Source organism: Chlamydiales bacterium, assembly GCA_016185065.1.
Lineage (GTDB): Bacteria > Chlamydiota > Chlamydiia > Chlamydiales > Rhabdochlamydiaceae.
On the sequence record JACPOL010000002.1, the window covers coordinates 1 to 57,465 of the forward strand.

Sequence of the window (57,465 nt, forward strand, 5' to 3'; positions counted from 1 at the left end):
ATATCGCACAGCAAAATTGCACCCGCAGGAGAGCGCGGCGAGCGCGCCAACGGGGTAGTACTCTGTACACCCCTTCTCCGAGGACGCGATTTGGCAAAGCGAGATGCAGCGCAAGAGGGTCGCAGGGAGGCCCCGAGAGAAGGCCAAAGGCCTATCTCCTGGCCTACCCGACATGTCTCTTCTGCTAATTAATAATGATAGAAAATTCAAAAAGGCAAGAGCTCGCGAGGAGCTCTTGCTGGAAGAAGAGGTTACTTGATGATGATGTCGATGCTGTTGATCTTGTCGCCCTGCTGGATCTTTTTGACAACATCCATGCCGGCAATTGTTTTTCCAAAGACAGAGTACTCGCCATCTAGGTAGGGCACCTTTTCAAGGGTGATGTAGAACTGGGAGCCGCTAGATCTTTTTTGTGGATTAGCTTGGTCTGGAAGGCGCGCCCAAGCGAGTGCTCCTTGCGTATGCTGAAGGCCGATCTCTGCGGGGATGGTGTATCCTGGGCCGCCAGAGCCTGTTCCTTTTGGATCTCCACCTTGAACGACGAAGTTGGGAACCACACGGTGGAAGGTGAGGCCGTTGTAGAAGCCGCCTTGTGCGAGTTGGATGAAGTTGGTAGCAGAGAGAGGAGCGGCTTTGTAATTAAGCTCGCATGTGATGTCTCCCTTTGTTGTATGAATCACGGCTTCGTAGGTCTTGCCTTCTTGAAAGGCGATCGGCTTAGTGGGTTCTGTAAATTTCACGGGCTGTTCTCCTGCTTGAATAGATGTAACATTGAAAAATAGGCATGCCATCGAGATTCCCAGAATGGCTCCTTTTCGCGATAGTGAATTTCTCATCGAAGTGTCTCCTTGTGAAAATGCGGTTAATTCGATAACTTATGAAGAATTTTTGAGTTTTCTTCAAGGGTGATGGTTTATGGTTCCTCTTCAAAAACGCTCTCGAATTCCACTAGTCGGTTTAGGTACATGGCAGCTCTCAGGAAGAGAGTGCGAGAAAGTCGTGGAGCAGGCGCTTGAGGTGGGCTACCGCCACATCGATACTGCTGACGCCTATGAGAATCACAAAGCAGTTGGAAAGGCGATCCGCTCTTTTCCTAGAAAAGATCTATTTTTAACTTCGAAGGTGGCACTTCACAAGCTAGAACCTAAGCAGATTAGAGAGGCTGTCCCTCGCTTTCTCGAAGAGCTTAAAACACCCTACCTCGATCTCCTTCTTATCCACTGGCCAGATCCGGATGTCGATCTCGCCGAATCGCTGAAAACGATGTTTGAATTTAAAGAACTGGGACTGGTCAGAGAGATTGGTGTTAGCAATTTTGTGCGCGCTCACTTAGAAATTTTTATGCGCCATCAACTTCCGATATTAACCAATCAGATCGAAATGCACCCCTACCTTCAAAGAAGGGAGCTGGTGGCCGCCTACAAAAAGCAGAAGATTACAATCACAGCCTACCGTCCACTTGGAAAAGGAGCTCTTGTAGAGGAGCCTGTACTGCAAAAAATAGGGGAGAGTCACGGCAAGAGCGCATCACAGGTCGCCCTTCGCTGGCTGGTGCAGCAGGATATCGTCGCCATTCCAAAAGCCTCTTCGCCAAAGCATCTAAAAGACAATATCGACATCTTCGATTTTGTTCTTACTAAAGAGGAGATGCAGAAGATTCATGCTCTTGATGCAGGAAAGAGGTATTGCGATCCTGAGGGTTATCCGGTGCTCGAAGATTAACTACTTCTTTTTCTTGAGGGGACAGGTGGATCTTCCTAGGATCTGATAGAGAAGACACCAGCTCATGAAGGATTCGAAGAAGACAAATGTGGAGAAGATGAGAGCGATCCAGCTCATCTTCCAGTAGGCATAGACAAGCAGAAGGAGTGCAATGGCAAGTCTAACCAATCGATCGGGGGTGCCGATGTTCTTTTTAAATTTCATACTTATTTTTGTCCTAAGTGTAAATGCTGCCTATGCTGATGGTATAGAAGCGCACTATAAAAAAATTAGGCATAAAACAGGAAGCTCCTACTTTAAGAATATCGATCAGATCTACTTGATCAATCTGGATCAGAGGCCTGAGAAGCTCGAGCACTGCAAAAGAGAGCTTTCGCCGTATGGAATTTATCCGCAGCGCTTCCCAGCTGTTTACGGCTGGGCCCTTTCAACGCAAACGTTAAATGAGATAGGGCTCACTTTTTTGCCATGGATGTGGAGAGGAAGAGAGAGCGTCTTCTATTTTCCTCCAGATGGCGCTGGTAGATGCGACTTTGTCAATTTGGACGAGAGCTGCGTTGGAAAGAACTTCTTCTCTATCTGGACTTCGCGCGGTGCAATTGGTTGCACTCTTAGCCACTTGTCGGTGCTACAGGACGCCTACAACTCCGGCTATGAGACGATCTGGGTGATGGAGGATGATATCTCAGTGCGCGATAATCCACATAAGTTGTCCGATCTTATCGGTAAGCTGGATCAGCTAGTGGGTAGAGAGGGGTGGGACATTCTCTATACCGATTACGATGCTTTTATCAATGTCGATCAAAGTAGAGATCTTCTTAAGCAGCTGCCTATGATGTGGCGGCCCGACATGCCCTCCTTCGATTTGAAGGGACTGCTCGAGCATCGGGAGGTGGGCGAGGATTTTGTAAAGATTGGAAGCAGACATAGAGCCCACTCCCTTATTTTGCGTAGGTCAGGGATTGAAAAGATCCTGAACTTTTATAAGACACATGGGATCTTTACCCCTTATGATCACGAGATGTCTCTCGTTCCGGGAATTAGGTTTTATGTGCTTAAATATCAGATCGTTACTAGCAAAGAGCTCTGCTCGGATACTAAGCACAAGTTCTTCAATTAAGCCTCTTGAGTCTCTTGCGCTCTTGATGTGCTCTCTTCAGAGCTGAATATGAGACTTATCAGAGCAATGAGCCAGGAGATTGGTCCCAGAAGAACAGCAAGAGAGAATACGAATGCATCCCATGCGCTAATATCGACAGGAGGAAGATAGTTATTTAAGATCTTCAAGGCAGACTGATTCGACGCATCTGGAGTAGCTGGATTCCAAGCCCAGTATCCGGTGCTGAAGCCCTGGCCTGCCGCCCATTTTGAAAAGGCAGCAATATCATAAGCGTGGGCATCAAAGTCATCCAATCCGACAGTAACCTGAGCAGGGGTGAACCCGTAATTCTGTTTTAACCAGTCTGCCCAACCGAGGAGCCACGGCTCTTCCTGTTCTAGAGGCTGGTAATAGGACATGATGTAGAGTCGGTCTACTCCACACTTTCCTGTCGTCTGGTCCACTGCTCCATCTAAGATGTTTTTCATAACTGCTTGCCAAGGAAAGCCAGAGCCGAATCCTGCATTTGTGCAGAGGGTCGCCTGCAAGTTGGAGTCTATCGCCTTAAACTTCTTGATAAGTGTTCCTACGAGAGCTTCTTGCTCTGGCGATCCATACTCTTCATAATCAAAATCGATTCCAGTAAGGCCATGTGTATGGCAAAAATCTGCAAGTCCCTGTGCAAAAGCATCGACATTGTCTTCAGTAAGAAGATCCCAGCACTTATCATAGCTTCCGCCGCCTCCGCCAATGGAAGCCTTCACGGCAATAGGGGGATTATTATTTGCGCAGGCATGAACAAATGCATCGAGTTGAGCTAAGGAGACGTTGCCAAAACCGCCAATTGTCGGGTTCCCATCGGGTCCGATCATGAGCGTTCCCACGAAGAGGTTAACAGTGTCGACTCCTTGAGGAACCGGCATATCCCACGAGGTCCAGTCGATATACCAGCATGAGTGCTCAATTTTTCCTGGAGTTGGAGGAGGAGGTGTGGGCTGAATATCTATGCGTACAGTCTGAATATCCGAAATGACATTAAGTAGGCTGCTCGTTACAGATGAGAGAAGAGTGGCTTCAAATGAAGTAAGAGCTGTTTGTAGCTTTTGAACAACTGCAAGTAGAGCATTGGCCAGGTTAAGGTCCTCTTGAGTAGGATCTGTTTTTCCTGCAAGGGCGCTTAACTGATCTAGGGTGCCTCCTGAAGCGGTAATCGCATTGAGCTGGCTCTGTAGGTCGTTCATAGAAGGCTGAGCCGAAGCAACAGCAGCTGCATAGACAGCAAGATCTGCTTGGGCTTTATTCAAGTCGTTCTGAGCTTTCGTGCGCACGGGGCCCGCTGGAAGATTATTGATCTGCTGCTGCAAGCTTGTAATGGTATTTCTTAATTCTACTAAATGGTTAAGAGCGCCTTGATCTTGAGAGATAGAAGCTGCTGCGCTGCTGGCAAGAGATTGTGCGGAGGTAAAGTCTAATTGGATCTTTTGAGTAATCGAGCCACTGTTCATTGCATCGTTGAATTTGGCCGTAACGGTTTTTAGGAGAGGATCGCAATCGCTTTGGAAGATCGCGAGTGTTGCGGTGCTGCTATTCCAGTCCTGTTGATAGATTTGTGTGAGAGCCTGCTGCGCCGAAAGAATTGCATTTCTGTCGTTTTGGACATTGAGCTGGTTCCAGATGGTAAAGGGGAGTTGATCTATTTGATGAATATCTGAATTTAAAAGTGCATAATATTCCGAATATTGAGAATAAATTGCATCCGCATCTGGACTTCTTCCTAATATTGATCTGTGAGTCATAATTCACCTTTTAATAAAAAAGTTAAAATAAATTATACTATATTATATATTTTAATTCAAATTATTATTTTAACTATACAAGTTATTGATTGTTAATAACTTGAGATGTTGTTGATATTTAAGAAAGACTCTCTGAGAATATTCGATCAAATTTGGAGGAGGTCGGATGTTTTGGAATCGCATCGTCTTTTTATCAATCGTTGCGGCTCTTGGGGTGATCTCTGCCAGTCTCTGTGCTCCAGCGCTGCCGTTTATTGGAGACCACTTCTCGGCCGGTCTCTCCTCAATTCAGTTTACAATTAGCCTCTTTCTCGTAGGGAATGCGTGCGGTCAGTTTTTGTCGGGGCCGCTCTCTGACCAGCTGGGGCAGAGAAGGGTTCTTCTTTCGGGGCTTCTGCTCTACATTCTGGCTAGCTGCGGCTGCGCGCTATCAGAGCAGATGAGCGCGCTGCTTATCTGCCGCATGTTTCAGGGGATGGGAAGTGCTGTGGGGCCTGTTCTTGCAAGGGCGATCGCATCAAATCTATTTCCCGCAGATCGATCGGCCCAGGTGCAGTCTTATGGTGCGATGGGAGTGGGCTTTGCTTCTATTCTTGCGATTCTGTCCAGTGGACAGATTACACTCATCTCATGGAGGGGTAACTTCTGGCTCGCGGCAGGGCTTGGAGCGCTTCTTCTTCTGTGGACGCGCCTTGCATTAAAAAAATCTGAGGAGTCTGAAAAAAAGAAGATCTCATTCAAACAGATCTTTACGCAGATGGGGCAGGTATTTAAGCATCCTATTTTTCTGGGCAATACCTTTGCCCATGCGATGACCTATGGACTCATGTATGGTTACATCGCTCTCTTTCCTTTTTTTCTGCTTGAGATTTTCCAGAAGAAGGATCCCGTTCAAGTGGGAATCTATTCGGCCTACATGATCGGCTGCTACATGCTGGGAGCGTTTTTTGCATCTCGCGCTGTGGTGAAGTGGGGTGTTGCGCGGATGATGAGCATCGGGCTAATGCTCCAGCTTATTTCGGGAATCCTCTTAATTGCAGCGCCATCGACCTTCTTCTTTTTTGCAGCTCTCTTTCTCTTCAATCTGAGTATTGGAATTATCCTTCCAGTGACATCTGCGGGCGCCTTAGCTCCCTTTGCAGGAAGAGCCGTGGGATCTGCATCTTCAAGTCTAGGCCTATCCTATCGACTGATAGGTTCAATCTTGAGCACGGTGATCTGTCAGTTCTCTTTATCGGGAGGAAAGAGTCTAGGAGCCGCGATTCTTCTCCTCTCAATCGCCAGTTTAGCAGTAGGAAAGTGGACCTCCTCTCTTTCAAAACAAGCAAGTGCCCGCACTTTGTAGTCCCACTCAAAGCCTATTTTCTTTTTTGGAGTGCGTGCGACTTGTCGCCGCTTTTCTCAACATCGGCTTGACGATGTTTCTCAAAAAGAGAGATCGCCAGGTCGATCTCGAGAAAAGCGGCGACAAGTCGCACGCACTCCAAAAAAGAAAAGTTGTTGTATTAAAAAATAAGTGGACCTTCTCTTGAGAGAGAAGGTCCACAGGTGGGTTGAGACTTATTCAGGCTTCTGCATTAAGAAGAAGACGTTCGGAGTGAAGATCTTGCGTTTGCCAGCTTGAACGAAGGCATCGGCTCCGAGGTTCAAGAAGCTGCTTACGCTGCTTGATCCTTTAGGAGCAATTTTAAGCAGTTCAAGCAGTCTTACCATTCCATTTGTAAGAGCTCTTGCAGTTTTTGAACTTCTGACACCCTTTTCAAGAGGAAGTGTCCAAGTAAGTCCATCTACGCAATCATCTTGAAACATCAGAACTTTAAAACCCGCATCGATGAATGTCTGTTTGACTTCGTTCATTGAAGTGAGTTTTTGCAGGCCGCCGCCATGTTCCATATCTTCGATGATAGCAACGTGCTCAGGATTGTTCTTGTCGAAGTTATCCATGAGAGCGTACTCATATCCGGCAAAGAAAGCGCCTGGTTTTAAGAGTCTATAGAGCTCTTTGTAGCAAGCAGTTCTATCTGGTGCGTGTACAGTGGCTTCAATGGTGTAGATCGCATCGAAAGAGTTGCTGGGCAGTTTAATGTCCATGAAGGTGCCATGGTAGAAGCTGCAGGTCTTATCCAGGCCGCTCTCTTTCATATACTGTTCAGCTTTTTTAATCTGGTAGCCGCAGATGTTAACGCCAACGATTGTTGCACCGCTCTTTTCAGCGATATTTTTCATCGGGCCGCCAACTCCGCATCCCACGTCTAGAACGCGCATGCCTGGCTTTAGCTTCAGAGTATCTGCGACCTTCAGCTCGTGTCTGAGCATCGCATCTTTTGTCTTCTCTGTTCTTGTCTGAGGAGCGAAATGGAAGGATTTTCCCCATCCAAATTCATAAAAATCGGTGACTAGATCGTAATACTTTTCTGTGATCGAAGGATCTTTAATCTTATCGCTTGCTGAGACGTAGGTTGTGACTTCTTCACACTTCTCTTTCGAGTAGACTTCTTTAACTGAGGCCATCTTCTGTTCCCCCCTTGATGTGGTTTTTCAGACCCTAACCTATCATCAATTTTTTCAAAAATGAAAATTTTTGGTGTCGGAGACAGCCTCGGCACTTGTGACTATACCCTCCCTAACAACAAAGAGGCGAATATTCGGAATGAAACCGAGTTCGTGATCGTAGGGCATGAAGATGTGGTGTGTGTGATAGAAATCCAGAATCTTTTTAATTCCTGAACGGCGCAAGATCATCGAATGGGTGCGGATGCGGCTGCCGATCTTTATGAAGTCGTCGCCTACATCTGTGTGCTCTAGAAGTATTCTCAGATTGAAAGAGGGCATGTCGGGCCTCCACTTCATCGGCACCTGCGCTTGAAGGTCGCGGCTCTCATCAAGTCCCATCAGATAGTCGCAGTCTGTGTAGAGAAGATCCCACCCATTTTTGCCAACTTGAAGATCTAGCTCATCGATGAGCGCCGACAGCTTGTGAGGATCTTGAGCTACAAGAATATCATCTTCCATGATCCAGATCGTCTCATAACCAGAATCATAAGCGTCCTGCAGAACCGAGAGATGACTTAGCGTGCAGCCGATGGCGCCTGGAGTCATCCAGCTTGAAAAGCAGGTCTTCCCATACCAAGAGTCGTTTAAAGCGATCATCTGGCAGGAGCCATTTCCATTGGGGTAGAAGTGGAGGGCGTTCTCCCGTCCTGTCCACATGCTGGGGAGAAATTTTACGCCGATCTGATCGAGCACATGAGTGGGGAGTCTCCATCCGTAGATGCCAAAGAACTTATGAGGGGAGATGTTGTAGGGGGCAAGCTGCCTCATGCACCCTGCAAACTTATCGGGCCTCTGTTCTAAGTTAATCAGATAGATGAAGTCGATATTTCTGATCTGAGAGCCCTCTCTTTTATTCTCGACGCGCTTCAGATAGGGGCGAAGAGAGGCCTCTGCACAATTGAAGAGGAGAGAGAAGAGAGTGAAGATTAGAGCGTATAGGTTCATGGCTTGACGTTTTTGATCTGATACATCATGGTTAAATTTTTAAAAAATTTGAAGAGGGTTTTTACTTTTATGCTGAATATTCTTGCTGCAGCTTGCGCAAATGTGGTTGTTCCGGAAGCGACAGAAGAGGCGATGCGCTACTATAATAGTGGAAATCTCCTTTGGATATTGAATCAAGCCTGGAGTCTGATCGTTCCTCTCCTCTTTCTTGTTACAGGATTTACTGGAAAGCTGGCCTCTTTTTCTGAGAAGTGGGGAAAGCGCTGGTTTTTTGCCATCGCACTCTACCTCGTGATATTCACCTGCCTCTTCACCCTACTTAATCTTCCTCTCGATTTCTATGCTGGATTTATTCGTGAACACGCCTACGGCCTCTCAAATCAGACGATCGGTAGATGGTTCTCTAATTATGGGAAGAGCCTTATCGTTACAATCGTAGGTTCGATCGCCTTTGTCTGGGTCTTCTATCTCTTGCTGAAGAAGAGCCCGCGCAGATGGTGGCTCTACGGAAGCCTTGTGAGCATCGCTATCGCTTTTATTACGATGTTCATTCAGCCGATCTGGATCGATCCGCTCTTTAACAATTTTGGGCCGATGAAAGATAAGAAGCTCGAGCAGCAGATATTAAGTCTGGCAGCACGTGCTGGAATCGAAGGCGGCCGTGTGTATGAGGTGGATAAGAGCCAAGATACAAATGCATTAAACGCTTACGTTGTCGGTTTTGGAAGAACCAATCGAATCGTTCTGTGGGACACCACAATTGCAAAGATGACGCCCGATCAGATCCTCTTTGTGATGGGACATGAGATGGGCCACTATGTTTTGCACCATATCTGGTGGCTGCTCGTCTATTTCTCCGCTCTCTCTTTCTTAATTTTCTATCTGACATACAGGGCCGCAAACTTCTTGATGCATCGCTATCAGAAGAGATTCGGGTTTAAGCACCTCTACAGCATCGCCTCGCTTCCGCTGCTGCTTCTGCTAACAAGCCTATTCATGTTTTTGACAAGTCCGCTCGACAACGCGATTTCGCGCTGCATGGAGCATGAGGCAGATCGTTTTGGTTTGGAGATAACACAGAATAACCAGGCAGCAGGAGAGGCGTTCCTCGCTCTGCAACATCAGAACCTTGCCAATCCGCGTCCTGGCGCGCTTTATAGATTCTGGCGCTGCAGTCACCCTCCGCTAAGCGAAAGGGTCGACTTCTGCAACAGCTACTGCCCCTGGAAGAGCGGCCAGCCGCTGGAATACGGGAAATACTTTAAAGCTGAATAGCTTAGTTCTCGTTGCCGATAAGCCAGTGGAGCTGCGTTAGCTGCTCGTTTACCATGTCCAGAGAGCCTGGATTCGGGTCTTCAATGAAATTATTAATAGAGCTGATGGTGCTATTTAAGAACTGTCCGCAGGTGGGGGAGAGCTTTTCGATCGCAGCCTCATGCTTCTCTAGATACTTCTTGATCTTTTCCATCACGGCTTCTACAGCTCTTGGGTCTTTAGGAGAGGGCTGATCCATATACTCTTGCATCGCGGTGCGATACTGTTCGATGAAACTCTCGAGTTTGTTGTAGATCGCTTGTCCGCTCGGTCCTTCTGGTTGAGAAGGGAAGTTTGGCGGAGTTGGGGAGACGGGTGGAATTGAGCCCATAATTAATACCTCTCTGGTTTTAATTATATATTAACTAAATAATATCTTTAATGTATATAAAGTTATTTTTAGTTTGAGATTTTTATTCTCTTTTATCCATAATCTGTTGAAAATCTTGATTTTATGACAGCGCTTCTACCAAAAGATCCTCATGGATGCCCTTTCTTGATTCTCGCTCCAATGGAGGGAGTGGGGGATCGCTGTTTTCGCAAAGCGATGGCAGCCGTAGGGGGCTTCGATGAGGCGGTTCGAGACTTTTTGCGCGTTCCCAAGAACGCCCATGTCCGCAGTTTAGCAGCTGTTTATGAGGCAGACGAGCTAGCTCCCATGCCGCTTGCAGCCCAGCTTATGGGATCTGACCCGGAGCTCATGGCCGCTATGGCACAAGAGATCGAAAAGAGGGGAGCGCGCCGCATCGATTTCAACTGCGGCTGCCCATCCAACACAGTGACGGGTAGGGGAGCGGGCTCAAGCCTTCTGAAGGAGCCTAACTTCCTTTATGAGGTTGCAAGGGCTCTGGTGCAGGCGGTCTCCATTCCCGTAACAATCAAGATGCGTTCCGGGTATGAGGATATCTCCCTTTTCAAGGAGAATATCTTAGCAGCGCAGGAGAGCGGAGTCTCCTACATCACCCTGCATCCCCGCACAAAAACGGATGGCTATGGGCCTCCTGCGAAGTGGGAGCTGATCGCTGAGGCGAAGTCGCTATTGAGAATACCCCTCGTGGGAAATGGCGATATCTTAGACGTCGCAGGCGCTCTTGAGATGCTCAAGAGAACAGGATGCGACGCCCTCATGATTGGACGCGGTAGCATCATCAACCCCTTCATCTTCCACCAGATACGCGCCCACTTTTCCGGAAAGCCCTACACACCTGCTTGGGCAGACCTTCTGCGCTACTTTGAGGTCTACATCCAAGAGATCCCTGCAGATATGTCGGTAAGGGTGCGCGTCAATAAGCTAAAGCAGCTGATGAGCTTCCTCTTCAAGGGCAACGAGAAGCTTCTCGAGCACCGTCAAGCTGTCCTCACATCCCAACATACAGACACCCGCTCCTTCCTCGACTTCTCCCTTCCTCTCCTTCAGCAAGGCTGGCTACACTAGCGCTGGCGCGCGAAGAAAAGAGCGCGCAGAAGAAGAAATGAACAAAAAATGGACAGGAAATGGGCAGAGAAAGGACGCGCGCAGAAGAAAGAAATTCTTTTCCGTCTCTTTAGCCTTCGAGTTTTTGGGCGAGTTCGGCCCAGCGGATGTAGAGCTGCTCGATCTGGTTTTCGGCCAGGCCGATCTCGGTGCAGAGGAGCTGGAGCTGCTCGGGGACTTGGGCGATCTGCGGGTCTTCGAGCTGCAGATTGAGCCCCTGTACCTTCTCTTCTAGCTGGGAGATCTTTCTCTCGATCTGATCATACTCTTTCTTCTCAGCGTAGGTGAGCTTCGTCTTTGAAGGGGCAGGAACGGGTGCGCTCTTCTCTTCTTTCTTCTCTTTTTTCTGGGCAGGAGCGCTCTTGCGCGAGGCCTCCCACTGCCTGTAGTCGGGATAGAGCATGTTATTTTCTGGATCACCGAAAGAGACGAGGGTGTTGCAGATGCGGTCTAACATGCACCTGTCGTGCGTAATGAGAACAAGCGCACCGGGGAAGTCGATCAGGCTCTCTTCCAGTGTTTCCAGTGTGGGAATATCCAAGTCGTTTGTAGGCTCATCGAGAAGAAGAAGATCTGCGGGCTGCAGCATCAGGTGTGCAATTGAGATGCGCGCTCTTTCGCCGCCGGAGAGCTTCTCAATCGGCATGTCGAGGATCTCAGGAGTGAAGAGGAAGCGCTTGCACCAGCCATTCACATGGATCATCTCGCCGCGGAAGCGAACAAAGTCGCCGTTAGGAGAGAGCGCTTCGCGCAGGGTGAGTTTTGGAGAGAGCTGGACGCGGTGCTGGTCGAAGTAGACGATCTGGAGGCCATCGGCTCTTTTTATCGTTCCCTGATCGGGGGTCATCTCATTCGCCAGCATTTTAAGCAGCGTGGTCTTTCCAGAGCCGTTCGGCCCCATGAGGCCGATTCTTGTGCCGGGAGAGAGTGTGAAGTCGAGGTGTTTAAAGAGAACTCTTCCGCCGAGCTCTTTCGATAGATTCTTTGCGACGAGCAGCTTCTGCGTTTCGCGCTCTGTGGCTGCAAAGTCGACATCAGCCTTTTTCTGCATGTTTCTTCGCTGGACCTGAGAGAGCTCTTTTAAGATCTCATGCGCATCTTCCACTCTCGATTTAGACTTGCTCGTGCGCGCTTTCGGAGAGGTGCGGAGCCAGTCGAGCTCTCTGCGCGCTTTAGATGCGATCGACCTCTCCTGTTCGATCTGCCCTTTGATGAACGACTCTTTGATCTCTAGAAAGTGGGAGTAGGTGCCGTCGATTGCAAGGAGTCCGTTGGGATAGAGAGAGTTGATCTCTACAGTGCGGTTGATCATGTTCTGAAGGAAGTATCTGTCGTGGCTCACGATGAGATAGGAGTCGACCTCTTTTACCAGGAATTTTTCTAGCCAGAGAATGCCCTCGAGATCTAGGTGGTTGGTCGGCTCATCGAGAAGCAGAAGATCGGGGGAGGAGATGAGCTCCATCGCAACGCTGAGCCTCTTCTTCCATCCTCCTGATAGCTTCTGCGCCGAAGCCTCTTCGCCTGTGAATCCTAGCTTGCTAAGCCATGTCTGTACGAGGAGCTCTTTCTCGTAGTCGGGTCTCTCATCTGCTTTAAGTGCGCTTAAGAGCACGCTCTCGGGCTTCTCATCTGGAAATTCACAAGACTGGGGCACGTAGCCGATTTTTAGGCCCCGCTTTACAGAGAAGGTTCCCGAGTCGGCTTTTTCGCAGCCCGCGAGAATTTTTAGAAGAGTAGTCTTGCCAGAACCGTTGGGGCCGATCAGTCCGACGCGGTCTCCAGAAAAAATGCTAAATGAGAGGTCGCGGAAGAGCATTCGCGTGCTGAACGACTTGCTCACAGATTGGCAGTTAAGAAAGAGAGTCACACGTCTCCTCTTCTTGTGGTGCTTGCTCAAGCGAGCACTCGTGCCATGGGTAGTTACTGATCATCGCGCGGATCTCAACGATCGATTTCGAGCGGTTGATCCCCTCGCGCAGATCTTTGGCGCCTTTGATGCCACGCAGGAACCAGCAGCCGACTCTTCTCAGATCTAGAGCAGCCTTATGCTCCTCTTTGTAGGCGACGATGTGTTCGAGATGCTCCAAGAAGGCGTCTCTGCAGTCGATACCGGAATAGGTAAGAGGAGGAAGGCCCGTGAAGTGGCGGTAGATATCTTCAATAATCCAGGGCTGTCCCATCGTGCCGCGGGCGACGAGGATCGCATCGCACCCTGTGTAGTTGAAGATCCTCTCTGCGCTTTCAGCGTCGTAGATGTCGCCATTGCCGATCACTTTAATTGTTTTTGCCGCTTGCTTGCACTCGCGGATGTAGTCCCATTTTGCGGGGCCTCGGTAGCCCTGTTCGCGCGTCCTACCATGGATGCAGATCGCTGCGGCTCCCGCCTCTTCAGCGATCTTTGTAATCAAAGGTCCTACGATGCTTCCCTCATCCCATCCCGCCCGGATCTTAACCGTCACTGGAATCTTTACAACAGCTACCATGTTGGCGATGATCTCTCCGATCTTCTCTGGTGTTTTAAGCATTCCAGAACCGCTGCCATCTTTGGTCACCTTATCCACGGGGCAGCCGCAGTTCAGGTCTAGGACGTCAAAGCCGCGGTCTTCAATCATTTTTGCACATTCGGCAGCGATCTCGGGCTTACTGCCGCAGAGCTGCGCGCCAATCGGGTGCATCGAGGGCTCATAATCAAGAAGGCGAAAGGTCTGAGCATTATGGCGGATGAGGGCGTCCATCTTCACCATCTCGCAGTAGATGAGGCCCGGCTTATACTTCGAGGTCATCTTGCGGAAAGGAAGATCCGAGCAGCCCGCTAAGGGTGCGCAAAAAATATTTGAAGGAAGCTCAAGCTTTCCAAGAAAGAAGGGTCTTTTTAATGCCATCCGATAAGTGTGACGCTTAGACCCTCAAAATTCAAGAATTGAAATTTATTAGACCTTTTTCGAAATTCGCTTTGCTCGGAAAAATTGAGGGTTTTTGTGCAGATTTGTCACAAAATTTTGAGAGCATGTGTAAACACATGGTCGAAAAATTTTGTGGCAAAGATGCCAAAAAGGCCAATTTTAACGAGTAAATGGAGTTTCGAAAGAGGTCCATTTTAAAAGGCGTAGCCGACCTGCAGATTTCCGCGCTGGTTCTGGTATTTATGGCCGAGCTCTGCATCGTAGCGGACGGTGGCTACCAGCCTGTCATCAAACCAGAGGCCTGTGAGGGCAATCGAGGGGGCAACCAGCGTGTGATTTGGATTTAACCCCTTCACGGTGAAGGTGCAGCAGCTCGTGTCATGAAAGCTTGCAGAGTAGTGGCCGCCGCTTGGACGGTTTTCTTGCACGACGCCAAGTTTCACAAGTGGAATCCACTTCGAGCTTTTTAGTGTGATGCAGCGCGTGGCCTCAAGTCCGAGCTCCTCTCGCCAGAGGGTAGAGCGGCTCGATTTTACAGAGAGATTTAAAGATTTTGCTCCCTTCTCTGTAAAGCTGTTCTGGTGGAGGAAGACGTAGTCGACGATTCCAAAGAGGATCAGGTCGACCTTCTTGACCTTGAAGAGAAGGCCAGGGCTGAAGTGAGCCATCAGCTCATATCCGCCATTGTCCTCCAGTTTTGCAGTTCTGTGTATCGAGGAGAAGTCGATCCTTCTTTCCGCGCTATATCTGGAGTAGCCGGAGATTAACGCGAGGTTGAGGAAGTAGCGCTTCGTAAAGTAGTTGGCATAGAGTGATCCGAAGAAGCTGTTGATTCTGCCATCATCGCCGCCTGAGCGATTCCAATCGACGTTGGAGTGGGAGTAGCCCACACCTGCTCCTACAGAGGTGTGCTGGCTGAAGAGGCGGTCGACTCCGACAATCACGCCGGAAGAGAGAGAGTGGAAGCCCTCTAGAGATCCTTTCGTGCTCTGACGCATCTGGTCGATGTAGAGATCGCCCCAGAAGTCAATAGTGTCGTGATTTTTCACGCACGAGGCCTGATACTGCTCTTCAAGGCGATTGTTAATCGCGTTTGCAAATTGAACCGTGTCGTTTTCTTGCGTGAGAGTAAGTGCTTTGTAAAGAGCGGGCTGAAGCTGGTTTAAAGCGCTTGAAAGGCTTGCAGCATCTGGCTCAACCGAGAGAAGGCCGATTACCGTGCTCATGTCGCTGTTAGAGCAAGAAGCCTCTATCTTGTCGATACACTTTGCAACAGCTCCCGCGTTGCCGCTGGTTACAACTGAAGCAAATGGAGAGGCGGTGATGATGAGATTTAGCTGATTGGGAAGAAACTGCTGCGTAGCGCTCAGAATGGCAGAATTGGAAATTACAGATGTAAATGGAGGAGTATTGATCGTCCCTGTTGTCTGAATAGCGACTTCAGAAGTGCCGGGAGTGTAAATTCCGGGTTCAAAGACCAGAGAGAGTGTAGAGCCTGGCGTGATGTTGACATTGCCTGTGACATTCAAGAGAGAGCTCACGGTAGGGGAGAGCTCTGTTTCAAGGATCGAGCCCGCAGCAAAATCCACGTTTCCAACAACGTTCATGGTGACGATCGATCCACGCGTTTTTACTTTTCCTCCCTTTTTTACATCGACGCCTCCGGTAAAGGTTCCTCCTCCTTTAATCTCTCCCGTATCGTTCACAACGATCATCGATCCGGAATTTACTGTTCCTTCTGGGACGGTGGCGAGCGAGCCTCCTGCATTTACGATGGTTGTTGCGCTGCTTGTTAAGGTTCCAGATACCGTCAGCTGGCCGCCGTTTACTTGAGTGTTCGAAACAGTGCTAGTTCCTGGAAGTGCAACAGCATTGGCTCCCTTTTTTGAGACAGTGCTGACGCCTGTTTCTGTAATATTTCCAGGAAGCGTACCGCTTGTAGATGGATTGAGAGTGAGCTGCGTACCAGTAGAGAGAGTGACATCTCCTCCAGGCCCTGGAGTTTGAAACTCGAGTGTTCCGCCTTGAATGGAAGTTAGGCCGGTGTATGAGGTGTCTTTTTTCATGATGAGAGTAGCACTTGCCATTTTGGTTACAGCGCCTGCGCCGGTCATCGTCCCATCAAAGATTCCATCACTCACTTGGTTGAAAACAACGGTGGCAGGAGCTGCAATGCGCACATCATTTTTGATTGTTGAGGCGTCGCCTTGCAAAGTGCCGTCCATCACCTTCATTGCTGCGCTGCTATCATTCGTGCCCGCTAGAAAGAGAGTTCTCGGTCCATCTTTCATGATCGTCCCAGAACCCGCAAATCCTCCGGTATAGGTTCCATCGGTTATGCCATCGAAATTGAAGTTGATCGTCGCTTGGTTTCCAAGAACAGTATCGTCGGGGATAGTATCTTGATTGACAATCAGCGTTCCTGATTGGACATTCGCCATTCCTGGATTTGTAACCGTTCCTCCGAGTACGAGCGTTCCGGTGCTATTCGTAACATCATAATTAAATCCTCCCTCATCAATCGCACCGCCTAAGACTAACCGCTGACCCGAGGGGCCATTCACTTGAAAATTAACCTCGTTTAAAAAGGTCATATCATTTGCAATGAAGATATCATCCAGTGTGGTTAGGTTGCTGACGACTGCGCTTCCTTGAGAACCTCCCGATCCAAGAGTCAATGGTAGACCTGTTACGCTGTATCCCTGATTGAATAGGAAGGAGGTGATATTCAATGTCCCGATGTCATTATCGCTAGCTCCCACGGCATTGGCTTGAAAAGGGTAGAAGAGAGAGTCTCCATTTGCAGGGATAACACTTGGACTCCAGTTGGCGGGGTTGCTCCAGTTTGGCGTCCCTCCCCCGGTTGTCGTGCTTATCCAAGTAAGTGTCGTTGCATTTGCAACTGAAGAGAAGAGGCAGAGCGCCGAGAGGAGATATTTTTTTCGCATTTTTTTCTCATTTGAAGGAGTTCTGCCCATCATAAAAACCTGGTAAAAAATATACAAATAATTTTATCACCTTGGATAGATTCCTAAATATAAAGGAGGAATATATGAAGCTAATTTATGAGTTCATCGGAACGTTTTTTCTCGTTCTCACTGTAGGTATGACAGTGATCGACCCAAATTCAGCAGGTGTGATGGCACCGCTTGCGATCGGTTCGGTTCTTGCTGTGATGGTATTTGCTGGTGGACACGTCTCAGGCGGCCACTATAACCCAGCAGTCTCTCTTGCTGTGTATATGCGTGGTAAGCTCAAGTCAAAAGAGCTCTTCTCTTACTGGATCGTGCAGCTGATTGCAGGTGTAGTCGCAGGCTGTTTGACCATCTATTTCAAGGGAAGCGCGCCTCAAATGGCGATGACGCCCGATGTGATGAAGGCTCTCCTTGCTGAGTTCCTCTTCACTTTTGCGCTCTGCTATGTTGTGCTTAACGTCGCAACTGCAAACGCAACTCAGGGCAACTCCTACTTCGGCTGGGCGATCGGTTTTACCGTGCTGGTTGGTGCTTATGCCGTTGGTGCTGTCTCTGGCGGAGCGTTCAATCCTGCAGTGGCTCTCGGAATCACAATCATGAATCTGAGCAGCTGGGCAAACCTCTGGATCTTCCTAGTTGGCAACTTAGCAGGCGGCGCTGTGGCAGCGCTCGTCTTCAAAGCTGCCCACAAAGGCAAGTAACATCTCTTTCTTTTTGGAGTGCGGCGACCCGGCGCCGCTTTTTTCGAGATCGACCTGGCGATCTCTCCTTAAAGAAACATCGCCGAGGCGATGTAGAGAAAAGCGGCGCCGGGTCGCCGCACTCCAAAAGAGAGAGTTTTTAGGCGTTTTTCTTTTGCGTGGCTGCTGCTTTTGCGCCAAACAGTCTGTTTGTGCAACTCTCCACAAGACTTTCGCAAGCGCTTCTTACTCCCGAGACCTTTTTTTTGAGATATCCTTCATTTTCTCGAGTCATGGAAGTTGGAAGATCGCTTTCGCAGGGGATGCGCTCGCGCTGCGAGTGCTTATAGAGAAGGTAGGTGAGCTCTCCCAGGGTGTAGACAGTTCCGCAAGCTGAAATAAATAGCGTGAGCTTGGCGCCCTTTTCAAAAGCTGTTTTATCGCTTACAAAGTGTTGGGCAGCTGCCAGGCAGATGCCTGTTCCACCTACAACAAACGCCGCTCCCTCTTTGTAGGCCCTTGCAAATAGCCTCTTTGCTCCTGCAGCTGAAAGAGCCGCAGCAGCATTCACAAATAGCAAGGTCATTACCCTGTCTTTTAAGCTTTGATTGTCTGAATCGCTGCAGTAGTCCCAAGCGAGTTCGACGCCAGATGTAACCAGGCCGCTTACAACTTCGCCATTTTGAAAATCTCTCACAGCTCTGATACCAAAGATGGTTGTAACTCCATTTTTAGCCAGTTCACTAACAGATTTAAAAGACATGAAATACTCCTTCTGAATTGAAGGAGCTTATTCCTGAGTTGAAATAAGGAGCAACTGCAGAAATTTTTAGGCTGCTTTGCGTCTGCTCTTTTTCGGGATCTTAGCGCCCGACTTGCGCGCCTGGCTAAGTGCGATGGCAACTGCTTGCTTCTGGGGTTTTCCTGCGTGAATCTCTTTGCGGATATTTGCAGAGATGCCCTTCTTTGACTTTGCAGCAGATCCTTTAATAAGCGGCATATTTAACCTACATCTTTCCTAAAATACCGATAAGTCCAATTAAGATCAGATAAACAGCCACGATGTAGTTTAGAATCGTAGGGAAGATGAGAATCAGAATACCAGCAATCAATGAGATGATTGGGTTAACCGCAGCATGCATCATCATAGAGGCCTCCTCTATTGTTAAGACCTTACTCTTACCTATAGACGAGCCCACCATTATTTAAAAATAATTTTACTTCTGAGAGGCGCTCGGAGAAGAAATGGACACAAACATCCATTTTCCCGGGCGGGTCTTCTTTTTTAAACATATGTATAACACAAAGTATTAATTATAAATTGTTTATAGTTAGAAAAAGGAGGGAAAGTAGAAATTCGCTGTAGGCTTTCCTTCAGACCTGTTATAGTGGTCGGAAGTATCAAAAAATTAAGGAAAGTCTATCTATGAAGTCAAAAAGATATGATTGGGGTGTGATTGTATTTATCGTCGGTTATCATCTTGCACTGTTAATTGGTCTGCCTATCTACTTTATAAACCACTCTCCCTCTTGGGGACTCTGCGTTACAGCGGGCGTTCTCATGTACATATCCGGCATGAGCGTGACTGCGGGCTATCACAGGCTCTACTCCCACCAGACCTATAAGATCAATCCAGTTGTGGAAGCGGTTCTCCTCTTTTTTGCAACCGTTGCAACGCAGGGTAGCGCGCTCAAGTGGGCAGCAGACCACCGCAAGCACCACGCATTCGTCGATACAGACCGCGATCCCTATTCGATCAAAAAAGGGTTTATGTACGCTCACGTGCTCTGGCTCTTTCATAAAGCCGACCCGATCGATCCCAAGATCATCGCCGACCTGAGCAAGAACCGCCTGCTGGCGTTCCAGCATAAGTATTATGGTCTGCTCATGATGCTGTGCAATGCTCTCGTATTCCTCTTTTTCGGTTACCTTTTTAATGACTACCTCAGCGCCTTTGTTTTCATCTGGGGCGTTCGCATGCTTGTGCTTCACCACTTCACCTGGTTTATTAACTCTCTTGCCCACACCTGGGGAAGTCAGAAGTTTAGCCAGGAGCACTCAGCAGTGGATAACTACCTGATGTCGATCTTCACTTTCGGCGAAGGCTACCACAACTACCACCATACGTTTGCTAGTGACTACCGCAATGGGGTGCGCTGGTTCCACTTCGATCCAACGAAGTGGCTGATCTGGACCCTTTCTAAGTTTAAACTCGCACACAACTTAAGAAGAATTAGCGGTATTCGCATCCAAGAAGCCATTATCAGCGAACAGAAGAGCGATCTAATCGAACAGGTAAAACAGTACCTTTCGACAAACCGCGCAATCGCAGAAGAGAAGATAGAAAAGCTCACAGCCGATCTGCTTGCGAAATTCGCGAGCTTCACTCAGCTTAAAGAACAGTATAAAGAGTATAAAAAAGAGCGCACAAAAGATAAAGATTCTCTGAAGCAGCTGAACCGAGAGATAAAAACTCTGAAAAAGACTCTACAAGCTGACTGGCAGGATTGGAAACGCTTTTGCAGAGATATTAGCACTTACTGTATGAACTTGGAACAGAACTAACAGTCTCCAACAAGTGGTGTTTCTTGTTCTCCAAGGTCTTCAGTTTTCTACTCGTATTAGGGGCGCTATGCGCCCTTTTTTCAGCTGCGTTTTTTTCGCAGGTCTACCACTGGGATGCGATCTGGGCGTATAGACAGGTCTTTCTGAATGGCTGGTATACGACGATCGGCCTTGCACTGGCGAGCTTGGTTTTAAGTCTGATTATTGGCGTAGTGGCAAGCCTGATGCGCCAGTCGAAACTCCTTCCGCTCCGCTACCTCTCTCAAATCTATATCGAAATCATCCGGGGAACGCCGCTTCTTGTGCAGCTTCTCTTCTTTTTTTATGTAGTTGCAGCTTCCGCGCACATTCAAAACCGCTACCTTGTCGGCGTGCTCACTCTCTCGATTTTCAGTGGGGCCTATATCGCCGAGATTTTAAGAGCTGGCATTGAAAATACGCGCAAGACTCTACTTGAATCGGCCTACTCGATCGGCCTGACAAAGCCGCAGACCTACCGTTTTGTGATCTTCCCAATCGCCTTTAGGCAGATTCTACCGCCACTTGCAGGGCAGTTCGCATCGATCATCAAGGACTCTTCTCTTCTCTCTATCCTTGGCATCAGCGAGTTCACCTATGCTGCGCAGCAGATCAGCAGCGCGACCTTCAGCACGCTTGAGTGCTACTTTCCGCTTGCGGTCGGATACCTGATTTTGACTCTGCCCATTTCGCTTTTTAGTCGTTATCTCGAGAGGCGCACAAAACATGAAGCTTAAGATTACAGACCTGAGTAAGAAGGTGGGCTCGCATGCTCTCCTCCATAAGGTCTCTGTTGATCTGGATTTTGGCGTACTCGGAATCATCGGTCCCTCGGGTGGAGGAAAGTCTACATTTTTAAGGCTGATTGCAGGTCTTGTTGAACCGACAAGCGGGGAGATCCTGCTCAATCAAAAGAGGATCCCTTTCGAAAATAACCAGGAGTTGATTAACCACCGTAGATCTCTGGGAGTGGTCTTTCAATCTTGGAATCTTTTTCCTCACCTTTCTGCGTTGGATAACATCGTGCTTCCTCTGCATGAGGTGCATGGAAATACACGTGAAGAGGCGGTAGAAAAAGGAGAGGCGCTGCTTAAGCGTTTTGGACTAGAGGCGGATGCGCATAAAAAACCGCATGAGCTCTCTGGCGGGCAGTGTCAGCGCGTTGCCATCATTCGCGCCGTAGCAAATAAACCCTTTCTACTCCTGCTCGATGAACCGACCTCTGCTCTAGACCCTTTGATGACATCAGAGGTACTCGATCTTATCGTTGAACTAAAGAAAGAGGGGATCTCTTTCCTTCTCGTTAGTCACCATATTAATTTTTTGATGAAGGTGGCAGACTCTCTCATCTTTATCGACAGGGGACTTCTCATCGAGAGTGGTTCTACAAAAGAGCTTCTCTCTCATCCAAAAGAGCCGCAGGTTGCGGATTATCTGTCGAAAGTGCTTAAGTATTAATTATGAACAGGTTTAGACCTCTTTCGAAACTCCATTTACTCGTTAAAATTGGCCTTTTCGGCATCTTTGACACAAAATTTTTCGACCATGTGTTTACACATGCTCTCAAAATTTTGCGGCAAATCTGCACAAAAAACCTCAATTTTTCCGAGCAAAGCGAATTTCGAAAGAGGTCTATTCTCGCCCTCCTTCTCTTTGCAGCTTCGTGTCTGCATGCTCAAGAGAATCCTCCGCTGCGCGTGGGGATGGAGCTCTCCTACTACCCTTTTGAATCCGTTGATGACCAGGGCAAGCCCTGGGGAGTGAGTGTCGATTTAGCAAAAGCTCTTGGCGCCTATTTAGGCCGAGAAGTGGAGATAGTCGGTACCCCATTTGTAGGTCTTATTTTTGCGCTTAAATCGAAGAAGATCGACCTTATCATCTCGTCGATGTCGGTTACGCCCGAAAGAGAGAAAGCTATCGGGTTTTCGAGTCCCTATCTCGAGACGGGTCTATGTGCGCTTATCAGTAAGAAGACAGCGGCAAGTTCCATTGATGGGCTGGATCTCACAGGCAATAAGATCGCGGTTAAGATGGGGACGACTGGCGAGGTATTTGCACGCAAATATTTTAAACAGGCTCAGGTGATCGCACTCGATCGAGAGTCGAGCTGTGTTTTAGAGGTTGTGCAAGCTAAATGCAACGCCTTCCTGTATGATCAGTTTTCGATCTTAGCCGAGTGGCAGAAATACCCTGAAGCTACGAAAGCCAATTTAAACCCCTTTGTCAAAGAGTACTGGGCGATGGGAATGCGTCTTGAAGATACCCAGCTCAAAGCACAAGCGAACTCTTTTTTAAAAGAGTTTAAAGAGAGTGGCGGCTTCCAGAAGCTCGCCGACAAGTTTTTTAAGGAGCAGCAGAAGCTCTTTGCAGAGCAGGGTGTTCCGTTTGTTTTTGATATCAAAGGATAGGTTCATGCAAAAGAAGCTCTCCTCGTTTATCTGGCACTTCGTCCGCTTGCAAAAGTGGACATTTTTAAGCATCGGCCTCGTCTCGCTATGCTGGTCTTTTGACAACGTCCTCTGGCCCTACCTGTTGAAGGTAGTCATCGATATCTTCACTAAGTATGAGGTCGAAAGAGCCGCAGCCTGGGCTGCACTTGCAACACCAGCTCTCTATGGATTGCTTCTCTGGGCAGGAATCGAGATGGGATTTCGTGCGCAGGGCTTCATGCTCATGCGGGCGATCCCCAAACTTGAAGCTGACATCCGCATGGAGATGTTCGACCATATCCAGTACCACTCACCCAAATATTTCAATGAGCACTTTGCGGGGAGTCTTGCCAATAAGATCACCGACATGACCACGCAGGTGACGCTTGTGATGCAGCAGCTGCTCACGCTCTTCTTCCCAGCTCTTCTCGGCTGTCTGCTCGGCATTATCTTCTTTGCGCGTGTTAATCTTCTCTTTGCTGGTATTCTCGCCTGCTGGATCGTGATACACTTCACGATCTGCTTCCTCTTCTCTCGCAGATGTGGAAAATTCGAGCATGTCCATGGTGAGGTGCGCAGCGAGCTTCTGGGCAAGATCGTCGATAGTTTGACCAACAACTTCGCTGTTAATCTCTTCTACCGCTTTAAATTTGAGAAGGCGCGTATTCAGACGCTTCAGACAAAAGAGCAGCAGAAGAATGTTCTTTCGAAGAAGCAGGTGGAGCTGATGCGCATCTGCATGGGAGCTGTCGCATTTACCGTGGGCGGAGTTCTAACTAACGGCTTGATGATCTATCTCTGGCTTCAAGGGAAGCTCACAACGGGAGAGGTCATCCAGATCTTCAATACGACATGGAACGTGCTGATGGTCATGTGGATCACCGGCATGGAGCTTCCAGGACTCTTTCAATCCCTTGGAATTGCAAAGCAGGCGCTCAGCGTCATGAAGGATCCAAAGGATGTGCTCGACCATCCAGATGCGAAGCCTCTTCTGGTTACAAAGGGGGAGATCGTCTTTGCCAACGTCTCATTCCACTACGGAAAGAGGAGTCTCTTTCGTAATAAAGATGTGCATATCAAGGGGGGAGAGAAGGTGGGGCTCGTCGGCTTCTCCGGAGCAGGAAAGTCGACCTTTGTCAACCTCATCTTGCGCTTCTACGCCGTAGAGACGGGTAAGATTCTGGTCGATGGGCAGGAGATCTCGAAGGTTACGCTTGAGTCTCTTCGCAGCCAGATCTCGCTGATCCCGCAAGATCCTCTCCTCTTCCACCGCTCGCTTGAGGAGAACATTCGCTTTGGGCGGATCGATGCTACAAAAGAAGAGGTCGTGGAAGCCGCACGACTTGCGCACTGTGATGAGTTTATCAAGAGACTCTCCGATGGATATGACACGCAGGTAGGGGAGAGGGGAACGAAGCTCTCCGGGGGAGAGCGCCAGCGCATAGCGATCGCAAGAGCGATGCTGGCTAAAGCCCCGATCATCCTTCTCGACGAGGCGACCTCCGCGCTGGATTCTGTCACAGAGACCTACATTCAAGAGAGCCTTGAAAAACTGATGCAAGGACGCACGACAATCGTGATCGCGCACCGCCTCTCGACGCTTGCTAAGATGGATAGGATCCTCGTCTTTGACCAGGGAAAAATTGTAGAAGAGGGAACTCACCGCAAGCTCCTAGCAAAAGGAGGCCACTATGCCAAGATGTGGCAGAAGCAGGCCGGAGGCTTCCTTCCCGATGTAGTCCCCGGAAAAGAGGAGTAGAGAGGTCTCTTATGAAGCAGCAGAAGTATCCGCATCCTTCCTGGATAGAGATCGATCTCACTCAATTTAGAAAGAATGTGATGGTCATGCGTCGTCACATCGGAGAGGCTCTTTTCTGCCTGCCTGTGAAGGCGAATGCGTATGGCCACGGCCTCTGTGAGATGGGAAGGGCAGCAGAAGAGGCGGGTCTTGACTATCTTGGCGTTGCCCACCTGCAAGAGGGGGTCGATCTGCGGAGAGCAGGAGTGAAGCTTCCGATTCTAGTGCTCGGCGCGATCCACGAAGATCAGATTCTCGATCTCATCGAGTTTAACCTCGAATTTACGATCAGTTCCAAATTCAAAGCCGATCTCGTCGCAGAAAAGTGCAAGGCCAAGGGGCTAAAGTGCAAGGTGCATCTCGAAGTAGACACCGGCATGCAGCGGACTGGAGTCCGCACAGGGACTGCGATCGATCTTTTCGAGCATCTAAAAAAACTAGAATGCTTTGAACTGGTCGGCATCTACTCGCACATAGCAACAGCCGAAAAGCCGCAGGATCCCTTTGCTTTAAAGCAGATCGAGGCCTTCACCACTCTTTTGCGACACCCCGTATTCCAGGGGGTGCCGCTCATCCGCCACCTCGCAAACTCTGGAGCGACAGCAAACTATCCTGCATCGCACCTGGATATGGTTAGACCTTCGCTCATCACCTTCGGCTATCTTCCCGAAGACGCGGCTGAAAACTTAAAAGAGATCCTCCCTTGCTTATCGCTTAAGTCGAAGGTCTCCTACTTTAAAGTTGTAGAGGCAGGTGAGGGGGTGAGCTATGGACGCTCCTACATCACTCCAAAGCGCACGCGCATCGTCACCATCCCCATTGGATATGGAGATGGGTATAGACGTTGCCTATCGAATCGTGGATCGGTGCTGATACGAGGAGAGAGGTTCCCGATCGTAGGCACGATCTGCATGGACCAGCTCATGGTAGATGTGGGGGATAAAGAGGTCCGCGTCGGCGACGAGGTTGTTCTAATCGGAAAACAAAAAAGCCAAGAGATCAGCCTCATGGAGATCTCCCGGCTCTGTGACACTATTCCCTATGAGATTCTCTGCCTTTTCAATGACAGGATTCCCCGGATCTATCTCCAAACGGGCTTATCAGGTGTTTGCACGAATACCGCGCGCTTACCCGGTTCAATAGGCCCTGGCTTATTGTTGTAAGTCTCATCTTTTGGAAAGTGTAGATCGGCTTCAGGCAGGATCTGACGGATGTACGTGCGGCATTTTGCCTGGAGTCTTTCCACCGGAATTCCATACTCTTCTTCACATACCTTGGCGATGCGTCCGAAGGGAGTTCCCATCTCATGATCATAGACCAAGCTCATGATCACTTTAGTTTTGGGGGAGTCAGCAGTTCCTTCATCCTCAAAGAGTTTGAAGGGATTCATGCCATCTGTAGAGATTCCATTCATTTCAAGACCTTTGCGTCTCATAAAGGTATCAAAGTCTCTAAAAACAGCTCGTCCAGGAACCCCATCCTTATCGATCTCAAAGCTTACATTCTGACCGTGTGCTTCAATGATGGCACCTGTTTTTAAGTAGATCTCGACCCATCCGCGGATGATTGGATAGTAGATGCTCTCAAGAACAAATGTTTCTGGATCATGATCTGACGCTTCAATGAGATTAATAAGAGTAGCGCGGGCTTCTGGGTTTCTGGTGTCTTTAGAATAGAGGCCAAAAAGAGGAAGCATAGAGTGCTTCTCTTGGATAAATGGACGAGGGATCATTTCGCGAACAAGGAAGCCGATCGAGTCTTTTTGATGGCCGTAAGAAGCTCCGAAAGACTCATGCAAAAAGGCAAATTTTGGATTTTTTACGAGATCGCTGCATCCAGAGATCGCTTTAGAGACAGCGATACTGTGATCAATTCTTGTTTTATCTAAACCTCGAACAGCTCTTGTGATGCGTAAAGGCCCAAGGCTGGTTTTAAGGCAGTGAGCAGGAGCATCTTCTTCGAGAACGAATACTGTGCGTGTAGATGCTGTAGGCGCCACTTGAACAGAAGATTTCGGATGCTTAGTGATCTCAGCCATCTTTGGAATGCTCATATCTCCACAGAGCTGAGGAAAGATAGGAAGATGAACTTCCCCTCTTTTTAGATATTTTGTAATCACGCTAAGGTCGGCATCTGGTGCGAGCACGATACTGCAGAGGTCAGAAGGGATTTTGTAGGTAGGTAGTTCATAACAAGGGAGGGGGCTGCCTGGTCTGTACGCGGAATCTACTTCGGTGTATGTCGCCAGAGGATTATTTGGACGTGGTGCGACCCCGTTTGCATAACGTTCGAAATAGAGCCAGTTAGTAAGGTGAGCCGCGCGGTTTTGAACCGATTGGGATTGATTAGATGAGAAGATAGGCTGCCGGCTAGCTGGCTTAGACTGTCCGCTGTTTCTGCTTTTTCCAATCTGTATCGATGTGTACTTTGTCTTCTGGTTACGTGCCAGAGGAGTTCTTTGGCTTAAAACTATGCCGGCGCCCCTTGCTGCTGGTCTTCTGCATGCTGATAATGACATAAAGCATCCTTTTTTATAATTAAAAAACTTTTAATGTATTTTATATTAATTCTTTATTAATATCAATTTTAAAATTGATTTAATATATATAATTATGCAAATTACTTGTTATTAATAAGTTAGTTGCAGCTGGAGCAGGTGCCGTTTGTGACGGCATTGGTGGGGATAAGGACCGTCCCTACGTTGCTTGGATCTACCACCGCGTTAAAGGCAGGAGGAGGAGCATTGTTGACGAGGATGTAGCCTGGGTTGATATTTGGGGTGATGGCCGTATTCTCCGTGAGTGTTACGCAAACGGGGCCGGATAGCGCGTTATTTAAGGTTCTAAAGGCTCCATTGCCTGCGGTGACGCCAGGAGCCAAGGTAATGGTATTCTCTTCGAGGTTGACGCATAGTAGGCCGGAAGACGCATTTGAGGAGATGTCGATACCTGCCGCGACGCTTGCTAAACCGGGGAGATTAAGAGTGTTGCCTACAATGTTTAAAGAGAATCTTCCTGCTTGGGTGGTGGTAGTTTGGATAGCAGCAATCGCTCCTGCCATTGTTGCAGGCATATCAATCAAGTTGTTTGTAATGCTCACATCTAAGTTAGATGCGACGTTATGATCGATGGTAATGCCTAAAGAGACTCCAGGAAGGGTTTGCGAAGAGAGAGTGTTGGAGTCGATATCAACCGAACTTGAGGTTAGGTTTTGCAGCACAATAGCTCTTGAGAGTCCAGATGCGCTATCTGTACCCGAAAAGAGGTTGCGGTTGATTGTGATCTCGGCCTGGGAGTTATTTGTAAAATATGTGCCAAAGGTAACTGTTGTTGAGCGACTCTGAATCGTATTATCGCTGATGATCACTCTTCCAAGATTGCTATTTCCGTCTAACAGAATACAATCTCCTGCTGCTATGCCCCCAGAGATAATTGTATTATGAGTGATGAGTGCGTTTGTGATCTCCTGACCGCTAGCGCCAGGACTGGTGCCTCCAGCTATGCCCGCTGAGTTTGTACTCTCGTTGATTGTAAAGCCGGAGACCTCGTTATTGCTTGCGAGTTTCACTACGTTAGTTACTCCAGAGGCGTTGCTGATGCTAGGTGGGTTAGAGGTAAAACGCGGGGTCTCTACACTTCCCAAAGTTGTAGTAAACTGGTGGTTGATTGCCGAACCGAGCAGCCTCTGGTTGTTTTTTAACAGTATGCCAGCGTCCATTCCCGTGTCTGTCCCGTCGCCAGGAAAGACGTAGATGACATCGTTTACATGAGAAGCATTCTGCGCATCTGCAAGCGTGTTGTAAGGAGATTCAAAAGTTCCATTCGAGTGGCTGGTATTATCCACAAAGATGAAGAAGAAGGGGTCGTTCGTATCGGGATTGATCGCGGTGCTAAGTTTACGCTTTCTATCTACAACGATGATCTCATTGCGATCGACGGGCTGCATTGCCACGGCATAGAGAGCTTGAGTGTCTGAGCAGGATCTGCCGCGCGATTTAACAGCGTGATTCTTTGGGCCGAAAGGGTAGGTGAGGCGTAGCTCTCCTTGTACGATGCCTTTGAAGACAGAGTCGTAGGAGCCGTTTACAGATACGCCTAGATACTTGTGCAGCATCACGCGCGCTCTTGCTTCGCCTCCAATTGCGTTCTTGCCTTCGCCTTCGAAGTAGTAGGGGCCTGCTGCGATGTAGCAGCTCATGCCCTTCGGCATCTCGATATGCACTCCGGCCTCGCCGTTCACGCCTTTCATGGCAAATTCTCGCTTTGCTTGAAGGATCATGCTATTGCCTTCAAACTCGTGGAACTTCACATGGTAGAGGCGGCTCGCCTTCTTACCGACGGGCAGGTAGCCATTCAGTCTAAAGTCCCACACCTTGCCGAGTGATTCGAGCCCAACGCTTACCTGGTTGTAGTGGAAGCGCTCTGTGCGGCGGTAGTCGTAATAGCTGTTAATGCCCCAGACTCTAGAAGAGATGAAGCGCGCGCCAAGACCAGCGTTTGCTGCCAGTTTTCCATTGTTGAAGACGTGGCCCCTTAGATCGAGAAAAGGGATGAGGCAGGTGTCGAGACTTTTAGGTGTAGTAAAAAAACCTTCCACCGTCGTGTAGCCCTGCTGGTAACCCACGCCTTTTGATTCGATGTGGCGTGCGCCCACATTATAGGGCTTAACTTCGGTCTGGCACAGAGCTTCAGATTCAGCCTTGTCCGCCCATAACGCTGGGAGGTATACGCCAGTGAGGCAAAGGGTAGTAAAAGCCGCGAGTAGGCTGGTTCTGTTTTTAAGCATTTCTTTTTCATATACCTTGATTTTTTTTAATAAAACAAAATTATGCTTTACTTGCCCGCATTATTTTAGTAGATGTTGAAAATGAAGCACTATGTAATGTGGAGAGGTCCATGAATATCAAAAGAATTATCGGAATCGTTGTGATGCTGGTTGGCGTTGCAGCAATTCTCTATGCGCTCAATGCAAGCGGCCGCATCGCGGAAGCGAAAGGCAACATCGAGATGGCAACGAGCCAGATGCCAAAAGATGCGACGAGTGAGCTTATCGGTGGCATCTTGAAGAGCAAGGCGAGCCAGTACGACTCACAAGTTCTAGCTCTTCTCATCGGTGGAATTGCACTTGTAGTGGTCGGTGGTGCAGTTGCAATCTGCTGTGGTAGAAAGAAAAGACGTTAGTCTCTTCTTTTTAAGAAGTCGATCGCAACCTGGGCAAACTCATCAGGCCTCTCAATGAGAGTCATGTGGGCCTGGTTTTCGAATAGGAAGAGCTGACTTCTAGGAATGCTATTTGCCAGTGCAAAGAGCTCTTTTGGAGCGCAGAGGAGATCCTCCTCTCCGCCGATCAGAAGGGTTTGCGCGCTGATTTTATGTATCTTCTCTCTTGCATCAAAATTCATAAGAGCTTGCAGCTGTCTGCGCTGACCTACTAGGGACTGATGGTGTGGATTTCGCATAGAAAGGTCTATCATCTTCGCCACATTCTCTCCTCCTTGCAGAAAAGGTGCGGAGAAGAGCCAGGGGGCCATTCCTTCAAGGATGTTCTCGTCTGTAATGCCAAGATTCCTGAGCTTTACGAAAAAGTTGCATACCATTGTTGAAATAGGTGAGAACTTCGCAGAGGAGTTTGCGATCACTAATTTATCTACTCTATCGGGATGGGTAAAGGCGAGCTGCTGTGCAATCGATCCGCCCAGTGAGTGGCCCAGAACGTGGCAGCGTCCGAATTTTGCCGCATCTAGCACGCCAATCAGATCTTCTGCCATCTCTTCAACAGTATAGGGCAGGTCTGGGCTTTCGCTGCGTCCTGCTCCGCGATTATCAAAAATCAGTACGTTAAAGTGGTTAGCAAATAGAGGAAGAGTGCGAACCCACTGGCTGATATCGCAGGCATAGCCAGCAATGAGAACAAGTGGCTCACCCTTTCCGTGTAGCTCGTAGTAGAAGCTGCTCTTGTTGACCTTAACATTTGGCATGAACCTATCCGCAAATAATAAGTTTTAGAGTTTTGATGGATTTTTCGTCAGATTTTTGTGCTGCTTCGTAGGACATACTTAAACAAGTAGACCAAGAAGCAGCACGAAGATATGGCGAAAAAGGAGCAAAAGGCAAAAATTTAGAATTTGCGGATAGGTTCATAAGAAAAAAATACCCCAGCCCTTCTTAAGCAGCAATAAATTCTTTAAAGAAGAAGAGAGCCCGCAGAAGAAGTGGACGAGATGGACAAGGAGTGGACAGGAGGTGGACGAAGTGGACGGGCGGGCAAGAGGGAGGGGAAAGAATTCTTTCTTCAGCGCGTGTCCACTTCGTCCACCTCGTCCACTTACGTCCATCTCTTCTCCGAGCGCTCTTTTCAAAGAGCGGCTTGGCCGGCGAGGAAGGCGGTGGTCCAGGCGTTCTGGAAGTTGAAGCCACCGGTAATGCCATCGATGTCGAGGATCTCGCCTGCGAAGAAGAGGCCTGGACAGATCTTGCTCTCCATCGTCTTGAAGTTGACCTCTTTTAAGGTCACGCCTCCGCAAGTGACAAACTCCTCTTTGTTTGTTGTCTTTCCATCTACTTGATAGATGTCTTCGTGCAGTTTTGCCGCAAGATTCTGCAGCTCTTTATTGGGGATGTCAGAGAGACGTCTAAAAAGCAGCTCGTTCTCTTGCTGTTCGATAAGCGCTTTCCAGAGGTTCTTGGGAAGATGGAAAGGGCTCTCAGTGTCGAGATTTTTCTGCGGAAAATCTCTCTTAAATTTCACGAGATGGGCAAGCGCTTCTTCTTGGGAGAGGTCGGGCAGCCAGTTAATTGCGAGTTCCACTTTATATCCCTTCTCGTACAGATCTCTTGCGCCCCACGCCGATAGCTTAAGAGCAGCAGGTCCGCTAAAGCCAAAGTGGGTAATTAGCAGCGGGCCTCTCTGTGAAAGAGTTGTGCCTCGGATTTTGAGCTCTGCAGATTTAACAGCCACGCCACTAAGCTCTTTGAGGGGTGAGGTCGGCACGTTGAAAGTAAAAAGAGAGGGGACGGGAGCTTGAATAGTATGGCCAAGCTGCTGAGCCCAGGCGTGTCCGTCAGCCCCGCTTCCGGTAGCTAGGAGGAGGTGCTTGCACACAAACTTCTCCTCATTGACTAGAAGCTCAAAACCCTCTTCTGTTTTAGCGATGCTCTGAATTCTATGCCTGAGTAGGATCTCGACTCCGAGAGTTTTCGCTTCATTTAAGAGACATTCGATGATCGTCTCTGATCTATCTGAAACAGGAAAAATTCTTCCATCCGATTCCGTTTTAAGTTTAACGCCGCGGGATTCAAACCAGTCGATCGTATCGCGTGGCTGAAAGGTGTGGAAGGGGCCGACCAGCTCCCTTGCTCCACGAGGATAGTTGCCAGATAGCTGTTTGGGATCGAAACAGGAGTGGGTGACGTTGCATCTGCCGCCACCTGAAACGCGGACTTTGGAGAGTAGGACCGCGCTCTTTTCGAGCAGCGTTACCTGCGCGGAGGGGTTCTGGGTTTTAGCGCAGATCGCAGCAAATACTCCGGCGGCACCGCCGCCAACTACAATTAAATCTCTTCTATTCATAGGCAGAAGAATTATAGGTGAACCCCTCTTCAAAAGCAAATAAGTTAAAATAATTTCTTGACTGTAGCTGTTAGGAGCTGTTAGCAGTAAGAAAAGTCTAGGGAGGCTTTATGTTGAGTTGGGCTCTTATCTTTTTTATCGTCGCAATTGTTGCGGCAATCTTTGGATTCACAGGAATTGCACAGGGTGCGATTTCGATTGCGCGTATTCTCTTCTTCCTCTTCTTGGTCCTCTTCTTAATCTCGCTGGTTATGGGACTCATGCAATCTCCGGCGCCAATGTGAGCAGCATGAAAAAGTGGATTGTAACGCTGCTATTATGCTCAGGTTTGCAGTGCAGCCTGAGCGCTGCCTCTAGTGAGCCTACGGCTCCTAAGCTGGCTCTTGAGAGATTAATTGAGGGCAATAAGCGCTTCTATAAAGACAAGTCGGAGCATCCGAATAGAACTGAGGAGAGGCGACTTGAAACAGCTGGAGGGCAGCACCCTTACGCGATCATTCTGGGCTGTTCCGATTCGCGGGTTGCGCCTGAAATTATCTTCGACGAAGGAATCGGGGATCTCTTCATCGTAAGAGTTGCTGGCAATGTGCTCGGGCCCATCGGAATGGAGAGCATCCACTACTCGGCTATCTACTTAAACTCTGCAATTATTGTGGTTTTGGGACACGAGTCTTGCGGTGCCGTGCAAGCGGTCCTCAACAACAACACAAAAGATATCGAAACGATCGCAACTCAGATTAAAGAAGCGGCTGATAGGACCAAGGGGCAGGGCGATCTCCGTTTGGAAAACACGATTAAATTGAATGCAAAAATGATGGTTCAGCAGCTTAAAAACGACCCTGTCTTAAGCGATCTCATCAAGAAGAAGAAGCTGGATATTGTAGGGGGTTACTACGACTTCCATACCGGTAAAGTCGAAATCCTTACGCCAGGCCTCTAGTATCTTCTTAAAAATCAGATGGTTACGTATTTAATTTCAATTTTTAAGTTGAATTTACATATTCGAAATTATTTAGTATAATCGATAGTCATATATTAAATAATTTTGGTTTGAATTTTGACTTCTTCAATTACAAGCTTTGTGGAGACGTTTTTCTGGGCTCAGCAGGATCTCATTCTTCCTGCTGTCCTTGCGATTCCAGCTGCAATTGAAGCGACTCTCTTTTTAGGAAGCTGCTATCAGAATCGAGAGGGGATTGCAGAGCGGTTGAAGGAGGCAAAAGTCCACCTTTTCGATATCTACGAGAATAAGCCTGCAGACGTTGCTAAACTGGCAGCGGTAGCCGTTCTGCTCAGTGGATCCATCATCGCCCCCTTTTGTCTACTCTCCCCAACACTTGCCCTCCCCTCAGCTCTTTTGGCCATCGTTGGCATCGGCCTTCTTTGGGAGGGAGCTGAAAGAGTTCCAGGTCTTATTCAAGATTTAAGCGCATGGACTTTTGAGACATTTACTCCAAAAAACGAAGAGAGCGAGCGCGACTACTACCTTCGAATAGGAGGGGGAGTGTGCAAGGTTCTTCTGGTTAGTGCGCTTGCACTCTCAACGGGTCTAATCGCATTTAAGGCAGGGGGTATCATTAAAGCGGTAATTGGGATGTGGGCGACTAGGCCCTGGTCGATTCCTTCGCTGCTTCCAATGCAGACGCCCGCAGTTGTGCTCATGGAGTATGCACTTGTTGGTCTCTGCCACCTTCTGCTTGCAGTGCGCGCCTATCAAAAAGATGAGAAGATGATGGCGCTCTTCCATGGAGTGAACGCCCTTCTCTCATTTATCTTCCCAGCGGTCTACTGGAGAGATGAGGGCTCAAACCTGCGTCTGCACCACTCTTTCACAGGTCTGCTCATGCAGCTGATGCCGTTTAGATGCACAAAGATGCTAGGCGCCCTAATCTCTTTCGATTCTCTGCTCTATTTCATCTCCTCAAATCGAGGCCACTGGACTTACGGGCGCTTCTCCAACTTCGATTTCATGAATATCGTAGTAGGAAATATTTCTCTTATCCTCCTCTTCTACGTCGCGGCAGGTTTCATAGAACTTGCCTCCAAGAAAATCGAGAAAATGGTACAATTCGAGCCATGTCGCTTGAAAGAAACATCGAGATCAAAAAGTATATCTGCTCTCTCTTCGTAAACGAGGATGAGATTCTTAAGACCGTCCGCACAAATTCCAAGAAAGAGCGTCTGCCCGACATTCAAGTTCCCTCGAATGTAGGGAAGCTCCTCTACATGCTTACTAAACTTCACGCCCCGAAGAGGGTTCTCGAAATTGGTACACTAGGTGGCTATAGCACCATCTGGATTGCGAGAGCTATGGGAGCGGAGGGGCGGATCATCTCGCTCGATATCGACGCGCATAACATACGCGTGGCAAAGGAGCATCTGGCTCTTGCCGGCCTCCAAGAGAGAGTAGAGATCAGATTCGGAAGGGCCACAGAGCTTCTGCAGCAGATGGTCGAATCAAAAGAGGAGCCCTTCGATCTGATCTTTATCGATGCGGACAAGGTGAGCTATCCCGACTATCTCGAATACGCAGTAAAACTCTCATCTCCAGGAACCCTAATCTTAAGCGATAATCTGATTCCCAAAGGGGGAGAGATCGGCGGCAGAGGTCCTGATATGCAGGATGAAGAGAAGGGGATCTACAAGTTCAACCAGCAGATGGCCTCTCATCCGCGGCTTGAAACCATTCTTATTCCCACAATCGTGGGAGAAAAGGGGCGCATAGACGCGCTCGGTCTTTCAATTGTTACGTGACAATCTCTTTTCAAGGCGGCGCATTGAAAAGGCGACGATAAGCGAGGGGAGAAGAAGGAACGAGGCGAGGAGCAGAACTCCCATTTTTACTGAAACAGTTGGCAGTACATCCATCATCTCTTTTAGAAGAACGCTATTCTGTTGAATAAGCGAAGTTGAAGCCTCAACAGCTTGAACATTGGCATAGACAGTTGCAGTGCTCTTCTCAACAGCTAAGGCGTTCTGTGTGATCAGTGCAGAGCTCCGGTCCATCTCATTGTTCATCTCATGAATACGGCCGCAGCCCGCAGCGAGAAGTAGAAGAGCTGAAAAGAGGATGAGCTTGTACTTGATCATACTTCCCAGCCATACCCCTTCCCGAAATACTCTTCAAAGAATTTCTTTAACTTTTAGGAGATTTGGAATCTTCTTTGCGCTCCTCCTTTTTTTCTAGATGGGGGTGGTGAAGAAGAATGAGCTCTTTTTGCGTAATTTTTCCAACGTGTTCTTGAGGATAAGGGCCAGGAAAGCACTCTAAAATGCCGATCACTCTGGAGACGGCTTTGATAAAGCTCTCCAAGTAGACAATGTTGTAATCGAGGAGCTTGCTGTATGCAGCAGTAAAGCGTGTGAGTTCATACACCTCTTGGCGGCAAAATAGTGAGCTAGAAGGAACATCGAAGCAGACATCTAGTTTAAACGGATGAGGAAGTAGAATAGTGATCTTTCCGGTCTCATCCTCTTCAATAACTCCTTTACGCTCTTTGGGAGACGGGCAGACTCTATAGAGCTCTTGAATGCGTTCTAGATCATGGGAGAGCCCCGCCTCTTCCCTAGATGGATAATGAAATAGCATCTCCATCAGCTCTGCTCTTTTTAACTTGCAAAATGCCTGGTGCTCTTCATCTGTTTTTAGTTTTACCAGCTCTGTCATCACTCGATTGAAGATAGTAGAAAATTTGGTGCAAAGAGCTGTGTACTTAACGTAGAGCCGCTGCGTCTCTATCGCCAGCCCTTTTAAAGAAGCATCAACAAAATCTCCGATGAAATCCCCATGAGGCAGCTGGGTTGTACACTTGTTACACGCCTCATAAAGGAAGTAGTCGTGCACCTCCTCATATTCAAAGAGGGCTCCATTGCGTTTAAAGATGTCGGTTTTTCGTGGTACTGGTTTAAAAGTTTGCTCATGGAGTCTGAAGAGGAGCTTTTTAGTCGATGGATGCGTCACGACAGCGCCCTTTGCCGGCACTGGCGGCACCGGCACTTTTACCGTTCTGCTAAACACCGAAAAGACAACTTTCATTAAAGGAGAAGACTCTGCAAGAGCCTCCGCTGTGGTCATTAATGCTTGTAAAGAGGGTGCGACGACCTCCTCATGTTCAAGGAGGTAGATTGCACTCGAGAAAGCGGCCTTTGGAGAAGATGGCTCTGTCACGCCTTGGTTTTGGACTCCGCTTTTGATTCTTGTTTTTTCGATTCTGGATGGCGAAGAAGCTTTAGATTGTCGGGAAGCTTAAAATGCCCTTCTGGGTAAGAAGAGGGAAGGTCCGGTAGCTTCCCTGCTTTCCAACAACGATTGATATATTCTAGATCGGGGGTGAACACGCCTGTTTTTACTCCCACTGACATGGCATATGGGCCGGGAAATGTTTCTAAGAGTCCAATTAGCTTTACGGTGAATCTTATTAGGTTGTTCAGGAAGGAGTAGTTTAAGAGGAGATACTGCCTGTATTCTACATAGAATTTCCTCAGCTCATACTGCTCCCACTTCCAAGTCATTGCACTTTTGCGAACTCGAATTACTCCCCCTGTTAAAAGGTTGGGAAAAGGAATCTCTGTAGCTGAGGCATCATTTTTTAGCGCTTTTTGTTTAGCCAAACAGACCTCTGCTAATGGAAACCAGGGGGTTAGTCGATCCATGGCAAAATTCAGATCGTCCGTAAGGCCCCATGTGACCTCATCTTCTGTTCGAATGAGCTTCAAGAAGCATTTTCTCTGCTCTTGGCAGAAGCGGGTGTGCTCTTCAAGAGACTTCTCCTTATTTATCTCTTTCAATACGTAGACAAACAGCTCGTCAATTTGAGTGATAGCGGCATCAAATACTTTTTTAAGGCCTGCATTTTCTTTTCTTAGAAGAGTTTGAGCTTCTTCGATGTAGGCTGCAACAGGAGTGTTCTTAATCATGCACATCTCTCGGTTGAACGAGAAATTGAGCGTCTCATAAGGAAAGAGGCCCTCTCTATTTTCAAAGGGAACAAAGATGAGTTTTGTAGGGTCTGTGGGATCTCTTGGAGGTATGAATAGTAGCTGATCGCTCATGATTTTCAGCACAGCGCGAAAGTTCTCTAATATCGGATTTGAAGGAGCCTTCGCTGCTGCACCTTGCGCAGGTTTTTCAAGAATTGGTGAGGTTTGAGCTGCCCTGAGAGGCCTGAGGGAGAGGGGAGCTTTAGGCGCAGCTTCAACAACTTGTGTTTGTGCAAGGAGGGCCACCTTCTTAACAGTCTCCTCCCCAATTCCTACTGTTACCACTGCAACTTGGAGAGCTTTTGCAACTTCTAATGAGGCGAGTGTTTTTTGGAGATAAACTAGAGACTCTTGCATGCTTTCAACAGGGGATTTTAATGCTGTCATGCGAACCAGAGTTTGAATTGATGTGCGGCCTGCGCAAAAAAGAGAGCCTTTCCGCTCATGAGCATGCATCCTCTCTTTTGCGCCTCTTGAAGGAGAGGTGTCATTCCAAGGGATGAACCAGGAGTTGAAACTACATCCATCACCATGCTTCCGGGGAGGATCCATCGGGGATCGATCGGCAGGGTCTGGTCATTTGGAGGCATTCCCACCGGTGTCGCATTGATGAGGATCTCATATCCTCGTTTAAAGATCTCTTCGATCTTCTCCATGCCATCCCCTTCGCAAGAGAGCTGAGAGGCCGCTCTTTCTGCGCGGGCAGGTGTGCGGTTAAGAATTAGCACCTCGCCACCGCGCCGTTTTGCCTCGTAAGCAATCGCTAGGGCTGTGCCGCCAGCTCCTAGAATCACTAGCCTCTTTCCTTCAACAGGGCCGAGCAGGTCAAGCGCTCCGAGTCCATCGGTATTCTCTCCACGGATTCTGCCATTTTTAAAGATAAGCGTATTTACCGCTTGAATCGCGCGGGCCTCTTCTGAAAGCTCATCCAAGAGAGGAAGGATCGCCTCTTTGTGAGGCATCGTTACGCTTAGCCCTTTAAAGGGAAGTTGACGTGCCAGGGTAAGAAACTCCGGAAGCTCGTTAGTTTTTAAAGAAATTTTTATATATACACCGTCCGCGCCAATTTCTCTAAGTCTTTTATTATGAGTTAGATGTGAAATACTCTGGTCGACCGGATCTCCGATAAGACCAAATAGGGCGGTTGATGGGGAGAGGGTCGTATATCTATAGGTCTGATGGAGAGTAGCAAGAGAGAGCTGCCCCTCAAAGGCGCTCTTCACATCCAGGAATGTATAGTTAAATAAGCTGCCCGCAACCGGTGCTGTAATCCGAGTAAACTCACCCAGTCTTCCCATGCTGATGCCTGTAAGATTCTCCTCTTGCTTTGTAATAAATACACTCATGCGCAGCGCATCAAGAGAGGATCTAGCTTTGCACGCGATCTTGTATCCGTAGGCATAGGGGCTTCTCATCTTTTGCAAGAGGGGAGCAAGCTCAGGGGTCTCCTCGAAGTTGTGATAGGAGAGCAGGATTTTTGTGTGAGGATATTTCTCAGAGAGCTTCTCTAAAAAGAGCTGAGGAGTATCATGCTCGAGATCGAAGTAGTCGGGAGAGAGCTCGATCAGCTGCTCGATGAGTGCTGAGTGGGCCCCATCATCTCCTTCGAACGAGCCGCCATCTCTTTTTTTTCTCAGTGTGAAAAGAAGGGGAAGGGGAGAGAGGGTTTTAACCCTTTTCAAGTCTGCAAAATCGATGGTTTTAAAGCGATCGAGGCGAAGCTCGATTCCAGCTACCTCTTCCGGAAGGGATGAGAGTAGCGCGTGTGTATCTTCAAGGGAGTTTACGATGACAAAAAGCATAGTATTGCAGCCGGATACCGTTCACTCGTCCGAGATTCTAATCGGAAAGGGGATTTTAAAGCAGAGCTCCTTTTCAACTCATCTTCTTTCCGTAGCAACTCGTTTCGCTCTTTTGATGGATGAGACGGTAGCCCCCCTGTTCCAAGATCTTCTGGTAAAAACAGGCCTGGATATCTCGATTTTTACTTTTCCCGCAGGGGAGAGCTCGAAAACAAGAGAGACGAAACAGAGGCTTGAAGATCAGATGCTCGCAAAAGGGTTTGGAAGAGGGTGTGCGCTCATCGCAATGGGAGGCGGAGTCACTCTGGATCTTGGTGGCTTTATCGCCGCAACCTACTGCCGTGGAGTTCCTCTCATCCACATTCCGACAACGCTGCTTGCGATGGTCGATGCTTGCATTGGAGGCAAAACGGGAGTGAATACACCTCAAGGCAAAAATCTCATCGGCGCCTTCTACCCTGCTGCAAAAGTTCTGATCGATGTGGATACACTGGACTCTCTTCCCGAAGCGCAGATGAGATCTGGGATGGCAGAGGTGATTAAATATGGTCTCACTCTCGATCCTACACTGCTTGAGGAGAGCGATCTCGAGAGGCGCATTTTTCGCAGCTGTGCACTCAAAAAGCGCATCATAGAAGAGGACTATCAAGAGAGCGGATTGCGACGCGTACTCAATTTTGGCCATACAGTTGGGCATGCGATTGAGCTGCTAACAGAATATAAAATTTTACATGGAGATGCCGTTGCGCTCGGCATGGCAATCGAGTGCGCAATGAGCGTCGAGATGGGATATCTAAGCGAAAAGAGCTTCCTGCAGATCATGCAGCTTCTACCTCTCCAAGAATTACATATGGAAGCCGAGAAATTAATGGAAGCGATGAGGCATGATAAGAAGAGCTCCTTAAAATCGCCCCGTTTCGTTGTATTAAAAGAGATCGGAGAGGTCGAGCCCTTTTCCGGCAGCTACTGCACCGAAGTAAACCCAGAAATTTTAGAAAGAGCACTTACTCGCTATGCTTCTGCAATTTTTAGTAGAGCCTTATGAAAAGCCAAAATAGACATGGCTGCTCGAGGCGCTCATTCCCCGCCGGACTTACGTCTCGAGTTGCGGGGCCCCTTTCGCGTCCAGTCGCAGTTGTATTTAAAGAGAGGGGAGAGAAGATCGGGCGCGGGCACGCACACGGGCACGTTCACGAAAGAGAGAAAGAGAGGGGACACGGAACAGAGAGAAAGAGAAAAGAGTGCCCGATTCTTCTCTCACGTCTTTCTTTCGTGAACGTGTGCGTGCCCGTGCCGGTGCCCGATCCCCTTCTTTCGCATGCAGCGCAAGAGGGTCGCAGGGAGGCCCCGAGAGAAAGCGCAGCTTTTTCCTGGCCTACCCGACATGTCTCTACAGGTAGTTTATAACACGAGAAAAAACAAAAATAGTTATGCATCGGTTATGTGTCAGGCCTAGTACGCTAAAGGGAACTCTTCTGATTCCTCCTTCTAAATCGCAGACGATCCGTGCGATTTTTTTTGGAATGATGGGGAAGGGGAGAACGCTGATTAGAAATCCTCTGCTCTCTACGGATACTGAAGCAGCAGTGTCTGCAGCGCGTCTTGTAGGAGCGAGGGTCGATCTGAGAGAGGGGTGTTTGGAGATCGAAGGAGTTGCAGGCACACCTCTTCCGGCAAGAGATGTCATCGATGCAAAAAACTCGGGACTGGTGCTTCGTTTCATGAGTGCACTTGCTGGCCTTATTCCCACATACACGGTGATCACTGGTGACGAGTCGATACGCACGCGCAGGCCTATCATGCCCTTAATTGAAGGGCTGCGCCGGCTAGGGGCTTTTGCAGAGACGACCCGCCTCGATGGCTTTGCCCCGGTCGTGATTCGCGGGCTTATGCAGCCCGGCAGCATTTCAGTCCAAGGTGAGGACTCCCAACCCGTATCGGCTCTTCTGACCGCAGCCTCATTTTTAAAAGGGCAAACTGAGATCCACGTGCAGAATCCAGGAGAGCACCCCTGGATCGATTTAACACTCAGCTGGCTCGATAGGTTAAATATCGGTTATACGCGGAAGGGCTACACACACTTTTCACTCTCAGGAAGTGCGGCCTACGATGGCTTTGAGTATCTCGTGCCCGCCGATTTTAGCTCCGCCGCGTTTCCCATTGGTGCTGCGCTAATCACCGGTTCAGAGCTTGTGATTGAGAACCTGGACTTTTCAGACGCTCAGGGAGATAAAAAGTTGATCTACGCTCTGCAGAAGATGGGCGCGAATATCGAGATTGAAGAGAGGAGGCTCATTGTAAAGAAGAGCAGACTTACGGGATCTACCCTTGATGTTGGCGAGTTCATCGATGGGATTGCGATACTCGCTGTGATCGCCTGCTTTGCCGAAGGGGTCACTGAAATTCATGGCGCAGCAAATGCGCGGAGAAAGGAGAGCGATAGGCTCTCTGCGATCACCTGCGAGCTAAAGAAGATGGGAGCGAAGATTGAAGAGAGAGAAGAGTCTCTGATCGTCACTCCAGCTCCTCTCAGAGGATCTTCGCTCTTTTCGCATCACGACCATAGAATCGCCCTCTCTCTTGCCGTTGCAGCACTAGGAGCCGCTAGCGAATCTGCAATCGATGGGTTCGATTGCACAACCAAGACCTACCCAACTTTCTGCCAGGATATGCGCGCAATTGGAGCAAAATTGTGAACTTGATTCTATGCGGATTTAAAAAGAGTGGAAAGAGCTACTACGGGAAGCTTCTCGCAGAGAGGCTTCAGCTTCCCTTCATCGATACGGATCGGCTGATTGAGAAGCGGATGGACGGGATCAGCTGCGCTCGGATTGTAGAGATCTATGGCGAAGAGAAGTTCAGATCGATCGAGAGCGAGGTGATTGCCTCACTCTCAAATGTAAGGAGTTCGGTCATTGCTCTAGGTGGAGGATCTCTTCTGAGCTCCAGAAATGCAGAGATCGTTTCGCGTTTTGGCAAGATTATCTATCTCTCACTTGGAAGAGAGCGGCTAGCAAAGCGCTTTCAAAACGCGCCACTGCCCACTTTTTTGGATCCAGAGGACTTTGAGGCCTCTTTTCAACGTGCTCATGAAAAGAGAAGAGGGGAGTATGAGCGGATTGCTCATGTAACAATCTCGCTCGATGATTTAAGTGATGAAGAGATTTTAAAACAGCTCGAGGAGAGATGGGAAGCAACACTACTGGTCTGATTTTTAAAATTACCACATGGGGCGAGTCGCATGGAAAGGCGATCGGTGTAGTTATCGATGGCTGCCCTGCGGGCCTCGAGATCACAGAAGCAGAGGTGAATGCAGAGCTTGCGCTGCGACGCCCTGGATATAGCCCCTACACCTCCCCGAGAAAAGAGAGTGACAGCGCCGAGATTCTCTCTGGTGTTTTTGAAGGAAGAAGCACTGGCGCGCCGATCTCGATTATTATTCATAACAGCGATGCAAGATCAGAAAGTTACGAGGCGCTGCGCGATATTCTGCGTCCAGGACATGCGAACTTCACCTATTTAAATAAGTATGGACTCTTTGACTACCGCGGCGGAGGAAGAGCTTCCGCGCGTGAGACTGCATGCAGAGTCGCAGCTGGCGCTGTTGCCAAAAAACTCATTCGTCACGCGGGGATCGAAGTTGTGGCATATATGCAGCAGCTGGCAGAGGTTCAAAGCAGATTTTCTGAAAGAGGAGTAGATAGGATCCGCGAGGAGAGCCGTAAAAGCCCTCTATTTTGTCCTGATGCCGCCGCAGCGTCTGAGATGATTGCTCTCTTGGAGCAGGTGAGGAGCGAAGGGGATTCGCTCGGAGGCGTTGTAGAGGTGCGCACCTCTTCGCTGCCAGTAGGTCTAGGAGATCCAGTTTATGAGAAGCTAGAAGCAAATCTAGCAAAAGCGATGCTCTCGCTTCCTGCAACAAAAGGGTTTGAGATGGGAGCCGGGTTCGAAGCTGCCCGGATGCGCGGCTCTGAGCACAACGATGCGTTTATCTCAGACGATCGGGGTAGCGTAAAAACCAGCAGCAACCACGCGGGGGGAACGCTCGGCGGAATCTCCACAGGGATGCCTCTCTGCTTTCGCGTCGCATTTAAACCCACCTCTAGCATCCGCCTTCCGCAGGAGACGCTAGATCTCCATGGAGATCCGCACACCCTCCAGCTGTCAGAAGGCTCCCGCCACGACCCGTGTGTCGCAATACGCGCGGTTCCCGTCGTTGAGGCGATGACTGCGCTCGTCCTCGCAGATGCACTCCTCATGAGCCGCTGCTCCCGCCTATAATTAAACTTGTGTAATAATTTTATTTTTAAGATAGAGGAGCAAAACCCTTGAGTTCAAAGTTTGATGTCCAGAAAAGCTCTGCTTCTATCATTTCTGCTTGTAGGTGCGCTTCACTCTGAAGAGGAGGTGCGCAGCCGGTGCGACCAGTTTAACATCGGCGTCGGGGTGTTCAATATTGTTAGACACCACCGCCCATGGCAGTACCAGGTCGAGTATAGATGGGATGTGAAGTACCACTTAAGGCCTCTTGTTAGCTTGATGGCGACTGATAAGGGCTCTCTCTATTTTTGCGCTGGACTTGGCTATGATATATTCATGGGGAAATACCTGGTCCTTACCCCCAGCTTTGCACCTGGTCTCTACGTAAGAGGAAGCGGCAAGAGCCTCCATTTTCCTCTCGAGTTTAGATCGTCGATGGATCTCGCTTATATCCTTCCTAACAAGGGGAGGCTTGGCGCTCAGTTCTATCACATCTCCAATGCGAGCTTGGGACATAAGAACCCCGGAGCCGAATCCCTCATCTTCTACTATGCAGTTCCTATTCCGAGGAAATAGCTCCTCAGATAACATAATTAGATGTCCACGCAAACCCTCGCAGCTCATTCAAAGTTTCACGAGAGGCTAATCGCTCTAGGTCGAGCCGCTATTCTATTTGCGATTCTGGTCTTTCCATTTCAGAAAAAACATAAGATTTTTAGCTCACTTGCCTCGCAGATCACTGCGAGCTTCTCTTTCCCAGAAGCTTTCCAGCAGAGCATCTACTTCTATCTCAGCGACATCTCGCTTGTTGTGATTGGCATCCTCTTTTTTTGTATGAGGGGAAGGCTGTTTTCAGGAAGCGCAAAGTACCTTGTCTATCTGATTTTGATCTCTTCTATTTCACTTGTTTTCTCAAACAGCGGAAATTGCACTCTTCACTATATTCGCCTGCTACATTTCTTCATGATTGCGCTACTTTTCTCCGCGCTTGAAAACAGGCTCTTCTTTAGCGACATAAAGGGTCTTTTTACAAAAATTGCCTCTATTATCCTCATCCTCTCCCTCTTCGAGTCCGCAGTGGGAATCTCGCAATATATTATGCAGAGTGAGATTGGACTTAAGTTTTTAGGTGAGGGTAAGGCCCTTCCTGCTTTTCACGCTCCGGAAGGAAAGCTCTGGATCTTCGACCAGTTTTTTAACCGAGCTGGTGAAGCGCGAGCGATGATCCGCTCGATGGGGACTTTCGTCCACCCGAACATCTTTGGCGGCTTCATGATGTTTGCAATTCCGATGAGCTACTATCTATTTACTCAGAGCGAAAATAGAAAGAAGAGAACGCTTATCGCTGCCGCTATCTTTTTTCAGATTCTTACTCTTCTTCTCACATTTTCTCGATCTGCGCTCTTTGCCTGGATGATTGCAAGCAGTGCATGGCTCTTCTTCTCTTTTCGTATGAAAAAGAGTGAGAGGCCCAAGCTCTCACGCCCTCTGATCGGAGCGGTTCTAGTTAGCCTTCTTCTTGCGGTTTTCATAGTTTTTCCAGCATTGAAAGAGAGAGGGGGAGTAATAAACTACAATGAGACAGCGAAAAAGTCCGATCATGGGAGGATTTTTTTTCAGGATATCGCATTCAAAATGATTAGAGAGCATCCGCTTGTGGGCGTAGGATATAATCAGTATGTCGTTCATATGCAGGAGTACACTCCAGAGCCTCTGGAAAGGCACCAGTTCTACCCCGTGCACAACATCTATCTTCTCGTCGCATCTGAAACGGGGCTCTTTGGAGCGCTGGCTCTTCTCTTTTTTATTGGATCGATTTTTTTTCGCGCATTGAAGTCGGAGATGACCCCGATGCTTGCAACACTGCTCTCAATTTTTTTAGGGCTCCTCTTCATCGGCTGCTGCGACTACTACCTCCTGGGCTCACAACCCGGCAGGCTCCTTCTTTTTATCACTGCGGGACTGATAGCCGGAGCTACGCGGTTGACAGATTTGAAAAGCTCCATTAAAACGTGAAAAGCCTGATTAAAATTGTGAGATAGGTTCATGACTTTGTCTGCTCTGCCTGATAAGTTGGGTGAAAGGATCATTTTTTTTGGTCTACCCATTGTCCAGGCTTATCATCTTCTCTGCGGAAGCGTCTTTCTCAACGTTGCGCCTGAGGATGCACGGGGTGTCGAAAAAGTCGCAAGCTACGCCCTTGCACCGGTCCACTATCTCTTATGTGGTCAGACAGCAGAGAAAGTAGCTGAGGAAGATGCGGAGTATACCTACTCCTTTAAACCGCGATTTAGTTACGGAGAGCACTTCCTCGTTAAGACAGCAACCTCATTCGTTGTCCTGCCGCTCAGCGCAGGAGTCGGTGCCGCAATCAAAGCCGCTTCCTATCTTTTTCCAGAGACACGAGATAGGTACCTTGCGATGAAAAAAGACCAGGACTCTCTCTGCGTACGCCCAAATCTCGACTACTACCAGAGCATTGGACTGAATATTCAAGATGTAGAGACCGCTCCTTTTATTCCTCCTCCTTCTTATGTTAGACGACCAGGAGATGAGAGTCACATGTCGGCAGAGAAAGAGTGTCTGAAAGAGATCGTTTCGATCCTGCGTGCAAATAAGATCCCCTTCTGGATCGATTGCGGCACCTGTTTAGGAGCGATGCGTTATGGAGGCATCATCCCTTGGGATTGGGACCTAGATCTCGCCGTACTCCAGCCCGACTTTGAGAATGTGAAGCACGCTCTCAATGCTCTCGATAAGGAGAAGTACATGGTTCAGGACTGGTCTGGCAGAGATAAGCCAGGAAGCTATTTGAAGGTCTTTGTGAAGGGAACTTCCACGCTAATCGATATCTACCACTTTGCCATCGAGCCGAACAAGAAGGTAGTGAGGTCGGTCTTTTCGAATGAGTTCAGCCCATTCTTCCCAGAGTCGCTAAAGATTCGTGAGAGGCGCTACACCGTGGCAACGCCTTTCGATAATATCTTCCCCCTCAAAAGAGCCCATTTCGATGGGATTGAAGTGGCAGTTCCTGGAATGACAAAGGAGTATCTGCAAGCGAGATATGGCCACGATATCGGCCCGGCAAAAGTGTATGATGCCACTACAGGTCGTTACGAAAAAGATCTCTCTCACCCCTACTGGAACATAGCCCATGCAAGATAATAGACCTCTTTCGAAATTCGCTTTGCTCGGAAAAATTGAGGATTTTTGTGCAGATTTGCCGCAAAATTTTGAGAGCATGTGTAAACACATGGTCGAGAAATTTTGTGGTAAAGATGCCAAAAAGACCAATTTTAATGGGCAAATGGAGTTTCGAAAGGGGGCTACTAACTATTGCGGCGTGAAAAAAAGATTTCTCGCTTATCTGATCGATGTGGCAGTCCAAGTGGGTCTAGTTGGCATAGGAGCGCTTCTCCTTGAGATGCAATCCTATTTAGGGCTTCTTGCATGCGGCGCTCTTCTCTTCGCCTCGTGCTGGCTCTACTTCGCACTCATGGAGAGCTCGAAATATCAGGCGACACTCGGCAAGCTCGCAGTGGGAATTAAAGTGGTAGACATCGCAGGAGAGCGCATCTCTTTCTACCGAGCTAGCTGCCGCCACTTCGCCAAACTCTTCTCGAGGCTCTTCTTCGGCCTCGGCTTTGTCATGATGCTCTTCAGCTCTAAAAAGCAGTGCCTCCACGACAAGCTCGCCTCCACCCTCATCCTCCAAAAATAGACCCGCATTCTTTCTTTGATTGAGCGCAGCGAAATCCCTGGAGTGCGTGCGCTCTGCGCCGCCCTGGTTTTGGTAAGATTTAGAGAAAAAATAACAGGATCCGCTTCGCTGGCAGGATCGTCGCATACGCGACGGCAGGATAAGAAAGAGAGAAAGAATTCTTTCTTTCCATCCTGCCGGCGCGGTGAGCGCCGATCCTGCCAGCGAAGCGGATCCTGTTTTTTACTCTTGAACGGCCTCTCGCCGCACTCCAGGGATTTCGCTGCGCTCAATCAAAGAAAGAATGAACTCTCTCTTGCGTTAATTAAATAATTTAATATAACGATGTTTCGTGTGAGATAAAGTAATGTTTATTATGTTATTTTTTAATTTTTACTGGTATAATAGATGGATATTTTTAATATGAGGCGCGAATTATGGCAATTGTATGCAGACCTGAAAATCAAATTGAGATGGGAATATTTACACCAATAGACATGTGGGATCACGTTGCGGGCTACCTCGAGATACAGGAGCTATGTGAGGTGCTGGACCCAGCCCTTCCCGACACTGAGAAGAGCAAAGTCTTCAAAATACTGGTGCAAGGCTCGCAGGCTGGATGGGATAGAAACCTGCTCATCTTCTGGTCGGCGATCTCGTATAGTACTCAAGATGATAGACCTGGTGATGTAGGATCGACGGGGACTCGCCTGGCTGAGGTTGTTGCCTCAAGACCTGCGTACTTAAGTGCCGAAGATCTAACATTTGCAACCACCTACATCGACTCACGCAGCATAGCTCTCTGCCCAAATACAGCGGAGTCTGCTGCGAGGGTTCGGAGTCTACTTAATAACCCAGGTCTCCAAGAAGCGGTCTTTAACAGGATTGCACATATAGATTACAGACGCTACCGGACTGGCATCCATACTCAGCCCATGACACTTGTTGTCCCTGAGCTCTCTCTTTTAAGAAATGTCTACTGGCTGAATTTTGGAAACACTGAGCAGTTTGTTCGCCGTCCCGTCGATCTACGCTCCCTCACAAATTTAGAGAGGGTAGACCTTCGCTACTCTCGCCTTAGAGTAGAAGATCTACAGGTCGGCCAGAGAGTTTGGGTTATTAACGAAGAGTGTGGAAACAACGAGTACAAGAGAGCAAAGCCAGCAATTCTTCCTCCTCTATTTAGCTTTAGCGCCTACCTGACTCGAGAGCTTACAGAGTATCGCGGCAGCGGAAGCGCGCTTCTCGCAAGAATAGGCTTCGAGCTCTGCTACCTAGGACTCATGGTCGCCTCAGCAGTCGAAACGCTTGTGCGCGGCATACTCACAGCTCCTGGCTTTCTCTTTGGAGTCCTTCTGAGAGAGATAGATTGCGGAGATGATGCTCTAGATTTTCTGATGGATATGACACTCAATGGGGCACACGCCTCTGCGGTCAATACGCTCGCCTGCGGAAGTGCGCTCTATTCCAACCTCGCAACAGACGAAGCAATCCGCTACGAACACCTCTAGCCTTTGAGGACGAGGCCTGGCTTGAGGCGGGCGACCATGTTGGCAAGGCCGGCTTCTTGAACGGCTTGAGCAACTAGATCGACATCCTTGTAGGCGTCTGGCATCTCTTCTGTGATCGTTCTTTTTGAGGTCGCCATCACGGTGACCCCCTGATCTTTCATGTAGTGTATAGGATCTCTTCCCTTCCAAGACTCGGACGATTTAACTCGGCTGCGCGCTCTGCCAGCACCATGGCAGCAGCTGCACCAGGTCTTTGTATTTCCAAGGCCTGCGAGAAGGTAGCTCGCTCTTCCCATATCGCCTGGGACGAGGACTGGCTGGCCCGTCTTTTGGAAGAGGGGAGCAAGTTCCTTAGCGCCTGGGCCAAACGCCCGCGTCGCCCCTTTGCGGTGGATGCAGAGGCGCTGCATCTTCCCATTCACTTCGTAGCTCTCAAATTTAGCGATGTTGTGGCAGACATCGTAAAGAAGGCGCACCTCTCCCTCCTGGATATTGAGAACCTCTTTAAAGGCCTGTCTCGCTTTATGGAGGATCTGCTGGCGGTTATTAAAGGCGAAGTTGGCAGCAGCTGCCATGGCAGAGAAGTAGTTTCTTCCCAGCTCGCTTGTGATGGGCGCGGCAACGAGCTGCCTGTCTGGAAGCCCCTCTGCATAGCCTGCGCGAATAAAGCTGTCTAATGAGTCTTGGCACACCTGATGTCCAAAGCCGCGCGAGCCCGAGTGGATGAGTAGGTAGGCTTGACCCTCTTCGATCTTCCACTGCTTGGCGACCTCAGGAAGAAAGATCTTTTCGATCTTGCCGATCTCCACAAAGTGGTTTCCAGAGCCGATGGTCCCTAGCTGATCTCTGCCGCGCAGCTTCGCCGTTTGAGAGACAAATGAGGGATCCGCGCCTTCAATCAACCCATGGCTCTCCATATATTCTAAGTCGATAGGAAGGCCAAGTCCGCGCTCGACGGACCAGCGCGCTCCCTGCACGAGCAGCTTTTTGTAGTCATTGTCTGTGAGCGCAGCCCTCTCCCGATCTCCTCGGCCCACACCTGAGGGGACGTGCGAAAAGATCTGCTGTAGAAGCTGATGCTTCGTCTTCTCAGACCAGTTGTCATACTTATCGTTAATCAGAGCAAGGCGGACGCCGCAGTTAATATCATATCCTACGCCCCCAGGGCTGATGACTCCCGACTCTGCATCCATCGCAGCCACACCTCCGATCGGAAAGCCGTAGCCCCAGTGAATGTCTGGCATGGCGATGCTGTAGCCTACAATTCCCGGCAGATGGGCTACATTGCGCACCTGATCTAGCGGTTTTTGAAATTCTGCCTCTTCAATGAGCTGTTCCGTAGCGATGATGAGGCCCGGAACGCGCATCTCTCCCTCTTGCGGAAGGAGATAAGTCGCAGGCCCAATTTTTTTTAGGTTATACATCGACGATCATCTCCCACTCTAAAATTTGGGCGCTGGATGTTTTAAGATTGCCATGGAAGCTAACCGCTTTAAATGGGATGCCGATCTCGATATCGGTCCTTGCGATCAGCCTATTCAGCGCCATCACGATCTCGTCAAGCGTATCTGCACTCTCGGGAGCAAAGAAGGAGAGAAGAGGAGGAAATTTAAACGCGAGCGCCATCTGCGCGTGAAGGTGAATCTCGCGCACGCTCTCTCCGCGGATAAGAAATGCGATGTCGGCTGTGTGTTCAAACTCTTCAAAGGGAAGAAGAAGAGGGTGGCTCCAGAGAGGTTGGTAGGTTAAATTTCCGACGCTTTCGTAAAGGTGGATGCCAGTTAAAATTAGAGGAAAGTTGCAAGGCAACTTCTTCCACTCTTCAATAGAAAATGGCTCGCGAGCAAGAGTGACGTGCGGCGAAAAGGCTCTTCTCTCTTTTTTGTAGCCGTGCTCAGAGAGCCAGCCTGCGAGCTCTCTTTGAAAGCTTGCAACCTCCTCTCCATGACTTAACCAATTGATGTGTCCCGCAGCGACGTGAGGGTTCTCTTCAGGAAAGAAGAGCACATTGTCGCACTTTCCAACGGCGCCGATGCGAAAGGAGGGGAGGGGCGCGGAAGGAAGAATTTGCTGCAGTGCAGGTAGCGAGGCTCTTCCTAAAAAAGAGAGGGTCATGTGGCGCTCCCTCTCTTTTAATATCCGTCCATGAGGAAGCTCTCTTGGCCAGGCAGCCTCGATCGACGCCCCAAAAAAGAGGCGTCTCTCCTCAGTAGCTAAGGATAAATCCAAAGTTCACCTTGCTGATTTTTGGATCTTCGAACTCGGTTCTGTGGAGCTTAAATCCCCAGTCTAAGCGGAAGGAGAGATAGGGGTTGATCGTGTAGCGCAGGCCTGGACCCGCTCCGAGGAGAAATTCACTCTTCTTCTGCCCCGGTGCAGCTTTGTGGTCGCTTCCAATTGCATAGTCGACAAAGCCTAGAACGATGAGCTCATCGCCCACTTTTCTAAATAGATGGAAAGGGAAGGACCAGAACTCGAAGTTGAAGATGAAGGCGTTGTCGACGTTCACTTCGCGCTCGTTATATCCACGCACCGTGTTGAATCCGCCGAGTCCATACTGCTCGCTTGGAAGCAGGTTCTTGTTGGCGAGCTGGCCGCGCAAGAGCACCGAGAGCGCAAGGTTTGCAGGGAAGTGGTAGACGTCGCCAAGCGTGAACTTTCCGTAGACATAACGATTTTTTGCATCGGGGCGCAGGTTGTCGAAGTCGGAGTTGCTCTGATTGGGGAAGATCTTGCCTGGAGACCAGAAGAGTTCAGTTGAAAATGAAAATTTGTGGTGGCCCGTCTCTTTTCCCCAGTTAAATCCGCCGACTAGCTGCGAGATGTTCACTGTTTTTGTGATGATCGGGATCGTATCGTCGCTCACGAACTCCAAGTTGTTGTTCGTATTTTTGAAGTCGAAGCCGACTACCCACTCTTTGAGGGAGGAGCGGTAGAGTTTTCCCCAGGGCATCTGATAGCGCGCGCTCGCCTGGCTGCTGTGCCCATGGCTCTTAAAGTCGCCGAAGTGGGTGTCTTTAGAACTTAGGTCTGGATGAACAGATCCATATCCTCCAAAGAGCAGTAGAATATGCCGCCAAGGCAGGGGAGCGTTGTAGCTAATCGTGTGGGACTGGAAGTCGTGAAAATCGGAAGAGGTGGTGTACTGGTAGTTTAACTGATGGTCGCAGAAGAAGGCGTTTCCCCAATTGAAGCCCGCAAACCAGCGCTCATTTCCTGTCGCATCGTTACCCGTGTTGTCTCCACCGGTGTAGAATCTTGCGGGGAAGCGGTCTTTTGTCACCAGCTCGATGTCGGTGGTTCCAAACGCCTCTCCAGGTGTGAAGAGGATGTCGGTGCGCCTAAATGGGTTCTTGTTCATCCAGGTGACATCGGTGAGAAGCGAGTCGTTTGTAATCGCATCTCCCGGCTCGATATCCAGATAGCTTTCGATGAGCTTGTTTTTAAACCAGCGGTTGCCCTTGCAGACCACCTTCCCCAGCTTTCCCTCGATCACTACCACTTCGACCACACCATCAGAGATCTCCTGTTCTGGGATCATCACGGTGACTACGGGCCTGCTGTTTTCTCGGTAGTAGGTGATGATGGTCCGCTTGATCTCAACAAGAAGCTCGGGCGTAAGAGATTTTCCGACGGCTAAATCTGCTAAGAGCTTCTCCAGCTTCTGGCCTTTGCCGGGTAGTTTCAAGTCGTGAACCAGTACGCCCTCAGCCGGGGGAAGCTCACTCTTTTCTGTGGGCTTGGGCACGAGAATAAGCGCCCTGATCACAGGGGCATGACTCTCCTGAAGGAGAGGTTCGTCTGCATAGAAAGCAATAGGACTTGTCAGCATAAATGCCGCAAGTAGTAGATTAGAGGAGTTCACCTAAGTTCCCATTGCAGTTAATAAATCTCTTCTCAAGCATGCGGTATGATTTGTCTGGAAGAATCTCTGGGCTAGATAGAGAGTCGGAAGGCTCAAGTTTTTCGTAACCCTGCTTATTATAGCGCTCCCAGAATACCTTCTTGGTGTAGTAAAAGTCGTCAAAGTATTTCAGGTTTTGCAGGAACTCGTAGGTCGCTGTGTTGAAGAGGTCGGTAACGCGCGAGCTCACCCATACGTCCTTATAAAAAATAGTGAAGGGGACGCCTCCTGAAAAGCTGTAGAAGTAGGTCCCCCACGACTCTTCTGACGTCGAGATATACTCTGCGCCTGGATAGTAGGAGACCAGATTTAATACCCCCTCAATGATGTTATTCGACTGCTTTGCAGTAAATAGCCTGAGGGTTCCTCCCTGCATCCGCGTGTTAGGACCCATCAGAACGCCGCCAGGCCCCACTTGAGGTGGAACCGGAAAGTCGTTATCGACTACAACAGTCACATCTTTTGTAGCGCCAATTCCTGCATATCCGCTTCCCGTCGAGTTCAGCGAGAGGTGTCTGCCGCTTACTAAAGAGAGGTTGTTTTTAGAAAAGACAAACGCCCTAGCAGCGCTCTCTTTTCCTCCGAGAAATACCGCATCTCTGCCCGCCATGAGTGTGATGTTGCCGCTCGAGTTGATCTGTGCAACGCGCGTATCAGAGGCGGTTAAGAGGAGGTCTCTTCCAGCTGTGAGAGTCATGCTTCCCTCTGCTGCATCGATCCTGCTATGCAAGCCTTGGGTGCCGCTTCCTATTTTGATATCTTGTGCGGCTTGAATGTAGAGGTGGCCATCTCCTAATTTTACGCTTCCATGTAGTGCGACATCTCCGCGCTCGGATTTTAAATCGAGAGCTCCTCTCTGGAGGATCATCGAGAAGCCTTCGTTAAGAAGAAGATCATCTTCTGCTTTTACGGAGAGAGTAGCAGGAAGATCCGATTGCACTAGCAGGTTTCCCTTTCCCTTTTTCTCACCGCTTCCAAGCGTGATTTGAGCTGCAGAAATTGTAACTTCACTGCCATCGGTTGAAATCGTGCCTGTGTGCTTGATCTTACTACCGTCTGCAATAAGAAAGACCTTTCCCTGCTTTTCAGTGACGCTAAGCGCATCGATGTTTCCAGAGTGGTTGATCGCATAGGTGTAAGGGTTTCCATCCGCCTTGAGCTCCACCTGAAGTGCGGAGATCTCGCCGCTAGCGGAGATCGAACCTTCAGAGGTGCCATCTGTTTTTGGTCGAATGAAGAGCTTCTCATGGCCAGTAGGCTTAAGCCAGATCTCGTGTCCCGCTCCAAGCAGAGTCGACCCTCTTGGCGAGCTGATCATTCCGCTGTTATCCACGCTCCTTGCCAAGATGATCACATCGCCATCCCATGCGGTGATCGTTCCTAAGTTGATGATGAACTCGGGTGAGCTTCCTTTGAACAGAAGATCTCTTCTCTGCATGAAGTCGTGATCTAAGATGTCCAGCGTTGAAGCGACAAATGCACCGACATTAATCGCGCCACTCTCTCCGATGAGAATTCCTTGGGGGTTGATGAGAAAGACCTTTCCGGTTGCCTCTAGAGTTCCAAAGATATTCGAGGGGATAGCGCCCGTAACGCGATTGAGAACGATCGAGTTTGAACTCGGCTGCACAAAAGAGGTCGTCTCACCAGCTCCGATAGAGAAGTCCTTCCAGTGAATGATCGCCTTATCGCTCGCTGTGATCGTTAACTGGGTGGTGCTATTTGTAGTAAATCCAGCCTCTCCCGCGATCACAACAGGATCTTGCGGGTTCGCATGGCAGACTGAAAGCGGAAGTAGCAGGTAGAAATAAAGCTTTTTCATATGGGTCCCTCCATGAATACCGAAAAGCTCTTTTTTTATTCCATTGATTTCCATTTAGATTTTTGTTAACTAAAAAAATAAGTTTACACAAAAAGAGAGAGGCAGCTCATGGCTCAAAATAGAGAGGTCATACTTATTACCGGCTGTAGCGGACGTATTGGCTTTAACGCCTGCGCGCGTTTTGCTCAGGAGTATCAGATCGTGGGCTTTGACGTGCTTCTAGCAGGAGCGCTCCCTGAAGTAGAATTCATGATGGTGGATATCGCAAGCGACGAGAGCGTAGCGCAAGGGTTGAATAGGGTGAAGGAAAAGTATGGAAATAAAATCGCCTCTGTCATCCACCTAGCTGCCTACTATAATTTTGAGGGCGGCTCATATAGCAACTACGAGAGAATTACCGTAAAGGGAACCGAGCGCCTACTGAAAGGATTGCAAGAGTTTCAAGTCGGACAGTTTATCTTCTCAAGCACCATGCTCGTTCATGCTCCTTGCAAAGTAGGCGAGAGAATCACGGAGAACTCTCCTGTCGAACCAAAGTGGGCCTATCCGCGCTCGAAAGTCGAAACTGAAGCGATGATCAGCAAAGAGTGCGGAGCGATTCCCTACGTGATCATGCGCATCGCGGGTGTCTATGACGACCAGTGCCACTCGATCCCCATCTCCAACCAGATCCAGCGCATCTATGAAAACCAGCTCGAAAGCCACCTCTTTCCTGGCGACCTCACGCACGGAGCCTCTTTTGTTCATATGGACGATCTCGTCGAAGCCCTCTGGCTTGCAGTGCAGAAGCGCAAGACCCTCCCAAAAGAGCTCGTTCTGTTAATCGGCGAAGAGGAGACTTTAAGCTATGAGACGCTGCAGCAGGAGATAGGGCAGCAAGTTCATGGACAAGAGTGGAAGACCTGGCGCGTTCCAAAAGCGTTTGCTAAGTTGGGCGCCTGGTCGCAGCAGCACATTCCATTTCTACCCAAGACCTTCATTAAGCCCTGGATGATCGATGTTGCAGACGACAACTACACCCTGGACATCAGCCGCGCTAAAGAGTTTTTAGGATGGCAGCCAAGGCACTCTCTTCGCACAACCCTTCCTGTGATGACAGCCCAACTGAAAGATGATCCGCTAACCTGGTACGACGAGAATAAGTTGAAAGTCCCTTCGTGGCTCATGAGAAAATCAGCATGAGAAGAAGAGAGTTTGCAACAGCAGCATCGGCCCTCGGCTTCTGGCTGATCGCCTCATCTACTGTTTTTAATCTGCCCGACTCAAAGACCTGGTTTTCCGATCTTCTCAGCGGCATTCTGCTTATTTTTTTCTCTCTCTACTCTCTGAGGAAGAAGAGCGCTTGGCCTCTCTGGGTGGTAACCACAATTGGCCTCTGGATACAGTTTGCACCTCTTGCTCTCTGGGCAGACCAGACCTGGCAGTATCTGAATGGAACTCTCTGCGGCTTTATCGCCATGATGCTCTCCCTTCGCGCGCTCTATCCAAAAGAGATTACAGGACAGCCAGATATCGCACCCACAGGCTGGTCGTTCAACCCCTCCAGCTGGGGACCCAGGATCGTCATGGCCTTCTTTGCCCTCTCTTGCGCGTTTCTCGCACACTACATGGCCGCCTTCCAACTCGGATTCATTTCTTCCATCTGGGATCCCATCTTTGGAGATGGAACGTATAAAGTTGTCACCTCTGACGTCTCAAAAGCCTTTCCCGTCTCAGATGCGGGCCTTGGCGCTCTCGCTTACACTATTGAAGCGCTAACCTGCTGTCAGGGAGACAATCAGAGATGGCGCAGCATGCCCTGGGCAGCAGTCACCTTCGGCCTCCTCGCAGTGCCCGTGAGCATCGTAAGCATTCTTCTGATCATCTCGCAGCCCGTGATTGTGGGCGCCTGGTGCAGCTGGTGTCTTCTCATCGCGCTCCTCATGGTTCTCATGATCCCTGTTGCGCTCTCAGAGTTTGTAGCTAGCATCCGCTTTCTCCACCAGAGCTACCGGAAGAAGAAACCGCTGTGGCACCTCTTCTGGCAGGGGGAGCATACGCATGAAAAAGTCATCACTGCCGTTTTTAAGAGGCAAAAAACCTCTTTTCCTCCAGCAGGGATTACACTTCCTTGGAATCTGATCGCATCAGCCCTTCTCGGCCTCTGGACCGTATTTTCCATTCACTTCTTTGTTGGGGTGGGAATTGTCGCAGATAGTGCCTACGTCGCAGGCCCGCTCATCTACACGATCGCAATCATTGCGATGGCAGAAGTTGTAAGAGCCGCTCGTTTTGTGAATATTCTTCTGGGCTTGGGCCTCATCGCCACCGTTTGGTTTGCAGAGGGCGCCTCTTCGCTCCTTCTCGTCCACCAGACCCTGCTCGGCATCGCCCTCATTCTCCTCTCGCTGCGCAGAGGCCCCATCCGCCAGCGCTACGGCACCTGGGACCGCTTCATCTTCTGAAATCTCTTTTTTGGAGTGCAGCGGCTTGACGCCGCTTTTTCTTAAAATCGACTTGTCGATTTTTTTTTGAAGAGACATCGCCAGGTCGATGTCGAGAAAAGCGGCGTCAAGCCGCCGCACTCCAAAAAAGAATCTTTTTGAGTCAATTTTAAGCTGATTTGGTCGTTTTTTGCGCTGGGGCTGCAGGCTTAAGGTAGCTGGGAAGCTCTTCTGGTTGGACTGAGATGTGGGGAAGGGCCTTTTGCACTGCTTCTGCTCTCTCTTTATTTACTCGTAGAGTTTTAACTCTTTTCAATTGTTCTGCCAGTTGAATAAGTTTCTCTTCTATCCGTATTCCGTTGCAGATACGCGGTGCATTGTAAATTTCGAGATTTTCAAGGGCTTGAAGAGATGCAAAATGTGCAGTAACGTCCGCTCCTCGCAGTCTGGTAGGTTTATAGGGATCCGTGGCCGAATTTCGATCAAAACGCAGACTTCTCAGCTGGATGCAGCGCCCTATTGCTTTTACAGCTACAAGACCTATCGTGCAATATCTAATCGTTAGATCTGTAAGAGAAGAAAGAGTAGGCAGAACTTCTATTTCTGGGCCCAGAGTGCCTAAATGACTGAGTTCAAGGGAGGTTAATGCGCCGGCTCCTGGGAGAAAGACTGGCAAGGGGCTCTCTACTATCCCCGCTTCACAAGTGAAGCAGGAGTCATCGCGAAATAAGCGAGGGCGATAACGGTCGGAATATTCACCGTGAGCGCACTTATTGATCACGAGTTTTGTAAGCTGCAGCTTAGCAAGAGGAGTCTCCAAAGGAATCTTTGAGCATGTACTTAGTGTTAACTGCCTTACTTTGAGAAAGGGGAGCTCTCCTGTTTTAGAAAAGAGGAGAGATGCGCTCTCGGCTGATAATCTGACGTTTAAAATAAGTGCTCTTAAATTCCCCCCATTGGAAGAGAGAAGCTCGCAGCACCTTGACACCCTCGATTCAAATGGAGCCTTAGTCTGCTTCATCGAGTAGACGAGAAGTGCTAGATCGGCCACCTCCCACTGCTTCATGAGTTCCATTCTATTCAGATAAGAGAACTCCTTACAAGTTCTAGCCGCTTTAAGATCGAGAACAGATAGATAGCCTAGAGTTCTTTTGACAAGAACCGTAGGCAATTTCTCAAGCATTAAGTTTGGTTGCGAGGGGGCAGAACTCTCTGCTCTACT

53 protein-coding genes (1 of these 53 only partly in view) are annotated in these 57,465 nt (G+C 49.0%); 28 read left to right on the forward strand and 25 right to left on the reverse strand.

All coding sequences use genetic code 11. The features are described from left to right. Positions 1-251 precede the first annotated feature (251 nt). Positions 252-791 carry a peptidylprolyl isomerase gene (locus tag HYX48_00585; GenBank protein MBI2742399.1) on the reverse strand — a complete coding sequence of 180 codons (540 nt, stop codon included), beginning with the start codon at positions 789-791 and terminating at the stop codon, positions 252-254. A gap of 124 nt (positions 792-915) precedes the next feature. Between HYX48_00585 and HYX48_00590 the strand changes: the two genes are divergently transcribed. Then, a complete protein-coding gene (locus tag HYX48_00590) occupies positions 916-1,722 on the forward strand; it encodes an aldo/keto reductase (protein ID MBI2742400.1) in 807 nt (268 codons plus the stop codon). Here the strand turns inward: HYX48_00590 and HYX48_00595 are convergent, their stop codons facing one another. Continuing rightward, positions 1,723-1,926 carry a DUF2892 domain-containing protein gene (locus tag HYX48_00595; protein ID MBI2742401.1) on the reverse strand — a complete coding sequence of 68 codons (204 nt, stop codon included), beginning with the start codon at positions 1,924-1,926 and terminating at the stop codon, positions 1,723-1,725. Between HYX48_00595 and HYX48_00600 the strand changes: the two genes are divergently transcribed. Continuing rightward, positions 1,907-2,842: a glycosyltransferase family 25 protein gene (locus HYX48_00600; protein ID MBI2742402.1), complete on the forward strand. Its 936-nt coding sequence runs from the start codon at positions 1,907-1,909 to the stop codon at positions 2,840-2,842. The genes HYX48_00595 and HYX48_00600 overlap by 20 nt on opposite strands. Here HYX48_00600 and HYX48_00605 read toward each other — a convergent pair. Continuing rightward, the gene (locus tag HYX48_00605) at positions 2,839-4,617 is read right to left on the reverse strand and encodes a hypothetical protein (protein MBI2742403.1); all 1,779 of its coding nucleotides are present in this window, start codon (positions 4,615-4,617) and stop codon (positions 2,839-2,841) included. The genes HYX48_00600 and HYX48_00605 overlap by 4 nt on opposite strands. A 166-nt stretch (positions 4,618-4,783) precedes the next feature. Here HYX48_00605 and HYX48_00610 point away from each other — a divergent pair, with 166 nt between their 5' ends. After that, the gene (locus tag HYX48_00610) at positions 4,784-5,962 is read left to right on the forward strand and encodes an MFS transporter (protein MBI2742404.1); all 1,179 of its coding nucleotides are present in this window, start codon (positions 4,784-4,786) and stop codon (positions 5,960-5,962) included. Between the two features lie 215 nt (positions 5,963-6,177). Here HYX48_00610 and HYX48_00615 read toward each other — a convergent pair whose 3' ends face one another. Further along, complete coding sequence (locus tag HYX48_00615) at positions 6,178-7,128, reverse strand: methyltransferase domain-containing protein (protein ID MBI2742405.1); 951 nt, start codon at positions 7,126-7,128, stop codon at positions 6,178-6,180. A 54-nt stretch (positions 7,129-7,182) separates the two neighbouring features. Then, positions 7,183-8,115, reverse strand: coding sequence for a glycosyltransferase family 25 protein (locus HYX48_00620; GenBank protein ID MBI2742406.1), 933 nt, complete (start codon positions 8,113-8,115; stop codon positions 7,183-7,185). Between the two features lie 69 nt (positions 8,116-8,184). Between HYX48_00620 and HYX48_00625 the strand changes: the two genes are divergently transcribed. Then, the gene (locus tag HYX48_00625; protein MBI2742407.1) at positions 8,185-9,390 is read left to right on the forward strand and encodes a M48 family metallopeptidase; all 1,206 of its coding nucleotides are present in this window, start codon (positions 8,185-8,187) and stop codon (positions 9,388-9,390) included. A 1-nt stretch (position 9,391) separates the two neighbouring features. On the opposite strand, the gene HYX48_00630 is transcribed toward HYX48_00625, so the two are convergent. Continuing rightward, positions 9,392-9,760: a hypothetical protein gene (locus HYX48_00630; protein ID MBI2742408.1), complete on the reverse strand. Its 369-nt coding sequence runs from the start codon at positions 9,758-9,760 to the stop codon at positions 9,392-9,394. 180 nt (positions 9,761-9,940) lie between these two features. Here HYX48_00630 and HYX48_00635 point away from each other — a divergent pair, with 180 nt between their 5' ends. Further along, positions 9,941-10,864 carry a tRNA-dihydrouridine synthase family protein gene (locus tag HYX48_00635; protein MBI2742409.1) on the forward strand — a complete coding sequence of 308 codons (924 nt, stop codon included), beginning with the start codon at positions 9,941-9,943 and terminating at the stop codon, positions 10,862-10,864. 109 nt (positions 10,865-10,973) lie between these two features. Here the strand turns inward: HYX48_00635 and HYX48_00640 are convergent, their stop codons facing one another. The 3 genes from HYX48_00640 to HYX48_00650 all read right to left on the reverse strand — a co-directional run bounded on the left by HYX48_00640 (position 10,974) and on the right by HYX48_00650 (position 16,754). Then, positions 10,974-12,770: an ABC-F family ATP-binding cassette domain-containing protein gene (locus tag HYX48_00640; protein ID MBI2742410.1), complete on the reverse strand. Its 1,797-nt coding sequence runs from the start codon at positions 12,768-12,770 to the stop codon at positions 10,974-10,976. Further along, entirely contained in the window at positions 12,754-13,785 is a 1,032-nt protein-coding gene (gene dusB / locus HYX48_00645) for a tRNA dihydrouridine synthase DusB (GenBank protein ID MBI2742411.1), read from the reverse strand. Before dusB ends, HYX48_00640 begins: the two co-directional genes overlap by 17 nt. Before the next feature lie 215 nt (positions 13,786-14,000). After that, positions 14,001-16,754 (reverse strand): autotransporter domain-containing protein, encoded by a 2,754-nt coding sequence (locus HYX48_00650; protein ID MBI2742412.1) that lies wholly within the window; start codon positions 16,752-16,754, stop codon positions 14,001-14,003. A 104-nt stretch (positions 16,755-16,858) separates the two neighbouring features. Between HYX48_00650 and HYX48_00655 the strand changes: the two genes are divergently transcribed. Beyond that, positions 16,859-17,482, forward strand: a complete 624-nt coding sequence (locus tag HYX48_00655) for an aquaporin (protein ID MBI2742413.1) — start codon at positions 16,859-16,861, stop codon at positions 17,480-17,482. 139 nt (positions 17,483-17,621) lie between these two features. Here HYX48_00655 and HYX48_00660 read toward each other — a convergent pair whose 3' ends face one another. The 3 genes from HYX48_00660 to HYX48_00670 form a co-directional block, all read right to left on the reverse strand. Next, positions 17,622-18,224, reverse strand: coding sequence for a hypothetical protein (locus tag HYX48_00660; GenBank protein ID MBI2742414.1), 603 nt, complete (start codon positions 18,222-18,224; stop codon positions 17,622-17,624). 66 nt (positions 18,225-18,290) lie between these two features. Further along, a complete protein-coding gene (locus HYX48_00665; GenBank protein ID MBI2742415.1) occupies positions 18,291-18,461 on the reverse strand; it encodes a hypothetical protein in 171 nt (56 codons plus the stop codon). 7 nt (positions 18,462-18,468) lie between these two features. Next, positions 18,469-18,609, reverse strand: a complete 141-nt coding sequence (locus tag HYX48_00670) for a DUF3096 domain-containing protein (GenBank protein MBI2742416.1) — start codon at positions 18,607-18,609, stop codon at positions 18,469-18,471. Positions 18,610-18,887: 278 nt separating this feature from the next. Between HYX48_00670 and HYX48_00675 the strand changes: the two genes are divergently transcribed. Genes HYX48_00675 through alr form a run of 6 tightly spaced genes read left to right on the forward strand, consistent with a single transcriptional unit; the run spans position 18,888 to position 25,435 of the window. Continuing rightward, positions 18,888-20,027, forward strand: a complete 1,140-nt coding sequence (locus HYX48_00675; protein ID MBI2742417.1) for a fatty acid desaturase — start codon at positions 18,888-18,890, stop codon at positions 20,025-20,027. Between the two features lie 23 nt (positions 20,028-20,050). Beyond that, entirely contained in the window at positions 20,051-20,782 is a 732-nt protein-coding gene (locus HYX48_00680) for an amino acid ABC transporter permease (protein ID MBI2742418.1), read from the forward strand. Beyond that, positions 20,772-21,503 (forward strand): amino acid ABC transporter ATP-binding protein, encoded by a 732-nt coding sequence (locus HYX48_00685; protein ID MBI2742419.1) that lies wholly within the window; start codon positions 20,772-20,774, stop codon positions 21,501-21,503. Before HYX48_00680 ends, HYX48_00685 begins: the two co-directional genes overlap by 11 nt. 2 nt (positions 21,504-21,505) lie before the next feature. Then, positions 21,506-22,453, forward strand: coding sequence for a transporter substrate-binding domain-containing protein (locus tag HYX48_00690; GenBank protein MBI2742420.1), 948 nt, complete (start codon positions 21,506-21,508; stop codon positions 22,451-22,453). A 4-nt stretch (positions 22,454-22,457) separates the two neighbouring features. Beyond that, positions 22,458-24,233 carry an ABC transporter ATP-binding protein gene (locus HYX48_00695; GenBank protein ID MBI2742421.1) on the forward strand — a complete coding sequence of 592 codons (1,776 nt, stop codon included), beginning with the start codon at positions 22,458-22,460 and terminating at the stop codon, positions 24,231-24,233. Between the two features lie 11 nt (positions 24,234-24,244). Continuing rightward, positions 24,245-25,435 carry an alanine racemase gene (gene alr, locus HYX48_00700; GenBank protein ID MBI2742422.1) on the forward strand — a complete coding sequence of 397 codons (1,191 nt, stop codon included), beginning with the start codon at positions 24,245-24,247 and terminating at the stop codon, positions 25,433-25,435. Here alr and HYX48_00705 read toward each other — a convergent pair. Together HYX48_00705 and HYX48_00710 are read right to left on the reverse strand one after the other, a co-directional pair. Next, positions 25,354-26,790: a hypothetical protein gene (locus tag HYX48_00705; GenBank protein ID MBI2742423.1), complete on the reverse strand. Its 1,437-nt coding sequence runs from the start codon at positions 26,788-26,790 to the stop codon at positions 25,354-25,356. The genes alr and HYX48_00705 overlap by 82 nt on opposite strands. Before the next feature lie 119 nt (positions 26,791-26,909). Continuing rightward, entirely contained in the window at positions 26,910-29,057 is a 2,148-nt protein-coding gene (locus HYX48_00710) for an inverse autotransporter beta domain-containing protein (GenBank protein ID MBI2742424.1), read from the reverse strand. A gap of 110 nt (positions 29,058-29,167) precedes the next feature. Between HYX48_00710 and HYX48_00715 the strand changes: the two genes are divergently transcribed. Next, positions 29,168-29,452: a hypothetical protein gene (locus tag HYX48_00715; GenBank protein ID MBI2742425.1), complete on the forward strand. Its 285-nt coding sequence runs from the start codon at positions 29,168-29,170 to the stop codon at positions 29,450-29,452. On the opposite strand, the gene HYX48_00720 is transcribed toward HYX48_00715, so the two are convergent. Continuing rightward, the gene (locus HYX48_00720; protein ID MBI2742426.1) at positions 29,449-30,249 is read right to left on the reverse strand and encodes an alpha/beta fold hydrolase; all 801 of its coding nucleotides are present in this window, start codon (positions 30,247-30,249) and stop codon (positions 29,449-29,451) included. The genes HYX48_00715 and HYX48_00720 overlap by 4 nt on opposite strands. A 377-nt stretch (positions 30,250-30,626) precedes the next feature. Beyond that, positions 30,627-31,841: an NAD(P)/FAD-dependent oxidoreductase gene (locus HYX48_00725; protein ID MBI2742427.1), complete on the reverse strand. Its 1,215-nt coding sequence runs from the start codon at positions 31,839-31,841 to the stop codon at positions 30,627-30,629. A 110-nt stretch (positions 31,842-31,951) separates the two neighbouring features. Between HYX48_00725 and HYX48_00730 the strand changes: the two genes are divergently transcribed. The 4 genes from HYX48_00730 to HYX48_00745 all read left to right on the forward strand — a co-directional run bounded on the left by HYX48_00730 (position 31,952) and on the right by HYX48_00745 (position 34,595). Then, positions 31,952-32,125, forward strand: a complete 174-nt coding sequence (locus HYX48_00730; GenBank protein ID MBI2742428.1) for a DUF1328 domain-containing protein — start codon at positions 31,952-31,954, stop codon at positions 32,123-32,125. Positions 32,126-32,130: 5 nt separating this feature from the next. Then, the gene (locus tag HYX48_00735; GenBank protein MBI2742429.1) at positions 32,131-32,781 is read left to right on the forward strand and encodes a carbonic anhydrase; all 651 of its coding nucleotides are present in this window, start codon (positions 32,131-32,133) and stop codon (positions 32,779-32,781) included. Between the two features lie 117 nt (positions 32,782-32,898). Next, positions 32,899-33,972 (forward strand): hypothetical protein, encoded by a 1,074-nt coding sequence (locus tag HYX48_00740; protein MBI2742430.1) that lies wholly within the window; start codon positions 32,899-32,901, stop codon positions 33,970-33,972. Next, positions 33,918-34,595: an O-methyltransferase gene (locus tag HYX48_00745; protein MBI2742431.1), complete on the forward strand. Its 678-nt coding sequence runs from the start codon at positions 33,918-33,920 to the stop codon at positions 34,593-34,595. The genes HYX48_00740 and HYX48_00745 overlap by 55 nt, the downstream gene beginning before the upstream one ends. Here the strand turns inward: HYX48_00745 and HYX48_00750 are convergent. Genes HYX48_00750 through aroE form a run of 4 tightly spaced genes read right to left on the reverse strand, consistent with a single transcriptional unit; the run spans position 34,581 to position 38,623 of the window. Then, positions 34,581-34,931, reverse strand: coding sequence for a hypothetical protein (locus HYX48_00750; GenBank protein MBI2742432.1), 351 nt, complete (start codon positions 34,929-34,931; stop codon positions 34,581-34,583). The genes HYX48_00745 and HYX48_00750 overlap by 15 nt on opposite strands. Positions 34,932-34,977: 46 nt before the next feature. Beyond that, positions 34,978-36,009: a hypothetical protein gene (locus HYX48_00755; protein MBI2742433.1), complete on the reverse strand. Its 1,032-nt coding sequence runs from the start codon at positions 36,007-36,009 to the stop codon at positions 34,978-34,980. Beyond that, positions 36,006-37,208, reverse strand: a complete 1,203-nt coding sequence (locus HYX48_00760; protein MBI2742434.1) for a hypothetical protein — start codon at positions 37,206-37,208, stop codon at positions 36,006-36,008. Before HYX48_00760 ends, HYX48_00755 begins: the two co-directional genes overlap by 4 nt. Further along, positions 37,205-38,623, reverse strand: a complete 1,419-nt coding sequence (aroE, locus tag HYX48_00765) for a shikimate dehydrogenase (protein MBI2742435.1) — start codon at positions 38,621-38,623, stop codon at positions 37,205-37,207. Before aroE ends, HYX48_00760 begins: the two co-directional genes overlap by 4 nt. On the opposite strand from aroE, the gene aroB reads away from it, so the two are divergent. From aroB to HYX48_00810, 9 genes are all read left to right on the forward strand, one after another. Continuing rightward, positions 38,610-39,668 carry a 3-dehydroquinate synthase gene (aroB, locus tag HYX48_00770; protein ID MBI2742436.1) on the forward strand — a complete coding sequence of 353 codons (1,059 nt, stop codon included), beginning with the start codon at positions 38,610-38,612 and terminating at the stop codon, positions 39,666-39,668. The genes aroE and aroB overlap by 14 nt on opposite strands. Before the next feature lie 385 nt (positions 39,669-40,053). Further along, positions 40,054-41,319 (forward strand): 3-phosphoshikimate 1-carboxyvinyltransferase, encoded by a 1,266-nt coding sequence (gene aroA / locus HYX48_00775; GenBank protein ID MBI2742437.1) that lies wholly within the window; start codon positions 40,054-40,056, stop codon positions 41,317-41,319. Beyond that, positions 41,316-41,834 (forward strand): hypothetical protein, encoded by a 519-nt coding sequence (locus tag HYX48_00780; protein ID MBI2742438.1) that lies wholly within the window; start codon positions 41,316-41,318, stop codon positions 41,832-41,834. Before aroA ends, HYX48_00780 begins: the two co-directional genes overlap by 4 nt. Then, the gene (gene aroC, locus HYX48_00785) at positions 41,810-42,904 is read left to right on the forward strand and encodes a chorismate synthase (protein MBI2742439.1); all 1,095 of its coding nucleotides are present in this window, start codon (positions 41,810-41,812) and stop codon (positions 42,902-42,904) included. Before HYX48_00780 ends, aroC begins: the two co-directional genes overlap by 25 nt. 63 nt (positions 42,905-42,967) lie before the next feature. After that, positions 42,968-43,459, forward strand: a complete 492-nt coding sequence (locus HYX48_00790; GenBank protein MBI2742440.1) for an acyloxyacyl hydrolase — start codon at positions 42,968-42,970, stop codon at positions 43,457-43,459. A 21-nt stretch (positions 43,460-43,480) separates the two neighbouring features. Next, on the forward strand, positions 43,481-44,899 hold the full coding sequence (locus HYX48_00795) for an O-antigen ligase family protein (GenBank protein ID MBI2742441.1): 1,419 nt from the start codon (positions 43,481-43,483) through the stop codon (positions 44,897-44,899). A gap of 30 nt (positions 44,900-44,929) precedes the next feature. Continuing rightward, a complete protein-coding gene (locus HYX48_00800; GenBank protein MBI2742442.1) occupies positions 44,930-46,048 on the forward strand; it encodes a LicD family protein in 1,119 nt (372 codons plus the stop codon). A 178-nt stretch (positions 46,049-46,226) separates the two neighbouring features. After that, complete coding sequence (locus tag HYX48_00805; GenBank protein MBI2742443.1) at positions 46,227-46,604, forward strand: RDD family protein; 378 nt, start codon at positions 46,227-46,229, stop codon at positions 46,602-46,604. Positions 46,605-47,020: 416 nt separating this feature from the next. Next, positions 47,021-48,094 (forward strand): hypothetical protein, encoded by a 1,074-nt coding sequence (locus HYX48_00810; protein MBI2742444.1) that lies wholly within the window; start codon positions 47,021-47,023, stop codon positions 48,092-48,094. Here HYX48_00810 and HYX48_00815 read toward each other — a convergent pair. From HYX48_00815 to HYX48_00830, 4 genes are read right to left on the reverse strand one after another with little or no spacing between them, the layout of a single operon-like run. Further along, on the reverse strand, positions 48,091-49,518 hold the full coding sequence (locus HYX48_00815; protein MBI2742445.1) for an RtcB family protein: 1,428 nt from the start codon (positions 49,516-49,518) through the stop codon (positions 48,091-48,093). The two genes, HYX48_00810 and HYX48_00815, sit on opposite strands and share 4 nt — an antisense overlap. Continuing rightward, complete coding sequence (locus HYX48_00820) at positions 49,511-50,323, reverse strand: hypothetical protein (GenBank protein ID MBI2742446.1); 813 nt, start codon at positions 50,321-50,323, stop codon at positions 49,511-49,513. The genes HYX48_00815 and HYX48_00820 overlap by 8 nt, the downstream gene beginning before the upstream one ends. Beyond that, positions 50,301-51,959, reverse strand: coding sequence for a ShlB/FhaC/HecB family hemolysin secretion/activation protein (locus HYX48_00825; GenBank protein MBI2742447.1), 1,659 nt, complete (start codon positions 51,957-51,959; stop codon positions 50,301-50,303). Before HYX48_00825 ends, HYX48_00820 begins: the two co-directional genes overlap by 23 nt. After that, positions 51,946-53,820, reverse strand: coding sequence for a filamentous hemagglutinin N-terminal domain-containing protein (locus HYX48_00830; GenBank protein MBI2742448.1), 1,875 nt, complete (start codon positions 53,818-53,820; stop codon positions 51,946-51,948). The genes HYX48_00825 and HYX48_00830 overlap by 14 nt, the downstream gene beginning before the upstream one ends. 108 nt (positions 53,821-53,928) lie before the next feature. Here HYX48_00830 and HYX48_00835 point away from each other — a divergent pair, with 108 nt between their 5' ends. Beyond that, complete coding sequence (locus HYX48_00835) at positions 53,929-55,002, forward strand: NAD(P)-dependent oxidoreductase (GenBank protein MBI2742449.1); 1,074 nt, start codon at positions 53,929-53,931, stop codon at positions 55,000-55,002. After that, entirely contained in the window at positions 54,999-56,264 is a 1,266-nt protein-coding gene (locus HYX48_00840) for a dTDP-glucose 4,6-dehydratase (GenBank protein MBI2742450.1), read from the forward strand. Before HYX48_00835 ends, HYX48_00840 begins: the two co-directional genes overlap by 4 nt. 148 nt (positions 56,265-56,412) lie before the next feature. Here the strand turns inward: HYX48_00840 and HYX48_00845 are convergent, their stop codons facing one another. Then, positions 56,413-57,465, reverse strand: partial view of a hypothetical protein gene (locus tag HYX48_00845; GenBank protein MBI2742451.1) — the 3' portion only. It continues 18 nt past the right edge of the window; 1,053 of the gene's 1,071 nt are visible here — the last part of the coding sequence; its start codon lies beyond the right edge, outside the window — the gene reads right to left on this strand; it ends in the stop codon at positions 56,413-56,415.

Coding starts and splice junctions, on each gene's coding strand:
- HYX48_00665 (MBI2742415.1), bottom strand. CDS start 18,461: ATGCCGCTTATTAAAGGATCTGCTGCAAAGTCAAAGAAGGGCATCTCT.
- HYX48_00655 (MBI2742413.1), top strand. CDS start 16,859: ATGAAGCTAATTTATGAGTTCATCGGAACGTTTTTTCTCGTTCTCACT.
- HYX48_00705 (MBI2742423.1), bottom strand. CDS start 26,790: ATGTCATTATCAGCATGCAGAAGACCAGCAGCAAGGGGCGCCGGCATA.
- HYX48_00630 (MBI2742408.1), bottom strand. CDS start 9,760: ATGGGCTCAATTCCACCCGTCTCCCCAACTCCGCCAAACTTCCCTTCT.
- HYX48_00595 (MBI2742401.1), bottom strand. CDS start 1,926: ATGAAATTTAAAAAGAACATCGGCACCCCCGATCGATTGGTTAGACTT.
- HYX48_00790 (MBI2742440.1), top strand. CDS start 42,968: ATGTCCAGAAAAGCTCTGCTTCTATCATTTCTGCTTGTAGGTGCGCTT.
- HYX48_00650 (MBI2742412.1), bottom strand. CDS start 16,754: ATGCGAAAAAAATATCTCCTCTCGGCGCTCTGCCTCTTCTCTTCAGTT.
- HYX48_00795 (MBI2742441.1), top strand. CDS start 43,481: ATGTCCACGCAAACCCTCGCAGCTCATTCAAAGTTTCACGAGAGGCTA.
- HYX48_00695 (MBI2742421.1), top strand. CDS start 22,458: ATGCAAAAGAAGCTCTCCTCGTTTATCTGGCACTTCGTCCGCTTGCAA.
- HYX48_00615 (MBI2742405.1), bottom strand. CDS start 7,128: ATGGCCTCAGTTAAAGAAGTCTACTCGAAAGAGAAGTGTGAAGAAGTC.
- aroA (MBI2742437.1), top strand. CDS start 40,054: ATGCATCGGTTATGTGTCAGGCCTAGTACGCTAAAGGGAACTCTTCTG.
- HYX48_00685 (MBI2742419.1), top strand. CDS start 20,772: ATGAAGCTTAAGATTACAGACCTGAGTAAGAAGGTGGGCTCGCATGCT.
- HYX48_00725 (MBI2742427.1), bottom strand. CDS start 31,841: ATGAATAGAAGAGATTTAATTGTAGTTGGCGGCGGTGCCGCCGGAGTA.
- HYX48_00815 (MBI2742445.1), bottom strand. CDS start 49,518: ATGTATAACCTAAAAAAAATTGGGCCTGCGACTTATCTCCTTCCGCAA.
- alr (MBI2742422.1), top strand. CDS start 24,245: ATGAAGCAGCAGAAGTATCCGCATCCTTCCTGGATAGAGATCGATCTC.
- HYX48_00710 (MBI2742424.1), bottom strand. CDS start 29,057: ATGCTTAAAAACAGAACCAGCCTACTCGCGGCTTTTACTACCCTTTGC.
- aroC (MBI2742439.1), top strand. CDS start 41,810: ATGGGAAGCAACACTACTGGTCTGATTTTTAAAATTACCACATGGGGC.
- HYX48_00590 (MBI2742400.1), top strand. CDS start 916: ATGGTTCCTCTTCAAAAACGCTCTCGAATTCCACTAGTCGGTTTAGGT.
- aroE (MBI2742435.1), bottom strand. CDS start 38,623: ATGCTTTTTGTCATCGTAAACTCCCTTGAAGATACACACGCGCTACTC.
- HYX48_00830 (MBI2742448.1), bottom strand. CDS start 53,820: ATGAAAAAGCTTTATTTCTACCTGCTACTTCCGCTTTCAGTCTGCCAT.
- HYX48_00800 (MBI2742442.1), top strand. CDS start 44,930: ATGACTTTGTCTGCTCTGCCTGATAAGTTGGGTGAAAGGATCATTTTT.
- HYX48_00625 (MBI2742407.1), top strand. CDS start 8,185: ATGCTGAATATTCTTGCTGCAGCTTGCGCAAATGTGGTTGTTCCGGAA.
- HYX48_00760 (MBI2742434.1), bottom strand. CDS start 37,208: ATGACAGCATTAAAATCCCCTGTTGAAAGCATGCAAGAGTCTCTAGTT.
- HYX48_00745 (MBI2742431.1), top strand. CDS start 33,918: ATGTCGCTTGAAAGAAACATCGAGATCAAAAAGTATATCTGCTCTCTC.
- HYX48_00610 (MBI2742404.1), top strand. CDS start 4,784: ATGTTTTGGAATCGCATCGTCTTTTTATCAATCGTTGCGGCTCTTGGG.
- HYX48_00720 (MBI2742426.1), bottom strand. CDS start 30,249: ATGCCAAATGTTAAGGTCAACAAGAGCAGCTTCTACTACGAGCTACAC.
- HYX48_00660 (MBI2742414.1), bottom strand. CDS start 18,224: ATGTCTTTTAAATCTGTTAGTGAACTGGCTAAAAATGGAGTTACAACC.
- HYX48_00840 (MBI2742450.1), top strand. CDS start 54,999: ATGAGAAGAAGAGAGTTTGCAACAGCAGCATCGGCCCTCGGCTTCTGG.
- HYX48_00635 (MBI2742409.1), top strand. CDS start 9,941: ATGGAGGGAGTGGGGGATCGCTGTTTTCGCAAAGCGATGGCAGCCGTA.
- HYX48_00600 (MBI2742402.1), top strand. CDS start 1,907: ATGTTCTTTTTAAATTTCATACTTATTTTTGTCCTAAGTGTAAATGCT.
- aroB (MBI2742436.1), top strand. CDS start 38,610: ATGACAAAAAGCATAGTATTGCAGCCGGATACCGTTCACTCGTCCGAG.
- HYX48_00620 (MBI2742406.1), bottom strand. CDS start 8,115: ATGAACCTATACGCTCTAATCTTCACTCTCTTCTCTCTCCTCTTCAAT.
- HYX48_00605 (MBI2742403.1), bottom strand. CDS start 4,617: ATGACTCACAGATCAATATTAGGAAGAAGTCCAGATGCGGATGCAATT.
- HYX48_00585 (MBI2742399.1), bottom strand. CDS start 791: ATGGCATGCCTATTTTTCAATGTTACATCTATTCAAGCAGGAGAACAG.
- HYX48_00750 (MBI2742432.1), bottom strand. CDS start 34,931: ATGATCAAGTACAAGCTCATCCTCTTTTCAGCTCTTCTACTTCTCGCT.
- HYX48_00675 (MBI2742417.1), top strand. CDS start 18,888: ATGAAGTCAAAAAGATATGATTGGGGTGTGATTGTATTTATCGTCGGT.
- HYX48_00715 (MBI2742425.1), top strand. CDS start 29,168: ATGAATATCAAAAGAATTATCGGAATCGTTGTGATGCTGGTTGGCGTT.
- HYX48_00810 (MBI2742444.1), top strand. CDS start 47,021: ATGGCAATTGTATGCAGACCTGAAAATCAAATTGAGATGGGAATATTT.
- HYX48_00835 (MBI2742449.1), top strand. CDS start 53,929: ATGGCTCAAAATAGAGAGGTCATACTTATTACCGGCTGTAGCGGACGT.
- HYX48_00730 (MBI2742428.1), top strand. CDS start 31,952: ATGTTGAGTTGGGCTCTTATCTTTTTTATCGTCGCAATTGTTGCGGCA.
- HYX48_00735 (MBI2742429.1), top strand. CDS start 32,131: ATGAAAAAGTGGATTGTAACGCTGCTATTATGCTCAGGTTTGCAGTGC.
- HYX48_00670 (MBI2742416.1), bottom strand. CDS start 18,609: ATGATGATGCATGCTGCGGTTAACCCAATCATCTCATTGATTGCTGGT.
- dusB (MBI2742411.1), bottom strand. CDS start 13,785: ATGGCATTAAAAAGACCCTTCTTTCTTGGAAAGCTTGAGCTTCCTTCA.
- HYX48_00690 (MBI2742420.1), top strand. CDS start 21,506: ATGAACAGGTTTAGACCTCTTTCGAAACTCCATTTACTCGTTAAAATT.